The following is a 56,575-nucleotide window of genomic DNA, read 5'->3' as shown; positions in this document are numbered from 1 at the left end:
GCTTGATTTCGGACTGCTGAGCCGGACGATCGTTGGCCATTGAGGCATCCCGCGACTGGGAAAATGGAACCGCGCAGTATACAGAAACCGCAACCCCTTAGCTAACCTTTTGATTAACAGGGGGAAAACGGACTGCCCCAGGGGGGCTCAGGACTGCAGGCGGAAGGTTACCGGGCCGTCATTGACCAGGCTCACCGTCATGTGGGCGCCGAAGCGGCCGGTTTCAACCCGCGGATGGGCGGCGCGGCAAACTTCGACCAATCGCTCGAAGCCAAGGCGGGCATCCTCGGGCGTCGCCGCGGTGCTGAAGCCGGGCCGCATCCCGCGGGACGTATCGGCCGCCAGGGTGAACTGGCTGACCAGCAGCAGGCCGCCGGCCGTGTCGGCCAGGGACAGGTTCATGCGGCCTTGGGCATCGGCGAACAACCGATAGCCGAGCAGACGTTCGGCCATGCGGGCGATACGGGCTTCGTCGTCGCCGGGCTCCACCGCGACCAGGGCCAGCAGGCCGGCGGCAATGGCGCCCACACGCTCCCCGTCGACGACGACGCTGGCTTCGGTAACCCGCTGGATGAGGGCGATCATGGCGCGAGTGTAAGGCGCGCGGCCGGCGCCGGGCATCCCTTACACTGCCGGCATGCCCGGTATTTCCTTCGCCAGCCGCCTGCTGTTCGCCGTCGCGTGGTGCGTGGGCCGGCTGCCGCTTTCGCTGCAGCAGCGCCTGGGCGCGGCGCTCGGTCGCTTCTCGCACTGGCGCGACACCCGTGAGTCACGGGTTGCACGCCGCAACCTTGAACTGGTCCGCCCCGAGCTCGATGCCGACGCGCGCGAGCAGGCGGTGGCCGGCATCCTCGGCGCCACCGGCCGCAACGCCCTCGAGACACTGCGCATCTGGACCCGTCCGCGGGCCGACAACCTGGCGCTGGTGGCTTCGGTACACGGCGAGCCGCAGCTGGCCGCGGCGATGGCCGCCGGGCGCGGCCTGATCCTGGCCGCGCCGCATTACGGGAACCTTGAACTGGTAATCGAATTCATGGCCGCGCGCGGCCCCTTCGCCCTGGTCTACCGCGTCCCGGACAGCCGCGTCGGCGACGGCTTCCTGCGCCTGGCCCGCGGCGGCGAGAACATCACCCTGGTGCCAGCCGAAGGCAATGCCATGCGGCCACTGTGGAAGGCGCTCAAGGCCGGCGGCGTGGTCGGCATCACGCCTGACCAGCAGCCCAAACTGGGCGCCGGTGAGTTCGCGCCCTTCTTCGGCCGCGCCGCGCTGACGCTTAGCCTGATCCCGCGCCTGGCCGAACGCAGCGGCGCCGCCGTGGTGTTCGCCTACGCCGAGCGACGACCGGACGGACGCTTCGATCTGCACTTCGAGCCGGCCGCTGAAAGCCTCGGCAGCGCCGATATCGCCGCCGCCACCGAAGCCATGAACGCCGGCGTCGAAGCCATTGCCCGGCGTGACTTCAGGCAGTACCAATGGACCTACAAACGCTTCACGCTGCGGCCACCCGGCTCCGGTGAAATCGATCCCTATGGCCCAGCTTGCAGGTGACCCCTTGAACGACACGCCCCTTCCCTCCGCATGGACCACCACGCAAGGCTGGCAGCCGCTGCCGCCGGCCGCGATCACCGTGGCCACAATCGGCGGAAGCCTGGTGGCGATTCCCTTCTGTTTCGCCGCCGGCGCCGTCGGCATTGCGTTCCTGGACGGCTGGCTGGCGCGCGTGGGCGCGGGCCTGGCCCTGTTCCTCGTCGTCGCAGTCCTGGGCGCACTGCTGGGTCGGGCACGGGCGCGGCGTACTCAGTGGCAGCTCGATGCACGCGGCCTGCAGGTGCGGCGCGGATTGATCTGGAAGCACGAACTGCTGGTGCCGCGCTCGCGGGTGCAGCACCTGGACATTGAGCGCGGTCCGATCGAGCGACGCGCCGGCCTGGCGACCCTGGTCGTGCACACGGCGGGTACCCGGATGCACGCGCTGCGCCAGCCCGGCCTGCGCGATGCCGATGCGATGGCGCTGCGCGATGCCCTGCTGCCGGAGGCGGACCGCGATGACGACTCCCTCTGAGGGCGTAGTCGCCGGCGGCGACGAGCGCCGGCTGCATCCGTGGTCGTGGCTGTTCGTACTGATCCAGCAGATCAAGAGCTTCGCGCTGCCGCTGCTGGTGCTGCTGTTCACGGGCCGCAGCAACAGCTGGGAGCTGTGGGGTCTTGCCTTCGCCGGCGTGCTGGTGCTGGTCTCGCTGGCGCAGTACTTCACCTACCGTTTCCGGGTCGATCACGATGGCATCGTCATTCGCAGCGGCCTGCTGCAAAAGAGCCTGCGGCACATTCCCTTCCAGCGCATCCACAACGTGGCCCTGCACCAGACCCTGCTGCACCGGGTGTTCAAGGTGGCCGAGGTGCGGCTCGAATCGGCCGGCGGAATGAAGGCCGAAGGCGAGATGCGGGTGCTTTCGCTGTTGGACGCCCACGCGCTTGAGGAGCTGGTGCGCAGCCGCAGTCGCGAAGCGCCGGGCGAGACCGTGGACGGCGTGCCGGCGCCCGCCTTGGCCTCGCAAACCCTGCTTGAGCTGCCGACCAGCGAAGTCATCCGGCTGGGCCTGATCTCCAACCGCGGCATGCTGCTGGTGGCGGCGGCGTTCGGCATCGCGGCCCAGACCGGCGGCGAGCTGCTCGGCGATTCGATCGAGTATGTCGCCGACCATGCCAGCGACTGGTCCAAGGCCTATGCCCTGGGTCTCGCAGGCACGGCCATCGCCGCGGTGGCGATGCTTGTTTTCGCGGTGGTGGTGCTGCGCCTGCTTTCGGTGCTGCTGGCCCTGCTGCAGTTCCACGGCTTCACGCTGACTGAAACCGGTCGCCGCCTCAGCGCCCAGCGCGGGCTGTTGACGCGCATGCGCGCCAGCATGCCGCGCTCGCGCATCCAGTCATGGAGTCTTCGGGAAAGCCTTATTCATCGCTGGCTGGGCCGGCAAGGCCTGCGCGTGGACAGCGCCTCGATCCAGGCGGGCGGCGACCAGCGCTCGCTGCGCGAGCTGGCCCCCGTGGCCACGCCGAGCGCGATGGAGGCACTGATCCGGCACCTGCTGCCGGGTCACGCCTGGCCGATGGCGCAGTGGCGCCCGCTGCATCCGCGGGCGTGGCGCCGCCAGTTCGCCGTCCCCGCGCTGTTTGCGATCGTCTTGGCCGCGACCCTGACCTGGCTCAACGGCCTGTGGGGCCTGGCTGCCCTGGCGCTGCTGCCGGTCTTTGCACTGCGCGCGGTGGTCTGGGCGCGCTACGCCGGCTACAGCATCGAAGGCGGCCTGGTGGCGGTACGGGAAGGCTGGCTGGACAAGTCCTGGCGCTTCGCGGAAATACGCAAGCTGCAGTCGCTGCGGCTGGGCCAGTCGCCCTTTGATCGTCGCCACGGCATGGCCAACCTGCTGATGGACACCGTGGGCGCCAGCCCCTTCGAGCCACCGCTGCGGGTGCGCTACCTGCCCGAGGCCGAGGCGCGCGCGCTGCGCGACCAGCTCGCCGCGGCGATGGAGGCCGCGCCTACTCCCGCCAGAACTGCGGCGTAAGCAGCACCAGCAGCGAGAACACCTCCAGGCGCCCGAGGATCATGCCCAGGGTGCCCAGCCACACCGCGCCATCATTTACGTTTCCGAACGTGCTCGCCACCGCGCCGTAGCCGGGCCCCAGGTTGGTCAGCGTGGCCACGGCCGCGCCGAAAGACGACTCCAGGTCCAGGCCGGTCGCGTTCATGCCCAACATCAAAAGCACGAAGCAAAGCATCCAGATGGCGATGAATCCGCTCACCGAAAGCACCACGCTTTCGGACACGCGCCGGCCGCCCATCTTGACCAGGAACTGCGCCTTGGGGTGCACCAGCTGCTTGATTTCGCGATAGCCCTGCCGCACCACCATGACCACGCGAGCCACCTTCAGGCCGCCGACCGTCGAGCCTGCGCAGCCACCAATAAAGGCCAGGGCCAGCACCAGCAGCGGCGCCGGATGCGTCCACTCACTGAAGCCGCTGATCGCGAAACCGGTGGTGGTGATGTTGGAAACCACCTGGAACGTGGCGTGGCGGAAGGCGTCCACCCCGCTGGTGAAGGTGCCGCCAAACCACAAGATACCGGCCACCAGAAAACTCGCGACCACGATGATGCGCACGTAGGACCGCAACTCCGAATCGGTGCCGTAGACGGCCATGGAAGCTCGCCGCCATGCGACGAAATGCAGGCCGAAGTTAATGCCACCCAAGGCCATGAACACGATCGCAATCCACTCCAGGATCGGGCTCTGCCAGTGGTCGAACGCCACGTCATGGGTGGAGAAGCCCGCCGTGGAGACGGTGGACAAGGCGTGGCAGATGGCGTCGAAAAGGGACATGCCGGCCATCCAGTACGACACCGCGCACAGGATGGTCAGGCCGAAGTAGACGCTCCACAGCGCCTTCGCCGTCTCGGCGATGCGTGGGGTGAGCTTGGTGTCCTTGCTGGGGCCGGTGCTTTCGGCGCGGAACAGTTGGGTACCGCCGATCTTGAGCATGGGCAGGATGGCCACGGCCAGGATCACGATGCCCATGCCGCCCAGGAACTGCAGCAGCTGGCGATAGAACAGCACGCTGCGCGGGAGGTCGTCCAGGCCGGTGATGACCGTAGCCCCGGTGGTCGTCAGACCGGACGTGGCCTCGAAGATCGCGTGCGCATAGCTCAGGTGCGGCGGGCCATGCACGAAGGGCAGCGCCGAGACCAGGCTCGCAAACACCCAGGTCATGGTGACAATCAGGAAGCCGTCGCGCAGGCGCATGTCGTAGTTCACGGCGCGCACCGGCAGCCAAAGCACTACGCCAATCAAGAAGCTGATCAAGAAGCTGCCGAAGAAGACGCCGGGCGTCTGCTCTTCGCCCCAAGCCAGCGCCAGAAACGCTGGCGGCAGCTTGGTCAGCGACGACAGCACGATGATCACGCCGATAATGCGCTGGATGGCGCGGAACCGCTGGCTCATCACAACCAGGTTGCTCCGGTCTGGAACAGCGCGCTCACCTGGGCGATCTCACGCTTGTCCATCACGAACAGGATGACGTGGTCGCCCGGCTCGATCACCACGTCGTGGTGGGCGATCAGCAGTTTGTCGCCGCGCACCAGCCCGCCGATGGTGGTCGCCGGCGGCAGCTCGAGTTCGTCCAGGCCGCGGCCGATCACCTTCGAGGTGCGGCGGTCGCCGCGCACCACGGCTTCGATCGCCTCGGCGGCGCCACGCCGCAGCGAGTACACCCGCGCCGGCGCACCTTCGCGGATGTGCGCCAGCAGCGCACCCAGGGTCACCAGCTGCGGGCTGACGGCGATATCAATGCTGCCGCCCTCCACCAGCTCGGCGTAGGACGGCCGGTTGATCAGTGAAATCACGCGCGGGCAGCCCATGCGCTTGGCCAGCATCGCCGAGAGGATATTGGCCTCGTCGTCGTTGGTCATCGCGCAATAGACGTCGGTCTGGTCGATGTTCTCTTCGCGCAGCAGGTCTTCGTCGGCGCAATCGCCGACCAGCACGATCGAGTTGAGCAGGTCTTCGGCGATATCCCGGGCGCGCTCCTTGGACCGCTCCAGCACTTTCACCGAATAGCGCGACTCCAGGCTGCGGGCCAGGTTGCGGCCGATATTGCCGCCACCGGCGATCAGCAGCCGGCGCGCCGGGCGCGGATCGACTTTGCGCAGCTCGCTCATGACGGTGAGGATGTTCTTGCGGTCCGCCAGGAAGAACACTTCGTCATCCACCTCGATGACGGTATTGCCCTCCGGCTTCACCGGCTTGCCCTGGCGGAAGATGGCGGCGACGCGGGCATCCACGCCGGCCGGCAGGTGCTCGCGCAGTTCACGAATCTCGTGACCCACCAGCGCGCCACCCGGCACGGCGCGCACCGCGACCAGCTGGGCGCGGCCATCGGCGAAATCGAGCACCTGCAGCGCCCCGGGGTATTCGATCAGGCGCTCGACGTGACGGCAGACCAGCTGTTCCGGGCTGATCGCGGCGCTCACTGCCGAATGCGCGGGATCGGCCAGGGCGGCCACTTCCAGGTACTGCGCCTCGCGCAGGCGCGCGACGCGGGTCGGCGTGCGGAACTGGTGCTGGGCGACCTGGCAGGCAATCAGGTTCACTTCGTCGCTCGAGGTCACGGCGACCAGCAGCTCGGCCTCGTCGGCACCCGCCTGGGCGAGGATGTTGGGCAGCGAGGCATGGCCGACGACGGTGCGGATATCGAGCTTTTCAGCCAGTTCCCGCAGCCGGGCATGATCGGTGTCCACGACGGTGATGTCGTTGTTTTCCGACGCCAGGGCCGAGGCGACCGAACTGCCGACCTGGCCGGCACCCAGGATGAGGATCTTCATTGAATCCGAAACCTTGTCGTCGAGGGAGCGGCAATCGCGGCCCGGGCGACCCGGGCGCGGCTAGTGTACCCGCGCCCGGCGCGGGCGGCTGGCCTCAGGGGCAGCCGGAGACGGCAGCGGCCTGCAGCAGCCACCACTCACGGCGATTGGCCACGCCCAGGCGTTCGGCAGCCACGGCGTCGTCGAAGTCCACGCAGGCCATTGCTTCGCCTGCCTGAACCAGCAGCCGCCGCTCGCTGGGCGCGTCGCGAAGCCATGTCGTGGCGCGCGTGCGCTGGACCTCCACCGGCTGCCGGAAGCCAAATTCCACGACCGGGCCCACGGCCTGAAGCAGCTGCTGCTCCTTCCAGTCCACCAAGCCGATCACGACGCCCTCGCCGGCCCGCTCGCGGGCCTGCGACATCAGGCCGCGCGCCGAGTTTTCGTCGTCGAGCAGCGGATGCACGACCAGGCCGTAGCCGCTCCAGAGCAGCGCCAGCGTGAAGGCACAGGCCGCCAGCGCATGCCGCCCCCGGGCCCAGGCGGCCGCCAGCAGGCCGGCGCCGCCGACCACGGCCAGCATCCACCACAGCCAGCGCGCCTCCGGACCCAGCCCGCGCTCCGCCACCAGCTTGCGGGCGAAGCCCGGCTCCGTCACCAGCGCCGCCACGCCCGCCACCAGCAGCAGCGTCGAGAACGCCAGCACGAAGGCCAGCACCGCGCGCCGGAAGCCGGCGCGCCGGGAAATGGCGTCGAGGAAGGGCGCCGCCGCCAGCGCCAGCCCCGGCAGGGCGGGCAGGATGTACATGTCGCGCTTGCCGGCGCTGGCGCTGAAGAACAGCAGCACCAGCAACGTCCAGGCCAGCGGCAGCCAGACGCGGGCATCGCGCTGGCGCCAGGCCTCGCGCCAGGGCGCCAGCAGCCAGGGATAGGCCAACGAGAACGGCAGCCAGAACAGCAGCACCACCTGGCCGAAATACCAGAACGGCTCCGTGTGGTGCCAGGGATCCATGTAGCGCTCGGCCGTCTGCTTGAGCAGGATATTGCGCAGGTAGGCTTCGTGCTCCGGATCGCCGCTGGTCATTGCCACGGCCAGCACCGGACCCAGCCACAGCGCGACCGGCGCCAGGAAGGCCGGCAGCAGCAGCGCCCAGCGCCAGCCATTGCCCGTCCCGAGCGGCGCCAGCCCGCGCCAACCCTGACGCGCCATCAGCGCGAACGGCAGCAGGACCAACAGCGGCAGGAAACCGACGCCTTTGCTGATCACGCCCAGGCCCGCGGCGAAGCCGCCAAGCCACAGCCAGCGCCAGCTCGGCCCCAGCAGCAGGTGGCGCAGGATGCCGTAGAGCGACAGGGTGGTGAAGAACACCAGGCTCGGGTCGATCTGCGCGCGCTTGGCCTGATAGACGAACTGGAAACAGACCAGCACCGCCGTCGCCGCCCACAGCCCGGCACGCGGCGACCACAGACGGGCCGCGAGGTCGCGCACCAGGGCCAGCGTGCCCAGCCCGGCCAGCAGCGAAGGCAACAGGAAGCTCCAGCGCCAGCTGCCGATGGCGGCGTAGGCCAGCGACAGCAGCCAGAAGTACAGCGGCGGTTTGTCGGGATAGAGCTCACTGCCGCGATGCGGGAACAGGAAGTTCCCGCTCTCGATCATTTGCTTGGCTACCAGCACGAAGCGCGGTTCGTCGGCCGGCCAGGGATCGCGCAGCCCGTAGCCCACGGCCAGGATCACCAGGGCCAATACGAAGAAGATCCAGGTGTCGCGGCGTTCCGAGCGGTGTGGGTCCATGGCGGCGAACGTTAGCAGGTGCCGGAATGCCCCGGCAGCACTTTGTTCAAGCCGTTCTACGGAACAGGGCGTAGAAGAAGCCGTCCATGCCGTCCTCGCCCGGCAGGCGCTGACGGCCGACCCCGCTGGTACGGCCGAAGCGCGCGTCCAGCGCCACTGCCTCGGCCTCGGGATGCGCGGCCAGGAAGCCATCGATCTGGTGCGCGTTCTCGTCGCGAAGCACCGAGCAGGTGGCGTAGAGCAGGCGGCCGCCGGGTCGCAGCAGTGGCCATAGGGCTTCCAGCAGGCGCGCCTGCTGCGCCACCAGGGCCGGGATGTCGTCGGCGCGGCGATGCCATTTGATATCCGGCTGGCGGCGGATGATGCCGGTGGCGGAACAGGGGGCGTCGAGCAGGATGGCGTCGAACGGACGGCCGTCCCACCACGTGTCCACGGCCGCGGCATCGGCCGTGGCCACGTGCACGCGATCGGAAGCGAGGCCCTGCCGCTGCAGGGTTTCGACCACGCGCTCGAGCCGGCGGGACTCGATGTCCAGCGCGGTCAGCTCGCCGCTGCCGGCGAACAGGCGCTCGGCAATCTGCGCGGTCTTGCCGCCGGGCGCGGCGCAAGCGTCGAGCACGCGCTCGTCGGGGCCAGGCGCCAGCGCCAGCACGGCCATCTGCGCGGCGCCGTCCTGCACGCCCAGCGCGCCGGTGTGCCAGAACGGCAGGCGCTCGACCGGGATCGGGTCGTCGAGCCGGGCTGCGTCAGGCAGCGCCGGCAGGGCCGACGCGGACAGGCCGTCTTCGCGCAGCGAGCGCAGCAGGCGGTCGATGCCCAACTGCCCGGGATTGACCCGCAGCCACATCGGCGCCGGGCGATTATTGGCCGCCAGCACCGCGTCAACGTCGTCGGGCCAGTCGGCCTGCAGCGCGGCGACCAGCCAGTCCGGATGGCTGCTGACGATGGCCGGATCGTCGCTCACCGGCAGCGGCTCGCGGCTGGCCCGACGCAGCAGCGCGTTCACCAGGCCCACCAGCGGCGGGCGACCGAGTTCGCGGGTGGCTTCGGCGGTGGCGCCTACCGCGGCATGCGCGGGCAGTCCCAGCGCGTCGAGCTGGGCCAGGCCCGCCAGCAGCAGGCAGTGCACCGGGAAGTCGCGCGCAGCCAAGGGCTTGGCGAGCCATTGCGACAACGCGAAGTCGTAGCGTCGGCGGTGGCGCAGCGCGCCGAAGCAGATCGCTTCGAGCAGGGCGCGATCGCGCGGGTCGGGCACGTTCGGAAGCGCTTGGCCCAACATCGCCTTGAGCGAACGACCTTCGCCCAGCACCGCCGCCAGCACGCGGGCGGCGCGGGCCCGCAGGGCGGCGCCGGCGGGGGAATTCATGGCGCCCGCAGCGCCGGACGCGCGTTGAGGTAGTCGCCGACGGGCATCGGACGGCCGCCCTCGCGCTGCACCTGGCGCAGGCGCAGGACGCCGTCGCCGCAGGCGATGTCGATACCGTCGCGACCGGCGGCCAGCACCGTGCCTGGCGCCTGGCCGTGGGCCTGGGTCAGGGCGGAGGCGGCGTGGATACGAAGGCGCTCACCCGCCAGTTCGGCCTCGGCCACCGGCCAGGGATTGAAGGCGCGGACGCGGTTGGCCAACTCGCGTGCCGGCAGCGACCAGTCCAGTCGCGCCTCGGCCTTGTCGAGCTTGCGGGCGTAGGTCACCCCGTCGTCCGGCTGCGGACTTGCGATCGGACGCATGCCGGCGCGCGTCAGCTTCAGGCCGTCGCCCAGTACTTCGGCGCCCAGCGCGGCCAGGCGATCGTGCAGGCTGCCGCCGGTGTCGTCATCGGTGATCGGGGTGCGCAAGCTCAGCAGCACGGGGCCGGTATCGAGGCCTTTTTCCATCTGCATCAGGCACACGCCGGTTTCGCGGTCGCCCGCTTCCAGCGCGCGCTGGATCGGCGCCGCACCGCGCCAGCGCGGCAGCAGCGAAGCGTGCACGTTCCAGCAGCCCAGGCGCGGAATATCGAGCACCGACTGCGGCAGGATCAGGCCGTAGGCGACCACCACGAGCAAATCAGGCTGCAGCGCGCGCAGCTGCTCGCGGGCAGCGACCGTCTTGAAGTTTTCCGGCTGGAACACCGGCAGGCTGCGGGCAAGCGCTTCGACCTTGACCGGCGAGGCGGTCGGCTGGCGACCGCGGCCGGCCGGCCGATCGGGCTGGGTGTAAACCGCCACCACTTCGCCGCGCTCGGCGGCGGCACGCAGGCAGGGCACCGCGAAGCCGGGCGTGCCGGCGAATACGATGCGCAGCGCCACCTCAGGCGGCGCCGGCGCGCTGCTGCTTGGCCAGCTTCTTGCGGACCTGCTCGCGCTTGAGCGGCGAGAGGTAGTCAACGAATACCTTGCCCGCCAGATGGTCCATTTCGTGCTGGATGCAGACCGCCAGCAGGCCGTCGGCGTCGATCTCGAAAGGCTTGCCGTCGCCGTCAGTCGCCCGAACAAGCACGCGGTCGGCGCGGGTCACGTCGGCATAGATGCCGGGCACGGACAAACAGCCTTCCTGGTAGACCTGGCTGCCCTCGGCGGTGACGATCTCGGGATTGATGAAGACCATTGGCCGGCTTTTGTCCTCGCTCACGTCCAATACCAGCAGACGCAGGTGCACATCGACCTGGGTCGCGGCCAGGCCGATGCCGGGCGCTTCGTACATCGTCTCGAACATGTCGGCGATCAGGCGGCGCGTGGCGTCATCAACCTGCTCGACCGTTTTGGCGACAGTTCGCAGGCGAGGATCGGGAAATTCGAGAATCGAGAGCTTAGCCATGTAAAGTGATGTGGGGAGGACGGGAACCGACCTCAAGGGCCGGGCGGTCATTATAGCCCGGGTGGGCTTGCATTCATGGATGGTATTTGGGCTATAGTCGCCCAACCTGTCCGGGGAAAATCAGGTGGATAGCCGCCATGTTTAAACGGCTTCTTGCAGTTAGTGCTGCCATGTTGCTCACCATCGCCACTGCCGCTGTCGCGGCGGAGCTTGCTGGCGATCATCCGACAACCTACACAGTCAAAAAGGGCGACACCCTTTGGGACATTGCCGGTCGCTTCCTCAAGAAGCCCTGGCTGTGGCCCGAGATCTGGCAGGCCAATCCGCAGGTCGAGAACCCGCACCTCATTTATCCGGGGGACGTGCTCAGCCTGGTCTACATCGACGGCAAGCCCGTCGTGCAGGCCCAGGGACCGCGCATCGGCGAGGCGATCACCACGATCCCTCTGGCCGAGATCGAGGCCTTCCTGAAGCAGTTCACCGTGCTGGACGACGTTGAGTCGCTGCCCTACGTGGTCGGCCTCGAGGAAGATCGCCTGCGCTCGGCCGACGGCCAGCTCGTGTATGTCCGCGGCCTCGCTGGTGCCCGTCCGGGCCAGGTGGTCGACATCGTCCGTCCGGTCAACATCTTCGGCGGCGGCAAGGGCAGGCGCATTCCGGGCTTCTCACGCCTGGATGACCGCGGCAGCCGCATGCACGGCCACTGGTCGACGCCCATGGGCTTCGGCGAAGCCGCCGGCGAGACCCTCGGCCACGAGCTGCAGCTTTACGCCAGCGGCGAAGTGACCCAAATCCAGGGTGAAATCGCGGTGGTGCTGCTGCACGACGAAGGCCGCGAAATCCGCGTCGGCGATCGCATCCTGCCGCCGGAAGCCCAGCCCTACGACCTGCAGTTCATGCCGCGTGCGCCGGACAACGTCCCGGACAACGCCCGCATCCTGGCGGTGGCCGATGGCATGGGCGCGGGTCCGCGTTACGTCGTCGCCCTGTCGGTGGGCGCTCGCGAGGGTATCCGCAACGGCCACACCTTCTCGGTGTGGAGCGAAGGCGCGGTCCGTCCGGACCGAATCGCCCATCGCAACGCCATGGCCGCCCGCGGCGACAGCGTCAAGCTGCCGGACAACTTCCTGGGCAACCTGATGGTGTTCCGCACCTTCGACAAGGTCAGCTATGCGCTGGTGATGGACGGCATCCGCCCCATCTCCCAGGGCGACCTGCTCAAGCATCCGGACGCGACCGAGTAATACGGCTCGCACGGCTGAGTTCCTACATCGCGGCGCCTTCGGGCGCCGCGATGCTATGTGGACTTTGAATCCTGAGCACGCCCTTCTGATATTGGCCCGCAGCGGCCTGCCCGGCGCGACGCTGCGCGGCCTGCTCGAGGCACGTCCCGATCCGGCCGCCGCGCTTGAGGCAGCCCGGCACGGCGCAGGCCTGGGCTTGGCAGCCGAATGCCTGCTGGCGCTGCGACGTCCCGATCCGGCCCGGCTGGCCGCTGACATCGACTGGCTGGCGCCGCCGGGGCGGCACCTGCTCGGCTGGCAGGATCCTGACTATCCCGCGCTGCTGCGCCGGTCGCCGACCCCGCCGGGCCTGTTGTTCGTGGCCGGCGACCCGGGCCTGCTCTGGCATCCGCAGGTAGCGGTCGTCGGCAGCCGCCGCCCCAGCGCGGGCGGACGCGAGCGCGCGCGGCGTTTCGCCCAGATCCTGGCGGCCGCCGGCTGGGCTATCACCAGCGGCTTGGCCGAAGGCATCGACACCGCCGCCCACGAAGGCGCCTTGATTCACGGCCGGACGGTGGCTGTGGTGGGCACCGGACTCGACCGCTGCTATCCGCCAGGCAACGCGGGCCTGATGGCGCGGATCGGCGCGGCCGGAACGGTGGTCAGTGAGCACCCGCCGGGTACCGCCGCCCTGGCCAGCCACTTTCCCAGCCGCAACCGGATCATCGCGGGCCTGAGTCTGGGCACCGTGGTGATTGAGGCGGCGCTGCGTTCGGGCGCGCTGATCAGCGCCCGTCTGGCCGCCGAAGCCGGCCGGGAGGTGTTCGCCCTGCCCGGTTCGATCGACAACCCGACCGCCCGCGGCTGCCACCGACTGATCCGCGAAGGAGCCGCCCTGATCGAGTCGCCCGAAGAGGTCATCGAGGCTCTCGGCCCGCTGGCTGCCAGCCTCGCCCATTCGCTACAAGGGAGGCTAATGCAAGCCCTCGATCAGCCCGTCGGGCGGTCAGCGTACGGACAGCCTGGCGACGACGAAGACCACAACCGGCTGTGGTTGGCACTGGGCTACGACCCCACCGGCATGGATTCCCTGGCCGAGCGCACAGGATTGACGGTGGCCGCCCTGTCCTCCATGCTGCTTGTCATGGAGTTGGAAGGGCGAGTGGTCGCCGACAACGGTCGCTACGCCCGCCGTCCCTGACCTTCCCAACGCGCCCCGGGCGCAGGCTGAGGGTAATGAAAGAGACCATACTGGACGTCCTGCTGTATCTGTTTGAGCACTACTTCTACGACGACCCCGACGCCGTCCGTGACCGTGATTCGCTCCAGAACGGCCTGATCCAGGCCGGCTTCAGCCCCTCCGAAATCAACAAGGCCTTCGACTGGCTGGACGAACTCGCCCGCCAGCGCCCGGTCTCGCCCGTGGCGCGGCGCGACACCCCGGTGCGCGTCTATTCCGAGCCCGAGCTCGACCGCCTGGATATCGAATGCCGCGGCTTCCTGATGTTCCTTGAGCAGAGCGGCGTGATCGACGCCGATCAGCGGGAGCTGGTGCTCGACCGGGTCATGGCGCTGGACCAGGATGAAGTGGACGTCGACGATCTGAAATGGGTCGTGCTGATGGTGCTTTTCAACCAGCCAGGCTCGGAAGCGGCCTATGCCTGGATGGAAAGCCAGATGTTCGAGGACGAGCCCGAGCCGGTGCACTAGCACCGTCCGAGGTGGACACGGCGCCCGGCTCCGGCCGGGCGTTTTCAATGGGGAAGGCCGCGCCCGCGCGGCATGGGGACAAGCAATGAATAGCTGGTTTTACGTGGACAACGCCCGTGATCGCCAGGGTCCGGTCAGCGCCGAAGCGGTGGCTGCGGCCTTCGCCGCCGGGCAGGTAACCGACGACAGCCTGGTCTGGCGCGAAGGCCTGGGCCAGTGGGCGCCGCTGCGGCAGTTCCGGGACGAGCTCGGCATGGGCCCGGCCCAGGCGCCGGCCGCCATCGCACCGGCCGGGGCCAGCGCCGCATCGCCGGCCGCGGCCGACAAGAAAAGCAACGGCTGCCTGCTGGCCGCCCTGGTGATTGGCGGCGGCGGCATCGCCTTGATCGCTATCCTTGGCATCCTGGCGGCCATCGCGCTGCCGGCTTACCAGGACTACGTGATCCGATCGAAGGTCACGATGGCAATGGCCGAAGCCCGCGTCCTGAAGGTCGCGGTCGCCGAGTACCACGCAACCAACGCCCGTTGCCCGACCAGCTTCGACGAGCTGGGCGTACCGATGCCGGACAATATGGACGTGACGCTGGTGTCCCTGGCCGAGGGCCGCTGCGTGATCGAAGTGGCGCTCGAGGGCCTGCACACCAGCGCGGCGCTGGCCGATCGAAGGCTCTACCTGAGCATGGATGAGTCCGGCGACTTCGTCTGCACCAGCGACCTGGACCAGCCCAAATACCTGCCGGCCGCCTGCCAATAAGCCCTCTGGCCGAGGCCGCCACCCGCGCCTCGGCCAGGCCCTCCCCGGTCCGACCGGCTTGACAGTGGCCGCCGGGCTGATGCCTTAATGAAAAAGAAGACCCCCGGCCCGCGACCCCCGCGGGCCGCGCCATCTGGGCGCCTCACTACGCCCGAGCGGAGCAAAACCCCGGCCATGGCCAAGAACCTCCTCATCGTCGAGTCGCCCGCCAAGGCCAAGACGATCAACAAGTACCTGGGCAAGGACTTCCACGTCCTGGCCTCGTACGGCCACGTCCGCGACCTGGTGCCCAAGGAGGGCGCGGTCGATCCCGAACACGGCTTCGCCATGCGCTACGAGCTGATCGAGAAGAACGAGAAGCACGTCGAAGCAATCGCCAAGTCCGCCAAGGGCGCCGAAGCCATCTACCTGGCCACTGACCCGGATCGCGAGGGCGAGGCGATCAGCTGGCATATTTCCGAGATCCTCAAAGAACGCGGCCTGCTCAAGGGCAAGACCCTGCATCGGGTCGTGTTCACCGAGATCACGCCCAAGGCGATCAAGGCGGCGGTCGAGAACCCGCGCCAGGTCGCCAGCGACCTGGTGGATGCCCAGCAGGCGCGCCGCGCCCTGGACTACCTGGTCGGCTTCAACCTGTCGCCGGTGCTGTGGCGCAAGGTGCAGCGCGGCCTGTCCGCCGGCCGGGTGCAGTCGCCAGCGCTGCGCATGATCGTCGAGCGCGAGGAAGACATCGAAGCTTTCGTACCGCGCGAGTACTGGTCCATGGAGGCCGAACTCAACCATCCGCAGCAGGGCTTCACCGCGCGACTGGTCAAGCTCGACGGCCAGAAGTTCGAACAGTTCACCATCACCGACTCGAACACCGCCGAGGCCGCGCGGGCACGCCTGGTGAAGGCCGCGGGCGACGCCCTGCGCGTCACTGACGTGGTGAGCAAGGAACGCAAGCGCCGGCCGTCGCCGCCCTTCATCACCTCCACCCTGCAGCAGGAAGCCGCCCGCAAGCTCGGCTTCACTACCTCGCGCACCATGCGCGTGGCGCAGAAGCTCTACGAGGGCGTCGCGATCGGCGAGGAAGGCGCGGTCGGCCTGATCAGCTACATGCGTACCGACTCCGTGAACCTGTCGGTGGACGCCGTGTCCGAGATCCGTGACGTGATCGCGCGCGATTTCGGCACCGGCGCCGTGCCCGACAAGCCCAACGAATACAAATCCAAGTCCAAGAACGCCCAGGAAGCGCATGAGGCCATCCGCCCCACGTCCGCCCTGCGCACGCCGTCTTCGATCGCGAAGTACCTCGACGACGACGGCCGTCGCCTGTACGAACTGATCTGGAAGCGCACCGTCGCGTCGCAGATGGTCCCGGCGACCATGAATACGGTCTCGGTGGAACTGGCTGCCGGCAGCGAGAACAGCTTCCGCGCCAGCGGCACCACCGTGATTGATCCGGGCTTCCTGGCCGTCTACGAAGAAGGCAAGGACGCCAAGTCGGCCGAGGACGACGATGAGGGCCGCAAACTGCCGCCGATGAAGGTCGGCCAGGACGTGCCCCTGGGCAGCATCCACACCGACCAGCACTTCACCGAGCCGCCGCCGCGCTTCTCGGAGGCCTCGCTGGTGAAGACGCTCGAGGAATACGGCATCGGTCGTCCCTCGACCTACGCCAGCATCATCCAGGTGCTGCAGAACCGCGAGTACGTCTATCTCGACAACCGCCGCTTCCGTCCCAGCGACGTCGGCCGCGCGGTGGCTAACTTCCTGACCAGCCACTTCATGCAGTACGTGGACTACGACTTCACCGCCAAGCTTGAGGATGAGCTGGACTCGGTCGCGGCCGGCGAAGCGGCGTGGGTGCCGCTGCTCGAGCGCTTCTGGAAGCCGTTCAAAGCCACCATCGACGAGAAGAGTGAATCGGTGGACCGCTCCGAAGCCACCGGCTCGCGCGTGCTTGGCCTTGACCCCAAGTCCGGCAAGCCGGTCTCGGTGCGCCTGGGACGCTACGGGCCCTTCGCCCAGATCGGCACCGCCGAGGACGAAGACAAGCCCAAGTTCGCCTCGCTGCGTCCCGGTACCAGCATGCACACCATCAGCCTCGAAGAGGCGCTGCCGCTGTTCAATCTGCCGCGCAGCCTTGGCCAGCACGAGGGCAAGGACGTCACCGTCGCGATCGGCCGATTCGGCCCGTTCGTGAAGTTGGGCGACACCTACGCCTCGCTCGGCAAGACCGACGATCCGTACACGATCGAGTTCGAGGCGGCGGTGGAACTGGTTCGCGCCAAGCTCGAGATGATCGCCAACCGCACCATCAAGGTCTTCCCCGGCACCGAGATTCAGGTCTTGAACGGACGCTACGGCCCGTACATCACCGACGGCGAGAAGAACGGCAAGATCCCCAAGGATCGCGAGCCCGCCAGCCTCACCCAGGAAGAGTGCGTGGCGCTGCTGGCCGAGGGCAAGCCGGTGCGCAAGGGTGGCCGCTTCGGCAAGAAGGGCGCCGCCAAGAAGGCCACCAAGAAGGCCACCAAGAAAACAGTGAAGAAAGACGCCGCTGACGCTGCGCCGAAAAAGGCGCCGGCGAAGAAGGCCGCCAAGAAAGCGACCAAGAAGGCGGTCAAGAAAACAGCGAAGAAGGCGACCAAGAAAGCCGCCAAGAAAGCGCCTGCCAAGAAGACCGCGACCTAAGACCCCGGCGCGGCCTGCGCGCCTTCGCCCGCCGCCCGGTCAGTCGCCGGGCTGCGGGTAGCGATCGATGCCGCGGCGCGCCTTTGCTTCCGCCACCTTGCGGCGCACGTCGGCCAGCAGCGCCGGCGCATCGAACACCAGGCCGCCCTTGATCGTATAGCGCACGCCGCCAACCCGGTGCGGCCGGCCGTCCTCACCCAGACGGATGTGGCCGTTGCCGTAAAGCACCTTCAGGTTCGCCAGCGGGTTCTCGGACAGCACTACCAGGTCGGCCAGCTTGCCGGCCTCGACCGAGCCGATGCGATCGTCGGCGCCCAGCACCTCCGCGCCCGACAAGGTGGCGGCACGGATCACTTCGAGCGGGTGGAAGCCGGCCTCGCGCAGCATCTCCAGCTCCTCGATGGTGCCGAAGCCATAGGTCTTGTAGATGTAGCCCGAATCGCTGCCGACGGTGACGCGCCCGCCGCGGTTTTTGTAATCGTTCACGAAGGCCATCCAGCGCCGGTAGTTGTCGCGCCAGCTCACCTCTTCTTCCGTGCCCCAGTCGAAGAAGAAGCTGCCGTGGTTGCCGCGGTTGGGCGTGAAGAAATCCCACAGCGCCGGATGCGTGTAGTCGTCATGCCAGTCGGCGCGGCGGGCGCGCATCAGGTCGCGGCTGGCGGCATAGATGTTGAAGGTCGGGTCGATCGTGAAGTCCAGCGCCAGCAGCTCCTTGATCACCGCCTCATAGCGCTCGCTGCCCTTCTCGCTGGCCTGGGCCCATAGCTTGCCAGCCTCGCCAAAGCGATCCTGCTCGTCCAGATAGTTGTAGTCCGCCGGGTACTGCTGCACGGTCTGGCCGTCGAACAGCGCCTCGGGCAGGCCGTACCAGTGCTCCATCGTGGTCAGGCCCCAGCGCGCGGTGGTGAGCACGTTCACCCGCGCCACGTCGAGCTGGGCGTGGTGGCAGGCGCTGCCCATGCCCTGCCGGGTCAGCTCGTCGAACACCGCCTCGAGGATATCGGGGCGAAAGCCGAAGCACTTCATGCCCAGCGCGCCGCGCGCCTTCATGTCGCGCACCCACTGCCGGCCCTGCTCGGGCGTAGTGATTGGCGTCTCGCGGCCCTGCCCGAAGAACGCGTAGGGGAACAGACGCGGCGCGGTGATGGCATTGCGCTCGCTGCGCTGCTGCTCCGACACGCACCAGTCGATGCCGTTGCCGCAGCCGGGGTCGCGCACCGAAGTGATGCCGTGGCCAAGCCAAAGCTTGTAGACATACTCGGCGTCCACGCCCTGCTCCTCGCCGCCGATATGGCCATGCAGGTCGACGATGCCCGGCATCACGAACTGGCCCGTCAGATCGATCTCGCGGCCGCCGGCCTTGAGTACCGGGCGGCCCTTGGGGTCGATGGGCGTGTTGGCGCTGCCGACAATGCGCACCTCGCGGATGCGGTCGCCTTCGATGACGATATCCACCGGCCCGTAGGCCGGAGCGCCGGTGCCGGTGATCACGGTGGCGCCGCGAAGGATCAGCTGGGGATAGGGGCCTTCACCCTCGGAACGCGGCGGTGCGGCAGGAATGGCGGCGTAGGCCGGCATCGCGGTGAGCAGGATGAGGATGAACAGCAGGCGTGTCATGGCATGTCCTGGGCTGGCAGCGGCGGTGACGCGGGAGGAGAATCCCGCCATGCGTCGTTACTTGATCGCCAGCTTAGCGAGTTTGCTTGCCTTCGTCGGGCCGTCCGCGGCCGGGGAAATGACGGTGTACCGCTGCCAGGACGCGGCGGGCCGCATCACCCTGCAGGACGAGCCCTGCCCCGGCGACCAGCAGCAGTCGACGCGCAGTATGGTTCGCCCACGCGATCCACCGCCGGCCGCGCCTGCGCCTCCCGCCCGCGATCCCAAGCCGGTGGACACGCCGCCCGTTACCGAAGCCGGTCAGTGGCTGCCCTACCCGCCACCCCCGTTGTTCCAGTGCACTGATTTCGACGGCAGCGTGCGCTTCAGCGAGGACTACCGTCCCAATACGCGCTGCGTGCCGCTGCCGGTGCTGGGCTACGACGTGCGCGGCTCCAGCGCCGCCGCCGGCAGCTGTCGTTGGGTCACCGAGTCCTGCCTGCGGCTCGATGACGACAGCGCCTGCGAGCAGTTCAAGCGCATGCTCAAAACAGCCCGCTCGGACGCGCTGCACGCCTTCAGCGACACCGCCGCCTACCGCAAGTCCGAACTGCAGCGCATCGACGCCATCGTCTCCGAATCCTGCCGTTGATGCTGTAGGAGGGCCTTCAGGCCCGAAGCTTCTGGCCGAAAAGCTTCGGGCCTGAAGGCCCTCCTACAACAGGCCTCAGAAGCCGTAGCGCAGGAAGCCGCCGTCCACGCCGATGCATTCGCCGGTGATGTAGCTGGCGGCGGGCAGGCAGAGGAAGGTGACGGCCGCGGCCACTTCCTCCGGCTCGCCGACGCGTCCCATCGGCGTGCGATCAATGACTTCATCGAGATAGTCGGGATTGGCCAGCTTCACCGAGGTGCGGCGGGTGCGGATGTACCAGGGCGCCACCGAATTCACGCGCACGCCGTCCTCCGCCCACTCGCAGGCCAGGTTGCGGGTCAGCTGGTGCAGGGCAGCCTTGCTCATGCCGTAGGGCGCGCCGGTGCGCACGTGGGTCAGGCCGGACACCGAGCCCACGTTTACGATCGCCGATGCCGCATGCTGGCTCAGCAGCGGGAAGGCGAAGCGACTGAGTTCAAAGGCCGAGAACAGGTTCGTCTCGAAAATCTGCCGCCACTCCTCATCGGCGTAGTCGATGCTGGCCCGGCTGGTATTGGTACCGGCATTGTTGACCAGCAGCTGCAGGCCCTCACCCAGATCCTCGACCCAGTCGAAAATCTCGCGGCGCTGCTCGGGGTCGGAAACGTCGGCCGGGAACGCGCGCACGCGGGCCTGCGGGAATTCATCCTCAAGTTCAGCGCGGGTGGCCTCCAGCGAGGTTTCATCGCGCGCCACCAACAGCAGGTCGGCACCCGCGCCCAAGAGTTCGGCGGCGATGGCGCGGCCAATGCCGGCGCTGGCGCCGGTTACCAGCGCCACCTGTCCATCCAGTCGCCAACGATTGATCGTCATCGGATCCTCCTTGCGCCCGGGGGTAGGATACCGGGCAAGCCACCTGATGGAGCAATCCCATGCGCCTGGTCCTTATTTTCGCCGCCGTGCTGCTGGCCAGCGCCTGCGACGCGCCGACGCCCGATCCCGCCCCGGACGCGCTGCCCGAACCGCAGGCGCAGCACACTGAACTTCGCGACGCGATCCAGGCGCCGCTCGACAAGGCCCGCGCGGTCGAAGACACCCAAGCCGCGGACGAGGCCGAGCGCCAGCGCGTGCTGGAGGAAGCCGGCGGCTGAAACGACGACGCCCGGGCAAGCCCGGGCGTCGCGACAACTTTTTTCAGCCGGCCTCAGTAGGCGCAGAGGCAATGCGCCACGGCGCGGAACGGCGAGCGTCCCTTGCGATCAAGCCAAGCCAGTTCGCGCTCGGCGGTGGCCAGGGTCTCGCGGTCAAGCATCAGCGGGGTCGGCGCCAGCACGCGCAGCAGGCCCTCGGTGCGCGAGTTCTTGCCCATGTTGACGACGAACTGCTCGAACGGCGTCAGCGGCTTTTCGATGTAGGTCACGCCGTAGCTACCCGCTTCAAGCTTGGCCAGCTCGGCGGCCGCGTCCAGCGCCACCTGGAAGCCACCCAGTTCGTCCACCAGACCACGGTCCTTGGCCTGCGCGCCGCTCCAGACGCGACCGCGTGCATGGACGTCGATTTCGGCCGGGGTGCTGTCACGCGCGGCCGCCACCTTGCCGATGAAATCGGCATAGCCGCGGTCGATCACCGACTGGATCAGCACGCCCACGTTCGGATCCAGCGGGCGGGTCGGGTCGAAGGCACCGGCCAGCGGCGTCGTGCCGACGCCGTCGGTGCTCACGCCAATCTTCTCGAGCACGCGCGGCACCGTCATCCACAGCCCGAAGATGCCGATCGAGCCGGTGATGGTGGATTCGTCGGCGTAGATGCGATCGGCGTTCATCGAGATCCAGTAGCCGCCGGACGCGGCGACGTTGGCCATCGAAACGACGACAGGCTTGCCGGCGGCCTGCACCAGCTCCACCTCGCGGCGGATCTGCTCGGACGGGAACACGCCACCACCGGGCGAATCCACGCGCAGCAGGACGGCCTTGACGTTGTCGTCCTCGCGCGCGGCGCGCAGCAGCGCCGCGGTGGACTCACCGCCCACCGTGCCCGGCGGCTGCTGGCCGCTGGTGATCTCACCCTGCGCCACCACCACGGCCACCTTCGGCTGCTGGTGGGTGACCAGGTGCGGGCGATTGATCTGCATCAGATAGCCGCCCAGGTCGATCTGGCGGAAGGTCTGGGTGGTGTCGTCCAGGACACCGCGTTCGACCAGCATCTGCTCGAACTCATGGCCGGTGCGAAGCCCGTCCACCAGCTTCTCGTCCAGCGCCAGCTGGCCGAGGTTGCCCGATACCGCCTGCACCCGGGCCGGCAGCTCGTTGATCATCGCGTGCAGCGCCACGGCCTCGACCTTGCGCGCCTGCGCGATGTCGTCCACGAAGCGCTGCCAGACGTCGTTCATCCAATACAGATCGGCCTCGCGCGACTCGGGCGATGCGGCGTCGAGCACGTAGGGTTCAGCCGCAGACTTGTACTCGCCGACCTTGAACAGGTGCACGTCCACGCCGAGCTTGTCCTGCAGGCCTTCGCGGTAGTACATGCGATAGCGGCCGAAGCCCTCGAGCAGCACCCCGCCCTGCGGATCCAGATAGATCTCGTCGGCCTGTGCGGCGACGTAGTACTGGCGCTGCTCCATGTCGGTGCCGTAGGCCACGACCTGCTTGCCGGAAGCGCGGAACTCACGCAGCGCGGCCGCCAGGTCGCGCATGCTGGCGAAGCCCGCGCTGGAAAAACCGTCGGTCATCAGGACGATGCGGTTGATCCGGTCGTCGGTACGCGCCGCTTCGATCGCCTGAAGCAGGTCGCGCAGCTGGATCTCGGGCCGGGACTGCCCGGTCGCGCGGCTGATCACCCGATCCACCGGCGCCGAGGTGAACTGCTCCACCAGGCTGCCTTCGAGATTGAGCACCAGCGCGGTGTCTTCGCTCATCGGCTGGACGCCGGGACTGGCCACTACGGCCAGCAGCAGCACGAACGCAAACAGCAGGAACAACAGGAAGAAGATGTTGAACACGAGCTGCTGGGTGAAGGTGAGGACACTCCAGATCCCGCGGAAGAACCCACGGATCGGGCCGCGCTTGGCTTCGGACATTTCAGGACTCCACTTGACGACGGTCCAGCATACGCAGCCGGGGTGAAGGCCGCATGCGTCTTAGGTCACCCGTATCGGCGGCAGCGGGCGATTCGCCAGCCGCCAGAAGCGCCAGCCCAACAGGCAGGCCGCGACGCTCAGGCCCAAGATCAGTCCCGTCCACAGCCCGGGCGCGCCCTGGCCCTTCACCAGCCCCAGCCAGTAGCCCAGCGGCAGGCCCACGCCCCAGTAAGCCAGCACCGTGACGAACATGGGCACGCGGGTGTCTTTGAGGCCGCGCAGCGCACCGGCCGACATCGCCTGCAGGCCGTCCGGATACTGGAACACGGCGGCGTAGGCCATCAGCAGGGCCGCCAGCGCGATCACGGCCGCGTCCTGGGTGAACAGGCCGGCCAGGAACACCCCCGCGAACACCAGCACGATCGCCGACACCGTCTGCGCCAGCATCGCCAGGCTGTAGCCGGCGGCCGCGGACCAGCGCACCGCCGAGGCATCGCCCGCGCCCACCGCATGGCCCACGCGCACCGTGGTGGCCATCGCGATGCCCAGGGGCACCATGAAGAACAGGCTGGCCATGAGGATGGCGATCTGGTGGGCGGCGATCTGCACCATGCCCAGCTTGCCGATCAACAGCGCGGTGGCCACGAACAGGCTGCCTTCCATGAAGACCGAGACGCCCATGGGCAAGCCCAGGCGCAGCAGGTCGCGAATCGGCGCCCAGCGCGGCGGATCGAAGCGTGCGAACAGGCCCAGGTCGGCGAAGCGCGGCGAACGTCGCAGGTACGCGCCCAGTGCCGCGCACTGGCAGTACAGCGTGATGGCAACCGCATAGCCCAGGCCCGCCGCCCCCAGGCCCAGGCCGAACATCAGCGCCCAGCCCAACGGCGCCAGCAGCACCAGGCCGGCCAGACCGAACACCATCGCCGGCAGGGTCCAGGCCACGCCCTCGCTGAGGTTGCGCAGGCAGAAATACAGCGCCAGGCCCGGCGCGCCCCAGCTGATCGCGCGCAGGAAGGCGATCGCTTCCGGTCGCGCCTCGGCGGTGATGCCCATCGGCTCGAGCGCCAGCGCGCCGGCGCGGACGATGAAGAACAGGCCGACGCCCAGCGCCAGCGCCAGCCAGATCGCCTGCCGGAACACCGGCCCGATATCGGCGCGACGGCCGGCGCCGTTGAGCTGGGCGACCGTGGGCGGCACCGCCATCAGCACGCCGATACTGACCAGGATCACCACCGACCACACCGCACTGCCGATGCCGACCGCGGCCAGCGTGACCGGGCTGTGGCGACCGGCCAGCACGGTGTCGACGATGTTCATCGCCATGGACGAGATCTGCCCCAGGGCCAGTGGAAACGCCAGCACGAAGCTGACGCGCATCTCGCGCAGCAGGCGCGCGATGCGGGTTTCGGAATGACTCATGGGGCGATGCCGGAAAGCGGAGGACCGCTATATTAGCGGCTGCCGGCCCGGAAGCAGCGTCAGCGATTCAGGCGGGCGCGGACCAGGGCCTCGCGCGCTTCCGGCGTCGCTTCCACCAACTCACGGCGCAGGCTTTCGCGTTCATTGGCCGGCAGACGACGCGCCAGGATCGCCAGGTCGGCACGTGCGGCCGGCGTCAGTTCGCGCAGCAGTTCGCGCAAGGCGGTCCGCTCGCCCTCGGGCACGAAGGCGAACAGCGGCCGGAGTTCGGCAAAGCCCGCGCCTACGTCCGGCCCCAGCCACCAATCCTGGCGCTGGTCCGAGGGCAGCGCATCGAAAGCCGCACGCACGGCCTGCTGGCGCTCGGGCGACATCGCGGCCAGTCGCGTGCCCGCGGCGCGCACTTGTTCGCGCTCGCTGTCGGAGAGCGCCATCCAGGCCGCGAACGGGCCGCGGCGAGTCGCTTTCTCGATCGGCGGCAAGGCGTCCCAGGCCTGGATGCGCTGGCGCAGCGCATCGCGCGCCGCCGGATCGAGCGCCGACCAGTGCGCCGCGTTCGCACGCAGCCGCTGCTGGGTGTCCAGGTCCAGCGCCGGCCAGGCCGAGGCCAGCGGCGCCAGCAGCTGGCGCTCAGCCGGCGCCAGCGCGGAGAAGGCGAGCAGCGGGCCCATGGCCACCAGCAGGGCCAGGCCGAGTACGCGGGCGATTGGCTCAGGGCGCATCGGCGGTCTCGTCGCTGGCGGTGGACGGGTCCGGGTCGGCATCGGCCGGCATGGCCTCCAGCGCCTCGTCGGCTTCGCCCGACGCCAGCCAGCTCAGCAGCGCCAGGTCAGCGGCGATGGCTTCATCGGCCGGCGCGGCGATCTGTGCGTAGTCGGGATGGGTCACCAGGTCGGCGTCGCTGCCGGCAGGCACCGCAGCGGACCCGACCTCGGCCGGCAGGGCCTGGGTGCCGCCCGGCATCAGCGGCGGTCGGCTAGACCAGAAGGTCGCCGCGAACGCGAGCGCCAGCAGAAGCAACAAGCCCCAGGCCAAGCGTCCGCGCCAGGACGAGGTCGAAGGCTCGGCCGCGGCGACCGGCTCCGGCGCGTCCTGCAGCACGCGGGTGCGCAGTTCGGCGAGCGCCTCCGCACGCTCGGCCGGCAAGGTTTTGACCTGGCGGTGCAGGCGCTCGCGCAGCGCGCCCAGCGCGGCGTAGCTCACGCCGGCGTCGCCCAGCTGCTGGAGCGCGCGCTGCAGCGCAAAGCGATAGGTTGGCTCGCTGACGCCCAGCACCGAGGCGGCGTGGACGAAGTCCAGCCCGGCCACGATGCGCAACAGCAGCGCCGCACGCGGACCGGATCCGAGGCTGCCCAACTCGGGGATATCGCTGTCGCCTTCGGCGAGCTCAGCCTGGGCCAGCAGCAGCGCCCAGAAGGCCGCCGGCCAGGTCGACAGCGGGCTGTGTGCCGAAACCTCGCGGAACGCCCGCATGGCGCGCCCCAGGATCTCCTGGGCCTGCTCGTCCTGCTGGCACTGGACCTGCACGAAGACAAACGCCCGACGCTCGATGCCGCGCAGGAACGCGGACAGGGCGGAGGAGGCAGGGGGGCTGACGGCGGGGAGTGAGGGGGTGGAGGGCACGGGTCATTCTAGCTAACCCGTCACAGTTCGAAGCGGTTGACAGCGTGAAAAATCCTGCTCCATCAAGCCCCGCGCGGCTTCCGGCGTGAAACGTTGTGCACAGCGCCAACGCCGGCCCCCGTCGAGGCCCCTGAAGCCCTGTGAAGGTCCCAATGATGGATTTGTGATTAACTTAACTCATTGATTAATAACAACTATGACGCCTTGGTTAAAAAATCGCCAACCCGGCTCAAGCGCCCTTGCCACCGGGGGTGCGCATGTCTCCCCGGAAGCTCTTCCACAGACTTATCCACATGTGGTGTGGATAAGGGAGATTCGGTTTCCTGAACAGTGGCTTAGGGCTGCTTTCTGATGCATCTGACAGCAATAGTGCGCAAGTTGGGTACGAACCCTTCCTACCGAGCCCTCAGGCTAGACTGAAGCCATGCCGTCCGAACCCGAAACCGTGCTGCGAATCGCCCTGCCGGTGCCGCTGCCGCGCCTGTTCGACTATCGACCGCCGGCCGGCACGCAGGCCGATGCCGGATGGATCGGCTGCCGGGTTCGGGTGCCCTTCGGACGTGGCGACGGTGAACAGATCGGGGTCGTGGTGGGCATTGGTCCGCCCGAGGGCAGTGGCGAAGGCCTCAAGCCGGTCCGGGAGCGCCTGGACGCCCATCCGCTGCTGGTCGGAGAACTGTTCGAAAGCCTGCGCTGGCTGGCCGCCTACTACCACGCCCCCTTGGGCGAGGTGCTGGCGACCGCCCTGCCCGGCCCCCTGCGCGCCGGCCAACCCCTGCCCGAGACCGCCCGCCACGGCTGGTGCCTCACCGATGCCGGCCAGACGGCCGCCGCCGCGCCCGGCCGCGACGGCAAGCCGCGAAGACTGCTGCTTCAGCTCGCCACCCGCGCATTGGGCGAAGACCAGCTCGACCAGACCGCCGACGGCTGGCGCGGCCCGGTCCGCGCCTTGGCCGAGCGCGGCCTGGCCGAGCGGATCGTGCTGGCCGGCCGGCCGGAGCCGACGCCCCAGGCGCCAGGCCCCAGCCTGATGCCAGCCCAGGCTCAGGCGCTGGCCAGCCTGCGCGAAGGCGAAGGGTTCCGCCCCTGCCTGCTCGAAGGCGTCACCGGCAGCGGCAAGACCGAGGTCTATCTGCAGGCGATCGCCGACTGCCTGGCCGCGGGCAAGCAGGCACTGGTGCTGGTGCCCGAGATCGGCCTGACGCCGCAGGTGCTGGCACGCTTCCGCAGCCGCCTGGGCGTGCCGGTGCTGGCAAGCCACTCTGGCCTGGCCGACGGCGAACGTGCGCGCGCCTGGACCGCCATGCTGCGCGGCGAAGCGCGCGTGCTGGTCGGCACCCGTTCGGCGGTGTTCTGCCCACTGCCTGAGGCCGGCCTGATCGTGGTGGACGAAGAACACGACGGGTCCTACAAACAGCAAGACGGTATCCGTTACCACGCCCGCGACCTGGCCATGGTGCGGGCCAGCAAGCTGGGCATCCCGGTGATCCTGGGCAGCGCCACGCCCTCGTTGGAAACCCTGCACAACACGCTTTCGGGCCGCTACCGGCACCTGCGTCTGGGCCAGCGCGCCGGCGGCGCGCGTCCGCCGACGGTGCGGGTGGTGGACATCCGCAAGCGGCCGCTGCGCAACGGCCTGTCGCAGGAGCTGCTGGAGGCGGTTGAACGCTGCCTGGCGCGCGGCGAGCAGGCGCTGGTGTTCAAGAACCGCCGCGGCTACGCCCCGGTGTTGCTGTGCCACGACTGTGGCTGGAGCGCCCACTGCAAACGCTGCGATGCCGCGATGACCGTTCACGCCAGCGGTCGTCGCCTGATCTGCCACCACTGCGGCGCCCGCGCCACGCCGCCCAATGCTTGCCCCGACTGCGCGAGCCTGGCGCTGCAGCCCCAGGGTGCCGGCACCGAACGCATCGAGGAAGCGCTGGCCGAACGTTTTCCCGACGCGCTGATGATCCGCGTGGATCGCGAAACCACGCGCCGGCGGGATGCCATCGAAAAGCACCTCGAGGTCTTCGGTGACCGGTCCGGCATCCTGGTTGGCACCCAAATGCTGGCGAAGGGACACGACCTGCCGCGGCTGACCCTGGTCGCCGTGGTCGGCGTGGACGAGGGCTTGTTCAGCGCCGACTTCCGCGCTGGCGAAAAGCTGGCCCAACTGCTGATCCAGGTCGCTGGCCGCGCCGGCCGCGCGCAATTGCCGGGCGAAGTGTTGCTGCAAACCCACCATCCCGACCACCCGCTGCTGGGCACCCTGCTCACCGGGGGCTACCCGGCGGTGGCCGCGCTGCAGCTGGCCGAACGCGAGGCCGCGCAGTTTCCGCCCTACGCCTATCTCGCGCTGCTGCGCGCCGAGGCACCGACCGAATCGGACATGCAGGGATTCCTGCGCGAGGCGAAGGACGCCTTCATCGCGCGCGAGGGTGTGCAGCTCAATGGCCCAATGCCCGCACCGATGGCGCGCCGTGCCGGCAAGGCCCGCGGCCAGATACTGATCGATGCCGGCCAGCGCGCCGCCCTGCACGCCGCGCTTCACGCCTGGCTGCCGCGCATCCAGGCGCTGAAGTCAGCGCGCAAGGTTCGCTGGTCGCTCGACGTCGACCCCACCGACCTGTACTGATCCGACCGCGCTAGCGCGGGATGGATTGCCGAAGCACGGCGTGCACGCGCAGGCCGGGGCTGAGCTGGCTGATCACCAGCCGCCCGCCCAGAGCCAGTACACGGTCCCTCAGGCCAGTGACGCCATTACCGGGGCGCAGCCCGGCGACGCGTCCGACGCCGTCGTCGCGGACATCGAGGAAGAGATACAAATGCTCGCCGCGCGCGCTCACCCGCAGCCGCAGAAGACAGTGGCGCGCATGGGCGTGTCGAACGATATTGGTGATTGTCTCCTGGGCGATGCGGAAAGCAGCGACGCGATGCACCAGATTGAGACTCGCCAGCAGCCGCGCATCGCCCTCGAGCCGGGTCTCGAACACCAGCCCGGAATCCTCCGCCAAACGGCGCAGGCTGCCGCGATCGATCGCACCGTAGAGGCCCAACTCGTCAAGCGCGGCGGGGCGCAGCGCATCGAGCACCCGGCTGATGTTGGTCTGCATCAACTTGGTAATTTCCAACAGGCGATCCGTCACACCGGCGCGGCCCGCCGCCGCCAGGTCGGGGGCCGACAGCTTCAGGTGGGTCTGCAGGGCCGCCAGGTTCTGTCCGAACTCATCGTGCAGCTCACCCGCCAGGCGCTGGCGTTCGCGCTGCTCGACATTGAGGTTGCGGATCGCGGCGTCGTGCAGCTCTTCGGCCAGGCGCAGCTGGCGATGCTTGGCCTGCGCCAGCTCGGTCGCCTGCCGGCGCAGGCCGTCCACCGTGGCGCCGAACATCAGCGCCATCGCGCCCGCGATCGCGATAAACAGCTGCAGCCAAACCGGCCACTGCGCCGCGAAACCCAGATGGTCCTCGATCGCGATCATGGCGCTGGCCGCGAGCAGTGAAAGCGCCGCACCGCGCCAACCGTGGCGCACCGAGAACACCACCACGGCCACCAGCACCAGCATCCGCAGCAATTCGGCCAGGGCCGTTGAGTCATTCGCCACCGCCACCAGCGCCAGCAGCAGAAAGAACACCGGCGCCAGCACCATCGCCTCGCCCAAGATGCGGCGCGTGCCGGCATGATGCCGCGGCTCGACGTACCAGGCGCCCAGCGGCACCACCAGCAGCACGCCGACGAAGTGGCCGAGCAGGCTCTTGACGAAGAAGAAGCTCAGCAGCGAGGCATCGCTGCCCAGCCGGACGGTATTGACCAGCATGGACAGCCGGATGTCACTGACCTTGTCCTCGTTGAGCACATAGCCCAGGTCCTTGGCCGCCAGCAGGGTCGCCGCCACCAGCGCCGCCAGCAGGAAGCGCTGGACGCCTTCGACCCCCGCCAAGCTGATCGGCCGGATCGCGGCGCGGCTCAGCAGGGCCACGCCTGCAATCACCAAAAGGGGTTCGGCCAGGTTGCCCAGCACGAAGGACAGGCCGTCGTGCCAGTAGCGCAAGAAGCCGCCGTCAACGTCGTTGCGCCAACCAATCAGGATGCCGTTGAGGCAGCGCACCGTGATCGCGGCCAGGGCAATGGCGGGCCATTGGCGCGACGGCACCAGCCACAGGGCCAGGAACAGCAGCCCGGTCGCCACGTGCCAATGCAGGAATCCGACGACCAGCAGCGCCCAATAGCCCAGCCCGAAGGCCAGCGCGCCCCGCCAGGCGGGCCAGGAGGCGATTCCAGGTTCGGGAGAGGGAGCAGCCAGATGCACCCGGGGATTGTCCGTACGTAATCGGGTCCCTTACAAGGACTGCCTTCCAGCTAAGAAAAAATCTCAGGCGCCGGGCCGCATGGGGCCAGGAACTGTCAGACTCGGCGCCATGATCCGAGTTCTTCTGATTGACGACCATGCCATCGTCCGCGAGGGCTTCAAGCGCCTGATCGAGAGCTCGCCGGGCTTCCTGGTCGTCGCCGAGGCGCGCAATGCCGACGAAGCGCTGTCGGCGCTTGAGCAGGTTTCGGCCGACATCGCCGTGGTGGACATCAGCCTGGGCGACGGCGCCAGCAGCGGCCTGGACCTGATCGCCCTGCTGCGCGACCTCATGCACAGCCTGCGCTGCGTGGTGCTGAGCATGCACGACGATTCCGGCCTGGTGCTGCGCGCACTCGAGCAGGGCGCGCGCGGCTATTTCACCAAGGCCGTGGCGGCCGACGAGTTGCTCGACGGCCTGCGTCGCATCGCCGCCGGTGAAGTGGTGCTGAGCTCGGACCTGGCGCCGCCGGTTTCCAATCCCGCGCCGCTACTGACCCCGCGCGAGCGCGCGACCCTGCGCGGCCTGCTGTCGGACCGTGCGCCAAAAGCGATCGCCTACGACCTGGGCATCAGCGACAAGACGCTGTACCGGCACCGCGCGAACCTGATGGAAAAGCTTGGCGCGCGCAACACGAGCGAGCTGGCGCGCATTGCCCGCGAACGCGGCCTGCTGGCCGAACTGGCCTGAATCCAGAAACGAAGACGGCCCCTTGCGGGGCCGTCATGCAGACATTGGGCGCACGATTCAGGCCGCGAACAGCGCCCGCATCTTCTTGAGCGCATTGGCCTCAACCTGCCGAATGCGCTCGGCGCTGACGCCGTACTCGTCCGCCAGCTCCTGCAGCGTCGCCTTGGGCTCGCCCAGGAAGCGGCGTTTGAGGATGTCGCGCGAGCGCTGGTCCAGGCCGGAAAGGCCGTCGCGCAGCAGCTCGAGCTGGTCGTCCTCGTGGCTGGCGCGCTCATAGGCCATGGCCGGATCGTCGCTGCCGTCACGCAGGTAGGCGACCGGCGACGGCGGGGCGTCTTCGTTGTCGTCCGGCGCGTCGAAGCCGATGTCGCGACCGCTCAGGCGCGACTCCATCTCCAGCACTTCGCGCTTGGAGACATTGAGGTCCTTGGCCACCGCGGTGACTTCAGCGTCATTCATCCAGCCCAGGCGCTTCTTGGACTTGCGCAGGTTGAAGAACAGCTTGCGCTGCGCCTTGGTGGTGGCGACCTTGACGATGCGCCAGTTGCGCAGGATGAATTCATGCATCTCGGCGCGCACCCAGTGCACGGCGAAGGACACCAGGCGCACGCCCTGGTCGGGGTCGAAGCGCTTGACCGCCTTCATCAGGCCGATGTTGCCTTCCTGGATCAGGTCGCCCATGCCCAGGCCGTAGCCCTGGTAGCCGCGCGCGACGTGCACGACGAAGCGCAGGTGCGAGACGACCATCGCCTTGGCGGCGTCGAGGTTTTCTTCGTCGCGGAAGCTGCGCGCCAAATCCTGCTCCTGCTCGACGGTAAGCACGGGCACGCGGTTGACCGCGGAAATGTAGGCGTCCAACGAACCGAGCGCACTCGGGATCGGCAGGTTGTTCGCGATCAGGGCGGTAGTGGTCATGCGTTCCTCATTCATGGGCCAGAGTTTAGCACTCGGCCTGTTGGAGTGCTGAATAGGCCAAAAGTTCCCTGTCCGTTCCATGAATGGAACAGCCATTCCCCTGGCGACAGGCATGTTCTGGGGGCTGCACGCTGCGGTTCAAGGGCGTCCCCACCGGTGCCCGGCCTAGCGAAGTGCGGCCAGGCGCGCCTCAACCTCATCCCGGGGCGGCAGCGCCCACTGGATCGGCGCGAGGCCGGCGCCCTGCAGCCAGCGATTGGCCTTGCCGAAGTGGCCGCAGCCCAGGAAGCCCCGGTAGGCCGAAAGCGGCGAAGGATGCGGCGCCCGCAGCATGCAGTGCCTGCGCGCATCCACCAGCTTGCCCTTGGCCTGGGCGTAGCTGCCCCAGAGCATGAACACCAGCCCCTCCCTCTCCCGGTCCAGGGCCTGGACGATGGCGTCGGTGAAGCCTTCCCAGCCCTTGCCCTGGTGCGAACCGGCCCGGCCCTCTTCGACCGTCAGCACCGCATTGAGCAGCAGCACGCCCTGCCCGGCCCAGCTGAGCAGGCAGCCATGCTCGGCCGGCGGGATGCCCAGGTCGGTCTTTAGTTCCTTGTAGATGCTCTGCAGCGAGGGCGGCACCGGCACCCCGGGCAACACCGAGAAACACAGCCCGTGGGCCTGACCTGCGCCGTGGTAGGGGTCCTGCCCCAGGATGACGACCTTGACCTGGTCGAAGGGCGTGGCGTCGAGCGCCGAGAATATGCGCGGACCGGGCGGAAAAATGACCTTGCCCCGCGACTTTTCCTGACGCAGGAAAGCGCCGAGCTCGCGCATGTCGGGCCGCTGCAGGTAGTCGCCAACCCGTTGCTTCCAGGAGGGCTCGAGCCGGATCCGGTCCTCGTCAGCCACCGCTTACTTCTTGGCGATTTTGTCGCGGAGCATGCGTCCAACGCGCAGCTGGAACAACAGCTTGGTCACCAGCAGGCGCTCTTCGATCGGCTTTTGCACCAGATCGTTGGCGCCTTCGCGCAGCAGGTCGCTCTGGTTGGCCGGATTGGCGTCACCGGTCATCACCAGCACCGGCAGCATGCCCTTGGCGTAGGCGAATTCGTGGCGGATCGAGTGCAGCAGGTCCTTGCCGGTCAGCTCGCCTTTCAAATAGACGTCGGTGAGCACGACATCGGGACCCGGCAGCCGGCCCTGGGCCCGGGCGGTTTCGAGGTGGGCGATGGCGTCCTCGACGCCGGTGGCGTGAATGACGGTCAGGCCGTGCTTCTCAAGCATGCGACGGGTGGCCATGGCCACGACCCGGCTGTCTTCGACGTAGAGCACTTCGCCGCCGGACTCGGACTCGGGAGCCACATAGCCCTTGATGAAGGCGGCCAGCGCGTTGAAGCCGAGCGCCTTGTCGAAATAGTCGGTGACGTCGTCGCTGATCGAGCGGCTTTCGAGACGCTCCTGCACGTCGCCGGAGACCACGATGATCGGGATATAGGCCTGCGGCGTGTGCTCGCGCAGGTAGCGGGCCAGGTCCAGGCCGTCCATGTCGGGCAGGCGCAGGGCCGTCGTCACCAGGTTCACGGCGCCGGCCTGCAGGGCGGCCTTGGCCTCCTCACCGGTTTCGCAGCCGACGAATTCCATGTCCGGCAGCTGCTGGCGAAGCACGCCTTCGATCATTTTGCGCACGACTTTAGAGCCGTCCACGACCATGATGCGCGGCGAGGTGGTTTCGAAGCTGCGGAAGCTGGGGTTGCTCATAATCAGACGTCCACCGGACGGGTCCGACGTAGATGATGCCCGGTTGCGAGCCATGCGCCCAGCCACCCCATCAAGGCCGAGCCTGCGAGCAGCGCCAGGCTGCCGCGCCAGCCGGGCCCGGCAAGGTCAAACTGGCTGCCGTAACTGGCCACCAGCGCCGACAGCCGGCCCTGCATCAGCAGGCCCGCCAGCACCAGCAAGGCGCCGGCCAGCAGGCCCGCGGCCAGCCCGTACCAGGCACCGAGATAAAGGAAGGGGCGCCGGACGAACGCGTCGGTAGCGCCCAGATGCTGGAGCACGGCGATTTCCTCGCTGCGGGCGCCGATATCGAGCCGCACGGTATTGCCGACCACCAGCAGCACGCCCAGGCCCAGCAGCACGGCCACGACCTGCACCAGTCGCTCGCCGAAGGCCAGCCAGGCCGACAGGCGCTGGCGCCAGGCCGCGTCGTGCTGCACCACTTCGGCCTGCGGCAGTTCGCGCAGGTCGGCCGCCAGCGTGTCGCCATCGTCGCGGGGCTGGACCACCAGCACGGTGGGCAGCGGATTCTCGTCCAGCACCTCGAGCGCGCCGGCCAGGTCGCTCATGGCGCGAAATTCAGCCAGGCCTTCCTCCGGGGTCCGCACCGTCACCGCGACCACATCGGGGCGGGCCCCGATGCCGGTCGCCAGGTCACGCGCCTGGGCGACGCTGATGTCGGCCTTTAGAAAGACGCCGATTTCGCGCGACTCGGAGACGCTGCCGGAGAAGCGCTCGATATTGCCCAGCGCCAGGCCCAAGCCCAGCGGCAGGGCCAGCGCGATCGCCATGACGCCCACGGTGAGGCCGGTGGCAACCGGGCGCTGGAGCAGGCGCCCCAGGCTGGAGACCAGCGAATAAAGATGCTGCTCGCGCCAGGCGCGAAGTCGGCTGCCGAGGCGGCCGGCCTTGACGCGTTCGGCGGCGGCGGGTTTGGCGGCGGGCTTGCTGGTCTTGGCCGTCACGCCGCCAGGTCCTCGGGTGAGATGTCGTCGGCCAGCTTGCCGTGGTCGAGCACCAGGACCCGGCGGCGCATGCGCTTGACCAGGGCGAGGTCGTGGCTGGCAACGATGACCGTGGTGCCCAGCGCCGGCAGCGAGGCGAACAGCTGCATGATCTCGGCGGCCAGCTGCGGGTCGAGGTTGCCGGTCGGTTCGTCGGCCACCAGCAGCTGCGGCTGCGCGACGATGGCGCGGGCGATGCCCACCCGCTGCTGTTCGCCGGTGGACAACTGCAGCGGCAGGGCGCGTTCGCGATCGCCCAGGCCGACCTTGTCGAGCACCGCGCGCACGCGCTTGCCAACCTCGGCGCCGGGCATGCCGGCGATCAGCAGCGGCAGCGCCACGTTGTCGAACACGCTGCGGTCGGTGAGCAGGCGATGGTCCTGGAACACCACGCCGACCCGGCGCCGGTGCAGCGGCACCTTGCCGCCGCGCACCTTGGCCAGGTTGCGTTCGTCCACCAGCACGGTGCCGCGACTGGGGCGTTCGGACAGGTGTATCAGCCGAAGCAGGGTGGACTTGCCGGCGCCTGAGTGGCCGGTGACGAAAAGCATCTCGCCCTCCTCCACCGCGAAGCTGACCTCGCTAAGCGCAGGCGCGCTGCCGGGATAGGCCTTGGTGACATTGTCGAAGCGAAGCAGGGCCATTCGAGTCGGGGGCGGCGGGGGACGCAGTCAATCTAGCAGACGGAATGTAGGAGGGCCTTCAGGCCCGAAGCTCTTCGCGAAAGGCTTCGGGCCTGAAGGCCCTCCTACAGGAGTTCGGCGCTTAGTGGCCGGTGGGCGGGGTGCGCTTCACCAAGGACTTCAGGCCGGCCTTGAGGCGACCCAGCAGCGACGGCTTCTCGCCGGCGGGGGCTTTCGCGGACGCGCCGTCCTGGCCTCGCTCGCTGCGCGGCTTGCCGCCTTCGACAGCCGCGGCATCCCCCACCGGGCGACCGCCGCGACGACGGCGACGCTTGCGCGCCGGCGCGTTCGGATCGACCTGCATCGGCGAGGACGGGGCCGGCCGCTGGGCCGGACGCTCGACGGCCGCGGGCTCGGTGCTGGCCTCAACCGGCGCCTCCGGCTTGCGCTCGCGCTGTGCGCCCGGACGCGGGCCGCTGCGCTCACGCGAACCGCCGCCGGAGCGACCGCCCTCGCGACTGCTGCCGCCGCTGCTGCTGCGACCGCCGCGACCGCGCTTCTCGTCCTCAGCGGCCTTGGCCTCGCGCACTTCGCGGAAAATGGCGCTGACGCTTTCGGCCTCACCCTCGTCCTCACCCTCGACCTTGGGACGGGGCGCGCGCGGTTTTGCGATGAGCAGCTCCTGCTCAACCGGGGCCACCGGCAGCTTCTGCTCGATGTAGGCCTCGATGTCGGGCAGGGACATCGCGTAGCGCTCGCAGGCGAAGCTGATCGCATCACCCTCGGCGCCCAGGCGCGCGGTGCGGCCGATGCGGTGCACGTAGTCCTCGGCATCGAAGGGCAGGTCGTAGTTGTAGACGTGCGAGACGCCGTCGATGTGCAGGCCGCGGGCGGCGACGTCGGTGGCCACCAGCAGGTCCAGCTGGCCCTTCTGGAAGCGCGCCAGCAGGGTTTCGCGCTTCTTCTGCGGCACGTCGCCGGAGAGCACGCCGACCCGGAAGCCAGCGCGCTCGAGCGCCTTGGCCACGCGCTCGACCCAGACCTTGGTGTTCACGAACACCATGGTGCGGTGGCCCTCGCTGCGGGTCAGCAGGCCGATCAGCAGCGGAATCTTTTCTTCGTCGGCCGGGAAATACACCAGCTGGCGAACCTTGGCATTGGTGATGAACTCGGTCTCGACCACGAGCTTCTCGGGCTCGTTCATATGCTCGTAGGCCAGCTCCAGCACGCGATGGCTGAGGGTGGCGGAGAACAGCAGGGTCTGGCGCTCGGTGCGGATCGGCATGCGCCGCAGCAGGAAGCGGATGTCCTTGATGAAGCCGAGGTCGAACATGCGGTCGGCCTCGTCGAGCACGCAGACCTCGCAGGCGTGCAGCGAGACGACCTTGTGCTGCTTGACGTAGTCGATCAGGCGACCCGGGGTGGCGATGATCACGTCCACGCCCTGCTGCAGCAGCTCGCGCTGCTTGTCGTAATCCACGCCGCCGTAGACCAGGGCGAAGCGCAGGCCCAGGTCGGAGCCCAGCTTGACGGCGTCCTTGTGGATCTGGATCGCCAGCTCGCGGGTCGGCGCCAGGATCAGGGCGCGCGGGTCTTCGGGCTTGCGGTCGGCCAGGGCCGGGCGGGTCAGCAGGCGGTTGATCAGCGCGACCAGGAAGGCCAGCGTCTTGCCGGTGCCGGTCTGGGCCTGGCCGGCGACGTCACGGCCGCCGAGCGCCAGCGGCAGGGTCAGGGCCTGGATCGGGGTGCAGCGGGTGAAGCCCGCGGATTCGAGGCCAGCCTGCAGGGCCGGGTGCAGCTCGAAACTCGAAAAAACGATATCAGTCAGTGGTTTGTCGGACATAGGACTCTCTGGAGGCGCGTCTCTGCGCTTGCGCGGCCTGTCCGGGAATCGCAAACTCGTGGCGTCCGGGGTGCCGCAGGCGGTTGTTTATCGTTCGAAAGCGCCCCAGTTTAACCCAAGGACAGCGGCAACCGGCCGCATCCCCCAAGAAAATCAGGAGTTTGAGGCATGAGTGACCAGGTTCTCCACGTGGACGACGCCGACTTCGATGCCAAGGTGCTCCAGTCCGACACCCCGGTGTTGGTCGACTTCTGGGCCGAATGGTGCGGCCCCTGCAAGATGATCGGTCCGATGGTGGACGAGTTGGCGGGCACCTACGCCGGCAAGGTCAAGGTCGTGAAGATCAACATCGACCACAACCCGCAGACGCCGCGTCAGTACGCCGTGCGCGGCATCCCGACCCTGATGATGTTCAAGGACGGCAAGGTGCACTCGACCCAGGTCGGCGCGGTCGGCAAGTCCCAGCTCGCCCAGTTCATGGACAAGGCGCTCTGAGCGCCCTCGCCCCGGCTCCGGCCGGGGCCACCGGTTCCGCACGGCTTGTCGCCGCGGGGCCGCCAGTGTTAGCGTAAGGTCGTCGTGGCGCTTCGGGCGCCCACTCTGAATTCTGCAAGAACCCCTCCCTCCCCCACGCTCGCTTTCGCGAGGTGAATCCTGTGTCCGATAACGAAAACGAATCCGGCCCCATCGCCGAGAAGCGCCCGCGCAAGCCGCGCAGCGCCCCCGCCCAGAACCCCGCTGAATCCGCACCCGCTGCGGCTCCCGAGCGCGCTCCCGCGCCGGCGCCGACATCCGGTGGCGGTGATGCCACGCCTGCCCCGAGCTCCGGCCAGGAGGGCGGCCAGCCGCGCTCCGGCGGTGGCCAGGACGGCGGCAGCCCAGGCGGCAACGCCGGCGGCGGCAATGAAGGCGGCGGCTCCGGCGGCAACGAAGGCGGCGGCCAGACCGGCGACGGCGGCTTCCGCGAAGGTCGCCGCAACCGCCGCGACCGCTTCCGCGACAAGCGCGACCGTCCCCGCGACCGTCCGCGCGACGGCGCCCCCGATGACGATGCCGGCAACGGTGGCGGCAACGGTGGCGGCGAGCGCAACGACCGCCCGATGCCGCAGCTGCCGCCCGACTTCCCGGTCTACAGCCTCAACGACCTCAAGCGGATGCCGGCGCACAAGCTGCTGGAAATCGCCGAAAAGCTGAACCTGCACGAGGGCGTCGCCCGGATGCGCAAGCAGGACGTCAACTTCGCCCTGCTCAAGGTGCTTACCCGCCACCCCGCGGGCGTCGAAGGCGACGGCGTGCTGGAAATCCTGCCCGACGGCTACGGCTTCCTGCGCTCTGACGATGCGAGCTACCTGGCCGGCCCGGATGACGTCTACATCTCGCCCAGCCAGATCCGCCGCTTCAACCTGCGCACCGGCGACCACATCGCCGGCCGCATCCGCAGCCCCAAGGACGGCGAGCGCTACGTGGCGCTCAACATCGTCGACACCATCAACGGCGAACCGCCGGAGGCGTCGAAGGGCAAGGTGCTGTTCGAGAACCTGACGCCGCTGTTCCCGCGCGAGCGCTTCCGTCTCGAGCGCGGCAACGGCTCGTCGGAAGACATCACGGGCCGCGTCATGGACCTGATGTCGCCGCTCGGCAAGGGCCAGCGCGCCCTGATCGTCTCGCCGCCCAAGGCCGGCAAGACGGTGCTGATGCAGAACGTCGCCCAGGCCATCATCCACAATCATCCGGATGTGCACCTGATCGTGCTGCTGATCGACGAGCGGCCCGAGGAAGTGACCGAGATGCAGCGCACCGTGCGCGGTGAAGTCATCTCGTCTACCTTCGACGAGCCGGCCGCGCGCCACGTGCAGGTCGCCGAGATGGTGATCGAGCGCGCCAAGCGCCTGGTCGAGCACAAGCGCGACGTGGTGATCATGCTCGACTCGATCACCCGCCTCGCCCGCGCCTACAACACCGTGGTGCCGAGCTCGGGCAAGGTGCTGACCGGCGGCGTGGACGCCAACGCGCTGCACCGCCCGAAGCGTTTCTTCGGCGCGGCCCGCAACGTCGAGGAAGGCGGCAGCCTGACCATCATCGCCACCGCGCTGGTCGAGACCGGCTCGAAGATGGACGAGGTGATCTACGAAGAGTTCAAGGGCACCGGCAACTCGGAAGTGCACCTGGACCGCCGCATCGCCGAGAAGCGCGTCTACCCGGCCATCAACATCAACCGCTCCGGCACCCGGCGCGAAGAGCTGCTGATCGAGCCGGACATGCTGCAGAAGATCTGGATCCTGCGGAAGCTGCTGCACCCGATGGACGAGCTGGCCGCGATGGAATTCCTGCTGGAAAAGATGAAGAACACCAAGTCAAACGACGAGTTCTTCAGTTCGATGAAGCGCTGAGCCCGGAATAATCCTGCCCACCGAGGCAGGTTCGAAAGCCCTGCTGGTGCCTTTATTTTCAAGGCCACTCAACCAGCAGGGTTTTTTGTGGGCGAAGCAGGCTGTTTCGGTTACGGGTCGCCAATCACTTGACCCGCCTCGACGGAAACTTCCCGGAAGCCGTCGCCGTCATGCAGCACGAACAGGGCATCCATTCCCCGCGATCTCGCCATTTCGACGCCCGCTTTTTCACCCAACACCAGCAATGCCGTCGCCCATGCGTCGGCCTGCATGCAGGTGGCCGCCACGACGCTGACGGAGGCGAGCCGGTTTGATACCGGTGCCCGCAAGGCACCGCTGAAGGTGTGCGCGAAGGCGCTGCCCTTGCGCTCAAGCCAGTGGCGGTAGTCGCCTGACGTGGCAATGGCGGCGTCGCGCAACGCCATGACTCCCATCACGTCACGCACGTGGCGAATGGGCTTTTCGATCGCAACCGCCCAGGGCACGCCATCGGGCTTGGCGTCGCGGGCACGCATTTCGCCATCAATACCCACCAGGTATCTGGTGATGCCAAGGGTGTCGAGGAAATGCGCCATTTGATCAACGCCATAGCCTTTCGCTATGCCCGAAAGATCCAGTGTGATCGGCGCCTGCTTGCGAACCCGGCAGCTGCGGGCATCGAGCTCCAGAATGTCCGTGGCCGGCTGGTAGGTGCGCCCTTCCAGATCGCGGATCCGCTGCTCGTCAACGCACCCTTTGCTGGCGCCGAAACCCCAGGCGCTAACCAAGTCGCCGACGCCGATATCGAATGCGCCGCGCGACTCGCGGCTGATGACCAATGCCGATTCCAACACGGTGAATAGCTGCTGCGGGACAGCCCGCCACAGATTTTCCGGCGCGGCGTTCAATTGGCTCAGGTCAGAGTCGGACTTCCAATTGGACATCTGCCGGTCCACTTCATCCACCGCGGCCAACAAACCCGCATTGACGGCCGTTTCATCGGTGCCCGAAGCAGCAAAAAAGACCGCGCTGTACCGGGCACCCATCGTCTGGCCATGCAGCTGGTAGCGCTTGAGCGCGGCGGCTTGCGCGTGTTCAGAAGGCATCTTCACGATATCGTCCCTGTCGCTTGAGCGTATTCACGTCCAGCCCGGCCGGAGCCAGTATCCGGTCCATTGCCTCCCTGATACTGGTCGCCATGGCGCGGCTGCCACACACCAGCACCTGTCCGCCGCTTTCAATCAGTTCGCGTATCTTCGTGGCGTTGTCCAGGACGCGCTCCTGAACATAGCCGCCTTGCTGGACGCGCGAAAAAACCGCGTGCAGTTCGGTTAGGCGGCCATCCGCAAGATACGTCCCCAGTTCCGGCTCATAGAGAAAATCAGAGGCGGGGTCTCGCCCGCCCCAAAACAGGTACATCGCATGCCGCCCGGTGTTGTTGCGGATGAACCCCGCCAAGGGGCCGATACCTGCGCCCGCGCCTACAAGGATGACCGGCGACGTGCCAGAGGCCGGGCGGAAGCCAGGATTAGGCTGGATGAACGCGTTGATGTGCTGGCCCGGCGCCAGACCATGCAGCATCTGTGAGCATAAACCGCCGGGCAGCTTGCGCACGCAAATCTCCATCACGCCGTCTTTCGAACCGCTGGCCAGCGAATAGAATCTGGGCGTCGTGCTCCCGGGCGGCACGATGCCCACCAGATCTCCGGCTTCGAAACGCGGCAGCCGGTTGAGGCCAATCCATTGGCGCAATCTCGCGGCACCCCCTTTGGCTGCGACAGGACCGAACCTCAGGATGCTGGTCGGCGCAAGCACCTGCGCGCCGTAGTCCGCCCGGCTGACCAGCTGCAGCGCCCGCGTGCGTGGAAAACGGGAGACGTGGACGAGTGCCAGGTCTTTTCCCATCCGCTTGCCCACCACGTCGCCCCAGCGCTCAAACTCCTGCGTGGATTTTCGGTCTACGGTGTGGATATCAAGCAGCGGCCGCCAGCCTCGCGCAAGCATCGCGCCCTGCACGTCCCTCGCGAACCGGCAGAACTGCGGGTACTGGCGATCACCAAAGCCAAGAACCGCGAAGCGCGGCTGCTGCTCGACGGAAAATCGGTCCAGACGCTCAAGGAATCGACTGGCGGAACTCGGTGCATCGCCGTCCCCGTATGTCGCGGTCAGGATGAACAGCTGACTCGCCTGGCGGTACCTGGAAGCCATCCGGTTCATGGGCGCGGTGTGCACACGCAGGCCCGCTTGACGCAAGGCGTCATGCAGGGTGTTGGCGAAACCCCATGTGCTGTTGCCTTCGCTGCCCACCAGGATGACGCAGTCAGCTGACTGTGGCGCTGTGTTGTGTTTAACGCGCGGGATGGACTGGTGGCGTTGCCACCAAATCTTGACCCCAGTCACCGCCATGAACGGGACGCTCAGTACGCTGAGCCCAAGCAGCAGACCCAACCACCACAAACCCTTGCCAGTGTGCAGCTGATAGATCCACTCGTACGCTTGCTGGACGCCGGAATGCGCTTGATAGGACACCACCCGTCCCGACGTCTGATCCACATAGGCTTCGCCCTTGGCCGTCAGCAAGGAGTAGAAATCATCGGGACTGCCGGGGCTGGGATACACCAGTTCACGCAAGTCATTGAGGTCGGTGGCACGAAGCGCGCTCAGGGTTCCGATCGACCCGGCCGGTCCCGTGGTACTCGCGCCGGGAAAGGGCAGTCCATCCTGCGTGCCGTCCGGCACCAGTCCGAAGGTAACCGCCGAAAGATAGATGCCGGTAGACGCAGAAAGCAGCAGCGCCGATACGGCGACCCTTCCCAGACGTGCGTGCCAGCGCTGGCCGAAATCGCCGCGCATGGGCCCCATGATGTGTCGCCACCCGCCTACTCGCTTTGCCAGGAGCATCAGGCCTGAGAAGCACAGGACCAGCATCGCCACCGCCGACAGGCCCGCCACGACTCGGCCGGGCGTGTCGGCCAGGAAAGAGCGATGCAGGTTCTTCACCCAACGATAAAAACCGGAAGGTGCATAAGCGCCGATACCTTGTCCCGTGGCGGGATCAATCCGCTCCGCACCCGCATGACCATTCTGGCTGTAGTAGACGACCACCGTGCCCGACGAAGAACGTTGAATCTGCTCGACGCCGGGAAAATGCGCGGCGACCCGCTCAGCCAGTAGGGCGACGCTGATCTCGCCGTCGGGAGGCACGGTGGTGCCAAGCCTTTCAATACCTGGCTCAAGCGAAAGAACGGCGCCACTGATCGCGAGGACCGCCAGCAGCAGCGCCGCGATCAAACCAGGAACTGAATGAATCCTGCGCAGCATGGTGCACCGTCCTTTGCCCAGCGGGGCAATCACATACCGTAGGTAAATGCCTGAACGTAGCCTCGCCCGGTCACGGCCTTGTCCGCGCCTGCGGTGCTTAGCGGCGTGCGCACATCGGAGGGGTTGTCGCGACCGTCTTCGACAGCGGAGTCGACGCGGATCTCGTAGCCCGCATCAATCAGGGCGTCGGCGATGTCCACGGTTATTTTCAGCGTTTCGCCGCTGCCGACGCTGGCACCGCTTATGCCGTCGTACTCACCTGGCCTTAGGCCACCCATCCGAGCCCAGTCACGCAGGTTCTTGTAGTACTTGGATTTCCTGCCTGACACCCACAGCGTTTCCTGATACTGGCCGGCCGCGTTGGTAAGGTAGATCGCCAGGTACGCGCCGTTCCCGCCGTAGCTCTTGAGATCGGTGGTCAGTGTGACGGGCCTTGCCTGGGCCAGCCCGGGCGCTGCGATGGCGCCCGCCATGCAGAGTGCGAACATCATTCTATTCATGGTCATTCTCCTGAAGGAATTTCTACGCCGGATACTTCATCAAGCGCCCGGCGCTGGATCGCGGTCCAGGTAGTCGGTCGCGTCGCCTTTCCCGTCGAATTTGATTTCCAGCTTCTGGATGCGCAGCGATGCCGGCGCGTACTCGGCTTCGAACGTATTGCCGTTCTTGTCGACGCCCCTGACTTCGTAGCAGCCGTCATCAACCTTGATGCGCTGCACCTGCCAACCCTGCTGCTCCAACTTTTCCCGAAGCGCCTCGCGCGGCTGCCAGTCCGCTACCGGATCGGTGCATTCGCTATCGGCCATTGCAACGGCGCTGGCGGCCAGGCTGGCCAGCATGGTGCTGGTGAGGATGAGAGCTTTCATGGATGCAGCCTCCCTGTGGTGGTGTAGGGCCGACTCTAGGCGTTGATCCTTATGCCAACCTGAAGACCCACTTCCTTTCGGTCTAGACTGAGCGGAGACAATGCATCGTGGCGTTCGATATCCCGCTTACGGAGAGGCTATGCGAGTACTCTTGATAGAGGACGCCGTCGAACTCGGCCAAGCGGTTCGCGAGCAGATCACCGACGACGGCCACGCCGTGGACTGGGTACAGCGGCTCGCCCATGCGGAGCTAAGCGTCAAGTCGACGACCTATGACCTGATCCTGCTCGACCTGATGTTGCCCGACGGGCTCGGAATAGACTTCTTGCGTAAGCGCCGCAGTGCCGGCGACGCCACGCCAGTCATCATCCTGACGGCGCGGGACCAACTTTCGGATCGTATCGCGGGCTTGAATGCCGGGGCCGACGATTACCTTGTCAAACCCTTCGATCTTGATGAGCTTTCGGCACGGGTCGGCGCGGTTGCGCGGCGCTACAGCGGCAATCCAAATCCACATGTTCAGCTCGGGGAGCTTCGCATCAACCTGTCGGACAGAACGATCCAGCGAGCGAACGCGCCCGTGGCGCTTACGGCGCGCGAATGGGCGCTTCTCGAGACCTTTCTGCAGCGGCCCGGCGCCTTGCTGTCGAAGTCGCAGCTTGAGGAGCGGCTGTATGAGTTTGGCGCCGAGATCGAGAGCAACACGATCGAGGTACACGTCAGCCATCTGCGCAAGAAGCTCGGCCACCAGGTCGTAGAAACCGTTCGGGGCGTGGGCTACCGGCTGGGATCCAAATGAGGCCGGCGAAAAGCCTGCAGCGGCAGCTGGTGTTCGGGCTGACCCTGGGCCTGATTGCAGTCTGGCTTTTTGCCTCGCTGGTTTCGGGCTTGGTGGTGAAGCACAGACTGGATGCAGCCTTTGATAGCGCGATGCGTGAAACGGCACATCGAATTTTGCCCCTGGCGGTTCTCGACATCGTCAATCGCGAAGAGGTGGCCACACCCCAGCGCGTAGCGCCGTTGAACGCACAGGGAGACAGCCTTGCCTACCTTGTGCGCGATCGACAGGGCAAGATTTTGCTGCAGTCTTCCAGCGCCGATGCTGCGGCGTTTCTGGATCCGACCATAGTCGGCTTCAGCTCGACGAAAACCCACCGGATTTATGGCGCAAGCGCTCTGCGCGAAACTGTGTTCCTGCAGATTTCCGAGCCACTTTCCTATCGGCGAAAAGCATCCGTCGAGGCCACTGCGGCATTGCTGCTTCCGCTTATTTTTCTGGTGCCCGCCAGCGTGGTGGGAACATGGCTCTTTATTCGCTTCAGCCTCCGCAGCGTGCGCGCGTATGGCCAGTCGATCGAAATGCGCGGTGCCGGCGATCTTTCCGAAATTCGCCTAGCGGGTCTTCCGGCGGAGATCATGCCTATTGCCGACGCCGTCAATCACCTGATTGATCGGGTGTCGCGCGCACTGGCAGCCGAGAGGCGATTCACTGCCAACAGCGCCCATGAACTGCGCACGCCACTGGCGACGGCCCTGGCCCAGATCCAGCGTTTGCGTCACGAGGCGCCTGAAGGGCCAATGCTTGCCCGCGCCATGCAGGTGGAGGCATCCCTGAAGGAGCTTGCGCGTCTTGCCGAGAAGCTGATGCAGATGGCGAAAGCCGAAGGCGGCGGTGTTCTGTCGGACACGCCGCAAGATCTGGCGCTTCTGCTCGACCATGTAGTGCAGGACATGCAAAAAGCTGCCGGCGTGCCGATTCAAAGGCTGCTGCCGAACCGGCGTTCGGTCTATTCATCCATAGACCCGGATGCTTTTTCTATCCTGGTACGCAACCTGATTGAGAACGCGTTAAAGCATGGACCTGCGGATGCAGCGATCGAAGTCACACTGTCGGACAGCGCGCGCTTGAGCGTGGTCAACGCGGGCGCCTTGATTCCAGACGCTGACTTGGCGCAGTTGACCGGCCATTTCATGCGGGCTGGCAGTCGCGCTGAAGGTTTTGGCCTTGGGCTGGCCATCGTATCCGCCATCGCACGAGGCGCCGGTGCCGAGTTGACGCTCCATTCGCCGGCCTTGGGAAGATCTGACGGGTTCGAGGCGGCGGTACAGTTTCCGCTCAGTCCAACGTTCCCGTCCTAGCGTCCTGTTCCCCCAGGCCCGGGGTTCGCTGGACGTCTGCAGCCGGCGGCTCAGGCGCCGTCCAGCGCCGTCATCAGCTTGAACTGCGCGGCGGTGGCGCTGCCGTCGGCATTGAGCTCGACGGCCCGCTGTGTGGAAAGTTCCAGCACCGCCCATTCGGGGAGGTCCACCGCCTGGACCACGGTGGGAATCCAGCCGTCGGACATTCCCGGCGCCATATAGGTCACCGGCACCCGCACCACGTCCCCCGCCTGATGTCCGTGGAAGCTCCATCGTTCGGCCACGCGCTCAGCCGAACGGCGGAACTGCGACGCCAGATAGCCTTGGTGCGCCTGACGCGTGGCCACACCCAAGAGCTCCAGCTGCTCGGTGGTCACCTGGCTTGGCCTGCCTTCGGCATCAAGCTTCACGAGCAGCAGCACCTGAGCGCCCGCGCCTGCGCGCAGGGCATGGGAGGGATAGCTGGGGGGCACCAGGCGAGAGGCACTGGTCGTCGAAGCAGTACCCGCCGGTTCCAGGAAACGCACGTGGCGGATGCCGAACTGGGTGACGGAGTCACCCTTCTTGCGCGTGGCCACCAAGGACAAATGCATGCGCCCCTTGGCGATCACCGGCTGCCCATCCACCAGGATGGGCTCGAAGCGCCAGGCGCGGATGCGCTGCTCGAAACCCTCCAGCACGCCTTTGCCCAGACTGCCGCGGCTGGATAGCTCGACATCCAGCACCTCACCCTCCGCACCGATGCTGAGGTCACCTTGGACAAGGGTGGTGTAGAGCTGAACATCCTTGTCATCTGCCATAGCCATAGAAGTGACAAGCAGCAGGAGCAGCAGTAGCCAGAAACGCTTCATGGGCGGCCTCGATGGTTTTGGCGAGTAAAGCATCCGGGCAGCGCCGGCTGCAACGACGCCACTTGCCGGCGCATAATCCACGCCATGCACGACACCGGCTATCTCAGCATCATCCTGGTTTTCCTGATTGCGGCCGTGGTCGCGGTGCCGGTATTCCGTCGCCTGGGCCTGGGCGCGATCCTGGGCTACCTGGTGGCGGGCGTCGCCATCGGTCCCGAAGGGCTGGCCCTGGTGCCCGACCCCGAGGACGTGCTGGCGGCCTCCGAGTTCGGCGTGGTCATGCTGCTCTTCATCATCGGCCTGGAGCTGAGCCCGCCGCGGCTGTGGGTGATGCGTCGGCAGGTGTTCGGCACCGGCGGCCTGCAGGTGCTGGTTTCCGCCGCCGCCATCGGCCTGGTGGCCACCACGTTCGTCGGCAGCTGGAAGGCGCCCCTGGTAGTGGGGATGGGGCTGGCCCTGTCGTCGACCGCCGTGGGACTGCAGCTGCTGGCCGAGCGCAAGGAGCTGACTGCCGCGCACGGCCGGGTCGCGTTTGCGATCCTGTTGTTCCAGGACTTGATCGCCATCCCGCTGCTGGCCGCCATCCCGCTGATGGGCGAGGCCAAGATGCTCGAGCAGCTGACGCCGCCGGCGGAGTCGGTGCTCAACGCAGTAGTGGTGATCGCAGCGGTGATTATCGGCGGGCGCTTCCTGCTGCGCCACGTACTGCGCGCGGTCGCCAAGGCCAACTCGGTCGAGCTTTTCACCGCCACGGCACTGCTGGTGGTGGTGGGCAATGCCTGGCTGATGCAGTGGGCCGGCCTGTCCATGGGCCTGGGTGCTTTCCTGGCCGGCGTGCTGCTGGCCGAGTCCGAATATCGGCACGAGCTCGAATCACATATCGAGCCGTTCAAAGGCCTGTTCCTGGGCTTGTTCTTCATGGCCATTGGCATGAGCATCAACCTGGGCGTGGTCGCGCGTGAGCCGGCGATCATCCTGGGCAGCGTGCTGGCGCTGCTGACGGTCAAGACCTTGCTGCTGGTCGTGATTGGCCGCTGGTCGGGCCGGCTGTCCCTGCAGGAGTCGCTGCGGCTCGGCGCGGTGCTGGCGATGGGCGGCGAGTTTGGCTTCGTGGTGTTTGCCGAGGCATTGAAGGCCGGACTGATCGACGGCGTCATGCGCGACAAATTGTTCGTGGTGATCGGCCTGTCGATGGCGGCTACCCCGCTGGCGCTTCTGGCGGTTTCGCGCTGGGTTCGCAGCCATCCCGATACCAGCGAGACACGTGCACACGACACCATCGCGGACGCACACCCGCGCGTGATCATCGCCGGCTTCGGCCGCATGGGGCAGATCGTCGGCCGCATGCTGCGGGCGCAGAAGATTTCGTTTACCGCGCTCGAGACCAGCGCCGAACAGGTCGACTTCCTGCGTCGGTTCGGCAACAAGATCTACTTCGGCGACCCGGCCCGGCCCGAGCTACTGCGGGCGGCGCGGGCCGACCTGGCCGAGGTCTTCGTGCTTACCACCGACGACCCCGATGCCAACATCCGTACGGCCCGCCTGGTGAAACGGATGTACCCGCACCTGAAGGTCTACGCCCGCGCGCGCAACCGCCAGCATGCGTTCAAGCTCATGGACATGGACGTGCAGGTGACGCGCGAAACCTTCCACTCCAGCCTTGTGCTTGGCAGGCGAGTAATGGAGGCGCTGGGCGTGCCGGCCGAGGAGGCCGCGCGCAACACCGACCGCTTCCGCGAGCACGACGAAGCCCTGCTTCGCAGTCAGCACCTGCATTACGACGACGAGGCGGCGCTGGTGGCTTCGGCACGCGAGGCGCAGCGCGAACTGACGAGCCTGTTCGAGGCCGATATCGAGCCGCCGGAAGAAGAAAGCGACCCCAAGCGCTAGCGCGCTGCGGTCGTTGCCTGCACTCAGCGCGGGTCGCGCAGGAACCTGGCCAGCGAAGGCGTGGCGCTGCGCGCCGGCTCGAATTCAGCGGCCACGTCAACGAAGCCGCGCAGCACCGCGATGTCATGCGGCGTGCGGCCGAGGCTGTCGCGGGCCTGGCGGTTACCGCCCTCACGCAGCAGGCGCTGCACGATCCGCGGCAGCCCGTGCAGGGCGGCCAGGTGCAGGGGCGTGAAGCCGCGCTGATCTTGTGCGTCGAGGCTGACGTCCTCGGCAAGCAGGCGCTCGAGCGCGGCCAGCAGCACGTCCTCGTCGCAGGCGGCGCCGGGCTCGGCGCGTCCGCCCAGCAGCAGCAGCAGCGGCGTTTGGCCAAGTTGGCTGACCTCGTCGGGCGCGGCGTCGGCCAGCAGCAGGATATCCAGCAGCGCCAGCACCCGCTGGCGATCGCGCGAGGAAAACGCATGCAGCGCCGCGCAGTGCAGTGGGCCCAGGCCCTGGGCGTCGCGCGCCTGCGGATTGGCCCGATGTGCCAGCAGGCGCGATACCAGCTCCGGCTGGCCCAGGGCCGCCGCGAGCATCAGCGGCGTGACGTCGCCAGGCAGGGCCAGGTCGGGTTCGGCGCCGGCGCGCAGCAGCTGGTCCACCACGCCGACGTGACGCATGGAGATGGCCGCCGACAGCGGCGTCGCGCCGGTGCGCGCGGCCAGGGTGGTGTCGGCGCCGCGCTCGAGCAACAGCGCGATCACCACGTCGTGGCCACCGCCGCCGGCCCGCAGCAGCGCGGTGCAGCCTTGGGTGTCGGTGCCGTCCACCGGCAGGCCGAGCTCGAGCAGGCGCAGCACCGCCTCGGCATCGCCGGCCATGGCCGCGGCGGGGAGGTCGGCCGGCTGCAGGGCGCGGCCGGGCAACTGCCACTGGCGCCATTCCAGCCAGTGCGAGAGCTCGCGGCGGTCGGCCGCCAAGGCCAGGCCCAGCGGTGTCTGTCCATCGGGCGCCGCCAGCGCCGGCGAGGCGCCGTGGCGAATCAGGACGCGCAGGGCGCTTTCGCGTCCAAGGCTGGCGGCGACATGCAGCGCCGTGTGGCCACGCCCGTCGCGGGCATTGGGATCGGCGCCGGACACGAGCAGGGCTTCGGCCAGGCGCAGCCAGCCCAGTTGGATCGCGAGACCCAGCGGCGGATCCGAGGGCGCGCCACCGAAGGCATCGGCACCGCGCTCGAGCAGGGCCAGCGCGAACTGCTCGTGGCCGCGGGTGGTGTGCTCGCCCGCCAGGCAGGCCTGCAGCCAGTGCGCCAGGCCGCCGCGACCGCCGATCGGCTCCGCCCGCTCCAGCAGCCGCTGCAGCGCCGCCATCGCATGTCCGCCGCGACCGAGAAGATGGAACAGCACACTCAGCTCGCCGTCGATTACGACGTCGGCGCGGGCGCCGTGGCACAGCAGCCAGTCGAAGTTGACGGCGTCGCCCTCGCCCGAGAACTCAAGCAACAGCGAGGCCAGCCCCTGCGGGTCGGGCCCGGCGCCGAGGCGCAGCATGGCCTGGGCGGATTCCCGGCGGTCGGACTGCAGGGCCTCGCGCAGCAATTCGCGCGGCGTTTTTTCGAAATGACCTTCGGACAGGCCCTCCGCCACGCTCGCGGGCAGCGGATAGGCCGGGTCGAGCACCGCCACCAGCGGCCAACGGCCGGCGCCGAGCGCATGCTCGAGCGCGCGGCGGCCGTCGGCATCGCGCTGCTCGGGATTCACGCCCATGGCAATCAGATGCCGCAGCAGCTCCGGCGGGGCGCCGGCATCGGCCGCCAGCACCAGGGCATTGCGGCCGTGGCCGTCCACGGCGGCGACGTCCGGACGTGCCATGGCCAGTCGCGCCAGCACGCCGGCGTGGTTGCCGCGCGCGGCCTCCAGCAGCGCCGTCATCCCGTCTGCATCGTGGGCGTTGCGGTCGGCACCGGCGTCGAGCAGTTCACCGACGATGTCGGCATTGCCGGCCGTGCAGGCCAACAGCAGGGCCGTGCGCTGGCGCGTGCCGCGGGCATCCACGCGGGCCTTGTGCCGCAGCAGCAGCTGCACGCCGGCAATGTCGTCGTCACCGACCACCGCCGCCAGCAGCGCCGGCTGGCCGTCCTTGGGTTCGGGCTTGGCGCCGCGTTCGATCAGGAAACGCGCCAGCCGCCAGTTGCCGGCGGCGCAGGCGATGCCCAGCGGGCTGAAGCCTTCGGCGTTGAGCGCCTCGAGCGTGCCGCCGGCATCGAGCAGCAACGCCGCAACCGCGGCATCGGTGCTACGGGCCGCGTGGTGAAGGGGTGCGTTGCCTTCGGCGTCGGCGTGACGGGCGTCAGCGCCATTGGCCAGCAGGGTCATCACGGCCTCCGGACGCCCATGCCAGCTGTCGCGGGTCGCGGCCAGCAGCGGCGTCAGGCCGGCGTGCTCGGCATTGAGGTCAACGCCGCGGGCAATCAGTTCGCGAAGCAGGCGCAGATCGCCCAGCAGCGCCGCCAGCATCGGCAGGGTGCGCTGGTCGCGATCGTCCGCCGCGGGCTCGGCACCGGGCTCGACGCCGCCTTCAAGCAGCGCCAGCGCGGTCTCGATGCGACCGGCGCGGGCCGCGGCATACAGCTCCACTTCCGGGGACTGCTCGGCCTCGGAATCCGCCACCGGTGCCAATTCATCTTCGTCGTCATCGCCGTAGATCGGCAGACTGGCGAGCGACGGGGCCGCCGGCGCGGCGCCGCAGCGCTGTATCAGTGCATGCGCCGCCAGGGCGCCCGCCAGCAGGCCCAGCGCCGCCAGCCAGCGCTGGGGCCCCGGCACCAGCCCGGGCCAGGCCAGCAGCAGGCTCGCGGCCAGCACGCAAAAGACCGCCAGGGCCACCACGAAGCCGCGACCGGCATCTTCCGGGCCCCCTTCGCCCACCGCCGCGGCCAAGGCCGGCAGCCGACCCGACTCACGCTCCGCCAGCCCGAACGCAGGCCAGGCCCGCCACAGGCAAAGCAGGGCCGCGCCGGCCATGCCGCTGAGCGCCAGCGCCGAGGTCAGGGAGCCGGTGTCGCGCAGCGCCGCCAGCGGCCAGGCGGTGGCCAGGGCCACCAGGCCCAGGCCCAGCAGCCAGACCAGGGCCAGACCCAGCGCCTCGCGCAGTCCCGCCGCATTGAAGCCCGGGCTTGGCCGAAGCCCTCGCAGGCTGGCCAAGCCCAACGCCAGCGCCGGCTGCGCCAGCCAGGCGCCGAGCAAACCAGCAGGATGCGACCAGGCGGCCAGCATCGTCAGACCGGTGCCCAGGATCAGCCAGGCCCAGGCCATCGGGCGGCGGCGGGATTCAGCCATCGACCAGGGGATCCAGCACAGTCGGCGGGAACTGGAGATGGAAACCGTGCGCGGCAAGATTGGTTCGCACCACGGCGGCATCCACCTGGGCCAGCCGGCGCTCGGGCGTCAGGGCCACTTCGAGCACGAAGGCCAGCTCGCCCAGCGGCAGGCGCACGGCGTCGGGCACGACCAGGAAGTCGTCCCGCTTGCGCAGGTAGACGTAGGTATCGGGCTTCCGGAGGGATTTGTAGACGTAGGCTTGCATGGTCCCGCCGCAAAGTTCTCTCGATTGTCGCCGCAAACGCCACGGGGGAAAAGCAGCACGGGCCGTCGACGCACCGGCTTTGCTAGGCTTGCGGGCCATTACCGCCCCTTGGGAGCCACCATGCGCCATCGCCTTATCGCCCTCGCCCTGCTCGCGGCCTGCGCCGCGCCGGCCCTGGCGAACGACACCCCGCTGACGCTCGACCAGGCCATGGCGCACCCGGACTGGATCGGCCCTTCGGTTGAACAGGCTTGGTGGTCGCTCGATGGCCAGCGCGCGCTCTACACGCTCAAGCGCGAGGGCTCGCCGGTGCGCGACACCTGGACCCTGCCGGTGGCCGGCGGTGCCGCCACGCGGATCGAAGGCGCGGCGCTGGCCGAAATGGACGCTGCCCGGGTGGATTTCGATGCCGGCGGTCGACGTGCGGTGTTCGTTCGCAACGGCGACGTCTTCGTGCGTGAACTTGGCGGCGTTCTGAAGCAGCTCACCCGCAGCGCCGAAACCGAAGCCAACGCCCGCTTCGCCGCCAATGGGCGTGACGTGATCTGGAGCGTGGGCAACGACTGGTTCCGCTGGTCTGCCGAGAACGGCCTGGGCCAGCCGGCCGCCCTGCCGCGCGCCGAAAAAGACCCCGCGGCTGCGCCCGAAGCCGACGCCGTGCGCGAACACCAGCTGCGCCTGAGCAGCATCCTGGCCCGGGAAAAGGCCCAGCGCGAAACCCTTCGCGACCACGCCGAGGCGCTGCGCGTCGCCGATCCGTCGCGCGCCGCCGCGCCGACCTATCTCGGCGACAAGCTGGAGATCAGCAGCAGCTCGATGTCGCCGGACGGCCGCTGGCTGCTGGTGGTGACCCAGGCCAAGGGGGCCGAAGCCGGCCGCACCGGCAAGATGCCCAAGTACGTCACCGAGTCCGGCTATGAAGAAGCCGAGGACGTGCGCGTGCGCGTCGGCCACAACGCGCCGATCCCGCAGCAGCTCAAGCTGGTGGACCTGCGCGACAACAGCGTGCGGGAACTGCCGCTGGCCAACCTGCCGGGCATTTCCACCGACCCCCTGGCCGATCTGCGCCGCGCCGCCAAGCTCGACCCGCTCAAGGGCGAGCGCGCCGTTCGGGTGAACGACATCCAGTGGTCGGACGATGGCCGCAGCGTGGCCGTGATGGCCCGCGCCGTGGACAACAAGGACCGCTGGATCGCCAGCGTCGACTTCGCCAACGCGACCCTGCAGCCGCTGCATCGGCTCACCGACACCGCCTGGATCAACTGGAACTTCAACGAGTACGGCTGGCTGCCGGACAACCGCACGCTGTGGTTCCTGTCCGAGGAAAGCGGTTGGTCGCAGCTTTACACCGTCACTGCGGGCGGCCGTGCCAAGGCGCTTACGCGTGGCAAGTGGGAGGTTTCGTCGCCGCAGTGGACGCTCGACGGCAGCACCGCCTACTTCGTCTGCAACCGGGACCGCCCCGGTGACTACGAAGTCTGCGCGGTCTCGCGCGACGGCGGCGACGTGCGCGAAGTGACCGCGCTAGACGGCGTCGAGGACTTCGCCCTGTCGCCCGACGGCCGTCAGCTGCTGCTGCGCTGGTCGGCCCACCACACGCCGCCGCAGCTGGCGGTGCAGCCGGTCGCCGGGGGCGAAGCGCGCAAGCTCACCGACACCCGCAGCGCCGACTTCAAGTCACGCACCTGGCTGGCGCCCGAGACGGTGCAGGTGCCGTCCACGCATGGCGCCGGCACGGTTTGGGCCAAGCTCTATCGTCCCGAGGTGCTCGAGGCCGGGCGCAAGTATCCGGTGGTGATGTTCGTGCACGGCGCCGGCTACCTGCAGAACGTCAGCGACCGCTACCCGAACTATTTCCGCGAGCAGATGTTCCACCAGCTGCTGGTGGAGCGCGGCTTCATCGTGCTGGACATGGACTTCCGCGCCTCCGAGGGCTACGGCCGCGACTGGCGCACGGCGATCTACCGCCAGATGGGCCATCCGGAGCTCGAAGACTACGTGGACGGCGTGAAGTACATGGTTGCCCAGCACCAGGGCGACGCCGACAACGTCGGCATCTACGGCGGCAGCTACGGCGGCTTCATGGCCTTCATGGCGCTGTTCCGCGAGCCCGACACTTTCCACGCCGGCGCCGCGCTGCGGCCGGTCACCGACTGGACCAGCTACAACCACGAATACACCTCGAACATCCTCAACACGCCCGAGCTCGACCCGGAGGCCTTCCGCAAGTCATCGCCGATCGAGTACGTCGAGAACCTGCGCGGCCACCTGCTGATCAGCCACGGCATGATTGACGACAACGTCTTCTACCAGGACTCGGTGCGGCTGTCGCAGCGCCTGATCGAACTCAAGAAGCACGACTGGGAATTGGCCAGCTATCCGCTGGAGCGCCACGGTTACCAGCAGCCGGAAAGCTGGTACGACCAGTATCGGCGCATCTTCGAGCTGTTCGAGGACAACCTGAAGTAAGGCCTGCGGCCGCCGACCTAGGCGGCCGCGAACACGCCTTCGAGTTCGACATCGAGTTCGCGGCGACACACGTCGCCGCGCAGGTAGCTGATGCGCTCGGCGGGAATGCCGCTGGTGGCCATCACCGCCTGCGCGGCGGCCAGGTCGGCGTCATGGCGCAGATAGATGCGCAGCGCCTCGCAGTCCGACCAGTGGAATTCGCGGCCGGTCTTGCCGGTGGCCTGCTCCATCAAGGCCTCGAGGTTGCGCAGGCTTTCGCGCAGCTGTTCGGCGCAGTCGCCCAGATGCAGCGACACATGGCCGACGATGCTGGCGGTGCCGGAGGCGAGCAGGCGCGGCGTCACCGTGTCGGCGTCGAGCACGGCGCCGCGCGAAAAGCCGGGCGACACCGGGCCATGCTCGCGCGGATATTGCCAGGCAGGCGTCTGGCGCGGGTTTTCCAGCGCGATGGCCGGCGCCCGGGAACACAGCGCCACGACCTTCAGACGACCGGGCACGCCCACGCTGCCGATCGCGGTGGCTGCCGGCGGCGGGTCATTGAACATGCCGTCCACCGCGCGCGCGCGACCGACACAGAAGCGCCGGTAGCGCTCCTGGTCGCCCTCGCCCTCGTTGATCAGGGCGAAGTAGTTCCAGATCCGAAGCAGGTAGGGATGCGCCGATGGCCGCACCGCGACCAGCAGCCGTTCGTAGGCCAGCGCCGCGGCGGTTTCGATGTCGCCGTCGCTTTCGTCCACCGCCAGCGCGACCAGCGCGTAGTGCTCGCCGTGGGCGAGCGCGGCGCCGTCGGTTTCGGCTGACTCGGAGATCTCGCCCGCCAGCCAGGCCTCGAAGACCGGGCCGGCCAGCGGCACGCAGTCGATCGCCAGCGGCGATACGTCGCCCGGCTGGAATCGGAAGGGGATCAGGGCGTCGTCGCGCCGCTCAGGAACGATCAGAAGGCGGGCGGGGGCGGGGGCATCGGCATTCATCGCTGGGCGCGATTATAGCCGTCGGCCGGGGCGGCTATCATGTGGACCTGTTCAATGGTGACGACCCATGACCGATTTCAACGCCGTCCACGACTACCTGCGCACTCTCCAGGACCGGCTCTGCGCCGGGTTCGAAGCGATCGACGGCGGTCGTTTCGCCCAGGACGAGTGGCAGCGACCGACGGGCGACGGCCCCTCGCTGGGCGGCGGTGGTCGTAGCCGCGTGCTCAAGGAAGGCACCGTGTTCGAACAGGCCGGCGTCGGCTTCTCGGACGTTTCCGGCGCCACCCTGCCGGCCTCGGCGACCGCGCATCGCCCGGAGCTGGCGGGCGCGCCCTGGCGTGCGGTGGGGGTGTCGCTGGTGATCCACCCCCGCAATCCGCATGTGCCCACCTCCCATGCCAACGTGCGCTACTTCGAAGCGCGGCCGGAAGGTCGCGATCCGATCTGGTGGTTCGGCGGCGGCTTCGACCTCACGCCTTTCTACCCGGTGGACGCCGACGTCAGGCACTGGCACCAGGTCGCGCGCGACGCCTGCGAACCTTTTGGCAGCGAACGCTATACCGAGCACAAGGCCTGGTGCGACAAATACTTCTTCCTGAAGCATCGCCAGGAGGCGCGCGGCGTCGGCGGCCTGTTCTACGACGATCTGCACGCCGATGGCTTCGAGCGCAGCTTCGCCTACACGCGCGCGGTCGGCGATGCCTTCCTGGACGCCTACCTGCCGATCGTCGAACGCCGCAAGGACACGCCTTACGGCGAGCGCGAGCGCGAGTTCCAGCTCTACCGGCGCGGTCGCTATGTCGAGTTCAACCTGGTCTGGGACCGCGGCACCCTGTTCGGGCTGCAGAGCGGCGGCCGCACGGAATCGATCCTGATGAGCCTGCCGCCGCGGGTGCGCTTCGAATATGCCTACGCGCCGGAGCCCGGCAGCCCCGAGTCTCGCCTCGCCGACTACCTCAAGCCCCGCGACTGGCTAGCCACCGCCTAGCGCCACCCTGTGGGAGGGACTTCAGTCCCGAAGCCTTTCGCCGGAAAGCATCGGGACTGAAGTCCCTCCCACGGAAGCCGGGCAAATAAAAAGGCTTTTTGGAGTCCGGTGTTGAATCGGGACCCAGGACCAACTACCGGCCGACGATGCTGTCATGGAATCCGGTGTTGAAACCTGTGTGAGCCAGTGACATGCTGTAATGACCCAGTGATTTCCTGCTCAGGTGTAACCTTATCGAGGAGACACCTATGAGCGCGGTAATGGAAGAAGAGATCAAGCGTTGGACCGCCCGCCGGAAAGCGGCGCTGGTACTGGAAATCAT

At 68.1% G+C, this 56,575-nt stretch carries 48 protein-coding genes and 1 pseudogene (1 of these 49 cut by a window edge); 20 read left to right on the top strand and 29 right to left on the bottom strand.

Annotated elements, in window-relative coordinates; translation table 11 throughout:
* Together rpoD and dtd are read right to left on the bottom strand one after the other, a co-directional pair.
* On the bottom strand, nt 1–40 hold the beginning of the coding sequence (rpoD, locus tag ACYVGY_RS00245; protein ID WP_460455482.1) for an RNA polymerase sigma factor RpoD. The gene continues 1,808 nt to the left of window position 1, outside the view; the window shows 40 of its 1,848 coding nt (coding positions 1–40); its start codon is at nt 38–40; its stop codon lies beyond the left edge, outside the window.
* A 107-nt stretch (nt 41–147) separates the two neighbouring features.
* Nucleotides 148–585 carry a D-aminoacyl-tRNA deacylase gene (gene dtd / locus ACYVGY_RS00240; protein ID WP_460455481.1) on the bottom strand — a complete coding sequence of 146 codons (438 nt, stop codon included), beginning with the start codon at nt 583–585 and terminating at the stop codon, nt 148–150.
* 52 nt (nt 586–637) lie between these two features.
* Between dtd and ACYVGY_RS00235 the strand changes: the two genes are divergently transcribed.
* From ACYVGY_RS00235 to ACYVGY_RS00225, 3 genes are read left to right on the top strand one after another with little or no spacing between them, the layout of a single operon-like run.
* On the top strand, nt 638–1,549 hold the full coding sequence (locus tag ACYVGY_RS00235) for an LpxL/LpxP family acyltransferase (protein WP_460455480.1): 912 nt from the start codon (nt 638–640) through the stop codon (nt 1,547–1,549).
* Nucleotides 1,550–1,553: 4 nt separating this feature from the next.
* Complete coding sequence (locus ACYVGY_RS00230) at nt 1,554–2,063, top strand: PH domain-containing protein (protein WP_460455479.1); 510 nt, start codon at nt 1,554–1,556, stop codon at nt 2,061–2,063.
* A complete protein-coding gene (locus ACYVGY_RS00225; protein WP_460455478.1) occupies nt 2,047–3,564 on the top strand; it encodes a PH domain-containing protein in 1,518 nt (505 codons plus the stop codon). The genes ACYVGY_RS00230 and ACYVGY_RS00225 overlap by 17 nt, the downstream gene beginning before the upstream one ends.
* On the opposite strand, the gene ACYVGY_RS00220 is transcribed toward ACYVGY_RS00225, so the two are convergent.
* The 6 genes from ACYVGY_RS00220 to def all read right to left on the bottom strand — a co-directional run bounded on the left by ACYVGY_RS00220 (nt 3,539) and on the right by def (nt 10,943).
* The gene (locus ACYVGY_RS00220; RefSeq protein WP_460455477.1) at nt 3,539–4,996 is read right to left on the bottom strand and encodes a potassium transporter TrkG; all 1,458 of its coding nucleotides are present in this window, start codon (nt 4,994–4,996) and stop codon (nt 3,539–3,541) included. The genes ACYVGY_RS00225 and ACYVGY_RS00220 overlap by 26 nt on opposite strands.
* A complete protein-coding gene (trkA, locus tag ACYVGY_RS00215) occupies nt 4,996–6,375 on the bottom strand; it encodes a Trk system potassium transporter TrkA (RefSeq protein ID WP_460455476.1) in 1,380 nt (459 codons plus the stop codon). Before trkA ends, ACYVGY_RS00220 begins: the two co-directional genes overlap by 1 nt.
* A gap of 94 nt (nt 6,376–6,469) precedes the next feature.
* Complete coding sequence (locus ACYVGY_RS00210) at nt 6,470–8,146, bottom strand: ArnT family glycosyltransferase (RefSeq protein WP_460455475.1); 1,677 nt, start codon at nt 8,144–8,146, stop codon at nt 6,470–6,472.
* Nucleotides 8,147–8,192: 46 nt separating this feature from the next.
* A complete protein-coding gene (rsmB, locus tag ACYVGY_RS00205) occupies nt 8,193–9,512 on the bottom strand; it encodes a 16S rRNA (cytosine(967)-C(5))-methyltransferase RsmB (protein ID WP_460455474.1) in 1,320 nt (439 codons plus the stop codon).
* The gene (gene fmt, locus ACYVGY_RS00200) at nt 9,509–10,429 is read right to left on the bottom strand and encodes a methionyl-tRNA formyltransferase (RefSeq protein ID WP_460456235.1); all 921 of its coding nucleotides are present in this window, start codon (nt 10,427–10,429) and stop codon (nt 9,509–9,511) included. Before fmt ends, rsmB begins: the two co-directional genes overlap by 4 nt.
* A 7-nt stretch (nt 10,430–10,436) precedes the next feature.
* A complete protein-coding gene (def, locus tag ACYVGY_RS00195) occupies nt 10,437–10,943 on the bottom strand; it encodes a peptide deformylase (RefSeq protein ID WP_460455473.1) in 507 nt (168 codons plus the stop codon).
* A gap of 137 nt (nt 10,944–11,080) precedes the next feature.
* On the opposite strand from def, the gene ACYVGY_RS00190 reads away from it, so the two are divergent.
* From ACYVGY_RS00190 to ACYVGY_RS00170, 5 genes are all read left to right on the top strand, one after another.
* Entirely contained in the window at nt 11,081–12,187 is a 1,107-nt protein-coding gene (locus ACYVGY_RS00190; protein ID WP_460455472.1) for a LysM peptidoglycan-binding domain-containing protein, read from the top strand.
* A gap of 55 nt (nt 12,188–12,242) precedes the next feature.
* Entirely contained in the window at nt 12,243–13,367 is a 1,125-nt protein-coding gene (gene dprA / locus ACYVGY_RS00185; RefSeq protein ID WP_460455471.1) for a DNA-processing protein DprA, read from the top strand.
* Nucleotides 13,368–13,402: 35 nt separating this feature from the next.
* On the top strand, nt 13,403–13,876 hold the full coding sequence (locus tag ACYVGY_RS00180; RefSeq protein ID WP_460455470.1) for a DUF494 family protein: 474 nt from the start codon (nt 13,403–13,405) through the stop codon (nt 13,874–13,876).
* An 85-nt stretch (nt 13,877–13,961) separates the two neighbouring features.
* Entirely contained in the window at nt 13,962–14,630 is a 669-nt protein-coding gene (locus ACYVGY_RS00175) for a GYF domain-containing protein (RefSeq protein WP_460455469.1), read from the top strand.
* Nucleotides 14,631–14,804: 174 nt separating this feature from the next.
* Nucleotides 14,805–17,309, top strand: a complete 2,505-nt coding sequence (locus tag ACYVGY_RS00170; protein WP_460455468.1) for a DNA topoisomerase I — start codon at nt 14,805–14,807, stop codon at nt 17,307–17,309.
* 39 nt (nt 17,310–17,348) lie between these two features.
* Here ACYVGY_RS00170 and ACYVGY_RS00165 read toward each other — a convergent pair whose 3' ends face one another.
* Nucleotides 17,349–18,926: an amidohydrolase family protein gene (locus ACYVGY_RS00165; protein WP_460455467.1), complete on the bottom strand. Its 1,578-nt coding sequence runs from the start codon at nt 18,924–18,926 to the stop codon at nt 17,349–17,351.
* 49 nt (nt 18,927–18,975) lie between these two features.
* Here ACYVGY_RS00165 and ACYVGY_RS00160 point away from each other — a divergent pair, with 49 nt between their 5' ends.
* Nucleotides 18,976–19,557, top strand: coding sequence for a DUF4124 domain-containing protein (locus ACYVGY_RS00160; protein ID WP_460455466.1), 582 nt, complete (start codon nt 18,976–18,978; stop codon nt 19,555–19,557).
* A 75-nt stretch (nt 19,558–19,632) separates the two neighbouring features.
* Here the strand turns inward: ACYVGY_RS00160 and ACYVGY_RS00155 are convergent, their stop codons facing one another.
* The gene (locus tag ACYVGY_RS00155; RefSeq protein WP_460455465.1) at nt 19,633–20,409 is read right to left on the bottom strand and encodes an SDR family oxidoreductase; all 777 of its coding nucleotides are present in this window, start codon (nt 20,407–20,409) and stop codon (nt 19,633–19,635) included.
* 59 nt (nt 20,410–20,468) lie between these two features.
* Between ACYVGY_RS00155 and ACYVGY_RS00150 the strand changes: the two genes are divergently transcribed.
* Nucleotides 20,469–20,687: a hypothetical protein gene (locus tag ACYVGY_RS00150; RefSeq protein ID WP_460455464.1), complete on the top strand. Its 219-nt coding sequence runs from the start codon at nt 20,469–20,471 to the stop codon at nt 20,685–20,687.
* A gap of 53 nt (nt 20,688–20,740) precedes the next feature.
* Here ACYVGY_RS00150 and sppA read toward each other — a convergent pair whose 3' ends face one another.
* Genes sppA through ACYVGY_RS00130 form a run of 4 tightly spaced genes read right to left on the bottom strand, consistent with a single transcriptional unit; the run spans nt 20,741 to nt 25,657 of the window.
* Nucleotides 20,741–22,615, bottom strand: a complete 1,875-nt coding sequence (gene sppA / locus ACYVGY_RS00145; RefSeq protein WP_460455463.1) for a signal peptide peptidase SppA — start codon at nt 22,613–22,615, stop codon at nt 20,741–20,743.
* A 60-nt stretch (nt 22,616–22,675) separates the two neighbouring features.
* Complete coding sequence (locus ACYVGY_RS00140; protein WP_460455462.1) at nt 22,676–24,034, bottom strand: MATE family efflux transporter; 1,359 nt, start codon at nt 24,032–24,034, stop codon at nt 22,676–22,678.
* 59 nt (nt 24,035–24,093) lie between these two features.
* Nucleotides 24,094–24,756 carry a DUF3106 domain-containing protein gene (locus tag ACYVGY_RS00135; protein WP_460455461.1) on the bottom strand — a complete coding sequence of 221 codons (663 nt, stop codon included), beginning with the start codon at nt 24,754–24,756 and terminating at the stop codon, nt 24,094–24,096.
* Nucleotides 24,746–25,657, bottom strand: coding sequence for a hypothetical protein (locus ACYVGY_RS00130; RefSeq protein ID WP_460455460.1), 912 nt, complete (start codon nt 25,655–25,657; stop codon nt 24,746–24,748). The genes ACYVGY_RS00135 and ACYVGY_RS00130 overlap by 11 nt, the downstream gene beginning before the upstream one ends.
* A gap of 424 nt (nt 25,658–26,081) precedes the next feature.
* Between ACYVGY_RS00130 and ACYVGY_RS00125 the strand changes: the two genes are divergently transcribed.
* Entirely contained in the window at nt 26,082–28,274 is a 2,193-nt protein-coding gene (locus ACYVGY_RS00125; RefSeq protein WP_460455459.1) for a primosomal protein N', read from the top strand.
* 10 nt (nt 28,275–28,284) lie between these two features.
* Here ACYVGY_RS00125 and ACYVGY_RS00120 read toward each other — a convergent pair whose 3' ends face one another.
* Nucleotides 28,285–29,946: a histidine kinase gene (locus ACYVGY_RS00120; RefSeq protein WP_460455458.1), complete on the bottom strand. Its 1,662-nt coding sequence runs from the start codon at nt 29,944–29,946 to the stop codon at nt 28,285–28,287.
* Nucleotides 29,947–30,055: 109 nt separating this feature from the next.
* Here ACYVGY_RS00120 and ACYVGY_RS00115 point away from each other — a divergent pair, with 109 nt between their 5' ends.
* Nucleotides 30,056–30,676: a response regulator gene (locus ACYVGY_RS00115; protein WP_460455457.1), complete on the top strand. Its 621-nt coding sequence runs from the start codon at nt 30,056–30,058 to the stop codon at nt 30,674–30,676.
* A gap of 57 nt (nt 30,677–30,733) precedes the next feature.
* Here ACYVGY_RS00115 and rpoH read toward each other — a convergent pair whose 3' ends face one another.
* From rpoH to rhlB, 6 genes are all read right to left on the bottom strand, one after another.
* The gene (gene rpoH / locus ACYVGY_RS00110) at nt 30,734–31,591 is read right to left on the bottom strand and encodes an RNA polymerase sigma factor RpoH (protein WP_460455456.1); all 858 of its coding nucleotides are present in this window, start codon (nt 31,589–31,591) and stop codon (nt 30,734–30,736) included.
* Nucleotides 31,592–31,756: 165 nt separating this feature from the next.
* Nucleotides 31,757–32,482, bottom strand: coding sequence for a uracil-DNA glycosylase (gene ung / locus ACYVGY_RS00105; RefSeq protein ID WP_460455455.1), 726 nt, complete (start codon nt 32,480–32,482; stop codon nt 31,757–31,759).
* Nucleotides 32,483–32,485: 3 nt separating this feature from the next.
* The gene (locus ACYVGY_RS00100; RefSeq protein ID WP_460455454.1) at nt 32,486–33,331 is read right to left on the bottom strand and encodes a response regulator; all 846 of its coding nucleotides are present in this window, start codon (nt 33,329–33,331) and stop codon (nt 32,486–32,488) included.
* 2 nt (nt 33,332–33,333) lie between these two features.
* Complete coding sequence (gene ftsX, locus ACYVGY_RS00095; protein WP_460455453.1) at nt 33,334–34,314, bottom strand: permease-like cell division protein FtsX; 981 nt, start codon at nt 34,312–34,314, stop codon at nt 33,334–33,336.
* Complete coding sequence (gene ftsE, locus ACYVGY_RS00090) at nt 34,311–34,997, bottom strand: cell division ATP-binding protein FtsE (protein ID WP_460455452.1); 687 nt, start codon at nt 34,995–34,997, stop codon at nt 34,311–34,313. The genes ftsX and ftsE overlap by 4 nt, the downstream gene beginning before the upstream one ends.
* A gap of 121 nt (nt 34,998–35,118) precedes the next feature.
* Nucleotides 35,119–36,819, bottom strand: coding sequence for an ATP-dependent RNA helicase RhlB (gene rhlB / locus ACYVGY_RS00085; protein ID WP_460455451.1), 1,701 nt, complete (start codon nt 36,817–36,819; stop codon nt 35,119–35,121).
* A 168-nt stretch (nt 36,820–36,987) separates the two neighbouring features.
* On the opposite strand from rhlB, the gene trxA reads away from it, so the two are divergent.
* Complete coding sequence (gene trxA / locus ACYVGY_RS00080) at nt 36,988–37,314, top strand: thioredoxin TrxA (RefSeq protein ID WP_460455450.1); 327 nt, start codon at nt 36,988–36,990, stop codon at nt 37,312–37,314.
* Between the two features lie 161 nt (nt 37,315–37,475).
* Nucleotides 37,476–39,209 carry a transcription termination factor Rho gene (gene rho / locus ACYVGY_RS00075; protein WP_460455449.1) on the top strand — a complete coding sequence of 578 codons (1,734 nt, stop codon included), beginning with the start codon at nt 37,476–37,478 and terminating at the stop codon, nt 39,207–39,209.
* A 110-nt stretch (nt 39,210–39,319) separates the two neighbouring features.
* Here rho and ACYVGY_RS00070 read toward each other — a convergent pair whose 3' ends face one another.
* From ACYVGY_RS00070 to ACYVGY_RS00055, 4 genes are read right to left on the bottom strand one after another with little or no spacing between them, the layout of a single operon-like run.
* Nucleotides 39,320–40,294, bottom strand: a complete 975-nt coding sequence (locus ACYVGY_RS00070) for an FAD:protein FMN transferase (protein WP_460456234.1) — start codon at nt 40,292–40,294, stop codon at nt 39,320–39,322.
* Complete coding sequence (locus ACYVGY_RS00065; protein ID WP_460455448.1) at nt 40,284–42,509, bottom strand: PepSY domain-containing protein; 2,226 nt, start codon at nt 42,507–42,509, stop codon at nt 40,284–40,286. Before ACYVGY_RS00065 ends, ACYVGY_RS00070 begins: the two co-directional genes overlap by 11 nt.
* A gap of 29 nt (nt 42,510–42,538) precedes the next feature.
* Nucleotides 42,539–43,009: a DUF2271 domain-containing protein gene (locus ACYVGY_RS00060; protein ID WP_460455447.1), complete on the bottom strand. Its 471-nt coding sequence runs from the start codon at nt 43,007–43,009 to the stop codon at nt 42,539–42,541.
* A 39-nt stretch (nt 43,010–43,048) separates the two neighbouring features.
* Entirely contained in the window at nt 43,049–43,375 is a 327-nt protein-coding gene (locus ACYVGY_RS00055; RefSeq protein WP_460455446.1) for a PepSY domain-containing protein, read from the bottom strand.
* A 139-nt stretch (nt 43,376–43,514) separates the two neighbouring features.
* Between ACYVGY_RS00055 and ACYVGY_RS00050 the strand changes: the two genes are divergently transcribed.
* A complete protein-coding gene (locus ACYVGY_RS00050; protein WP_460455445.1) occupies nt 43,515–44,174 on the top strand; it encodes a response regulator in 660 nt (219 codons plus the stop codon).
* Nucleotides 44,171–45,514 (top strand): ATP-binding protein, encoded by a 1,344-nt coding sequence (locus ACYVGY_RS00045; protein WP_460455444.1) that lies wholly within the window; start codon nt 44,171–44,173, stop codon nt 45,512–45,514. Before ACYVGY_RS00050 ends, ACYVGY_RS00045 begins: the two co-directional genes overlap by 4 nt.
* A 50-nt stretch (nt 45,515–45,564) precedes the next feature.
* On the opposite strand, the gene ACYVGY_RS00040 is transcribed toward ACYVGY_RS00045, so the two are convergent.
* A complete protein-coding gene (locus tag ACYVGY_RS00040) occupies nt 45,565–46,365 on the bottom strand; it encodes an energy transducer TonB (RefSeq protein ID WP_460455443.1) in 801 nt (266 codons plus the stop codon).
* Nucleotides 46,366–46,449: 84 nt separating this feature from the next.
* Between ACYVGY_RS00040 and ACYVGY_RS00035 the strand changes: the two genes are divergently transcribed.
* On the top strand, nt 46,450–48,255 hold the full coding sequence (locus ACYVGY_RS00035; protein WP_460455442.1) for a monovalent cation:proton antiporter-2 (CPA2) family protein: 1,806 nt from the start codon (nt 46,450–46,452) through the stop codon (nt 48,253–48,255).
* A 23-nt stretch (nt 48,256–48,278) separates the two neighbouring features.
* Here ACYVGY_RS00035 and ACYVGY_RS00030 read toward each other — a convergent pair whose 3' ends face one another.
* Nucleotides 48,279–51,575 (bottom strand): ankyrin repeat domain-containing protein, encoded by a 3,297-nt coding sequence (locus ACYVGY_RS00030; RefSeq protein WP_460455441.1) that lies wholly within the window; start codon nt 51,573–51,575, stop codon nt 48,279–48,281.
* Nucleotides 51,568–51,822 (bottom strand): YcgL domain-containing protein, encoded by a 255-nt coding sequence (locus ACYVGY_RS00025; protein ID WP_460455440.1) that lies wholly within the window; start codon nt 51,820–51,822, stop codon nt 51,568–51,570. The genes ACYVGY_RS00030 and ACYVGY_RS00025 overlap by 8 nt, the downstream gene beginning before the upstream one ends.
* 120 nt (nt 51,823–51,942) lie before the next feature.
* Here ACYVGY_RS00025 and ACYVGY_RS00020 point away from each other — a divergent pair, with 120 nt between their 5' ends.
* Nucleotides 51,943–54,291 (top strand): S9 family peptidase, encoded by a 2,349-nt coding sequence (locus ACYVGY_RS00020; protein WP_460455439.1) that lies wholly within the window; start codon nt 51,943–51,945, stop codon nt 54,289–54,291.
* 17 nt (nt 54,292–54,308) lie between these two features.
* On the opposite strand, the gene ACYVGY_RS00015 is transcribed toward ACYVGY_RS00020, so the two are convergent.
* Nucleotides 54,309–55,262: a chorismate transformation enzyme, FkbO/Hyg5 family gene (locus tag ACYVGY_RS00015; protein ID WP_460455438.1), complete on the bottom strand. Its 954-nt coding sequence runs from the start codon at nt 55,260–55,262 to the stop codon at nt 54,309–54,311.
* Nucleotides 55,263–55,329: 67 nt separating this feature from the next.
* Between ACYVGY_RS00015 and hemF the strand changes: the two genes are divergently transcribed.
* Both hemF and ACYVGY_RS00005 read left to right on the top strand, forming a co-directional pair.
* The gene (gene hemF, locus ACYVGY_RS00010) at nt 55,330–56,253 is read left to right on the top strand and encodes an oxygen-dependent coproporphyrinogen oxidase (RefSeq protein ID WP_460455437.1); all 924 of its coding nucleotides are present in this window, start codon (nt 55,330–55,332) and stop codon (nt 56,251–56,253) included.
* Nucleotides 56,254–56,501: 248 nt separating this feature from the next.
* A pseudogene (locus tag ACYVGY_RS00005) lies at nt 56,502–56,575 on the top strand (DUF1153 domain-containing protein); the annotation flags it as partial.

Source organism: Arenimonas alkanexedens (genome assembly GCF_054781355.1).
Note: the sequence above shows the minus strand (reverse complement) of the source record. Positions and strands in the feature narration are given on the sequence as shown.

What these genes read in the sequence shown, in the direction of transcription:
- trxA (WP_460455450.1), top strand. Translation starts at nt 36,988, where the DNA reads ATGAGTGACCAGGTTCTCCACGTGGACGACGCCGACTTCGATGCCAAG.
- ACYVGY_RS00015 (WP_460455438.1), bottom strand. Translation starts at nt 55,262, where the DNA reads ATGAATGCCGATGCCCCCGCCCCCGCCCGCCTTCTGATCGTTCCTGAG.
- ACYVGY_RS00125 (WP_460455459.1), top strand. Translation starts at nt 26,082, where the DNA reads ATGCCGTCCGAACCCGAAACCGTGCTGCGAATCGCCCTGCCGGTGCCG.
- ACYVGY_RS00165 (WP_460455467.1), bottom strand. Translation starts at nt 18,926, where the DNA reads ATGACACGCCTGCTGTTCATCCTCATCCTGCTCACCGCGATGCCGGCC.
- ACYVGY_RS00040 (WP_460455443.1), bottom strand. Translation starts at nt 46,365, where the DNA reads ATGAAGCGTTTCTGGCTACTGCTGCTCCTGCTGCTTGTCACTTCTATG.
- dprA (WP_460455471.1), top strand. Translation starts at nt 12,243, where the DNA reads ATGTGGACTTTGAATCCTGAGCACGCCCTTCTGATATTGGCCCGCAGC.
- trkA (WP_460455476.1), bottom strand. Translation starts at nt 6,375, where the DNA reads ATGAAGATCCTCATCCTGGGTGCCGGCCAGGTCGGCAGTTCGGTCGCC.
- ACYVGY_RS00025 (WP_460455440.1), bottom strand. Translation starts at nt 51,822, where the DNA reads ATGCAAGCCTACGTCTACAAATCCCTCCGGAAGCCCGATACCTACGTC.
- ACYVGY_RS00050 (WP_460455445.1), top strand. Translation starts at nt 43,515, where the DNA reads ATGCGAGTACTCTTGATAGAGGACGCCGTCGAACTCGGCCAAGCGGTT.
- ACYVGY_RS00140 (WP_460455462.1), bottom strand. Translation starts at nt 24,034, where the DNA reads ATGAGTCATTCCGAAACCCGCATCGCGCGCCTGCTGCGCGAGATGCGC.
- rhlB (WP_460455451.1), bottom strand. Translation starts at nt 36,819, where the DNA reads ATGTCCGACAAACCACTGACTGATATCGTTTTTTCGAGTTTCGAGCTG.
- ftsE (WP_460455452.1), bottom strand. Translation starts at nt 34,997, where the DNA reads ATGGCCCTGCTTCGCTTCGACAATGTCACCAAGGCCTATCCCGGCAGC.
- ACYVGY_RS00210 (WP_460455475.1), bottom strand. Translation starts at nt 8,146, where the DNA reads ATGGACCCACACCGCTCGGAACGCCGCGACACCTGGATCTTCTTCGTA.
- ACYVGY_RS00030 (WP_460455441.1), bottom strand. Translation starts at nt 51,575, where the DNA reads ATGGCTGAATCCCGCCGCCGCCCGATGGCCTGGGCCTGGCTGATCCTG.
- ACYVGY_RS00065 (WP_460455448.1), bottom strand. Translation starts at nt 42,509, where the DNA reads ATGCTGCGCAGGATTCATTCAGTTCCTGGTTTGATCGCGGCGCTGCTG.
- ACYVGY_RS00115 (WP_460455457.1), top strand. Translation starts at nt 30,056, where the DNA reads ATGATCCGAGTTCTTCTGATTGACGACCATGCCATCGTCCGCGAGGGC.
- ACYVGY_RS00150 (WP_460455464.1), top strand. Translation starts at nt 20,469, where the DNA reads ATGCGCCTGGTCCTTATTTTCGCCGCCGTGCTGCTGGCCAGCGCCTGC.
- ACYVGY_RS00220 (WP_460455477.1), bottom strand. Translation starts at nt 4,996, where the DNA reads ATGAGCCAGCGGTTCCGCGCCATCCAGCGCATTATCGGCGTGATCATC.
- ACYVGY_RS00155 (WP_460455465.1), bottom strand. Translation starts at nt 20,409, where the DNA reads ATGACGATCAATCGTTGGCGACTGGATGGACAGGTGGCGCTGGTAACC.
- ACYVGY_RS00060 (WP_460455447.1), bottom strand. Translation starts at nt 43,009, where the DNA reads ATGAATAGAATGATGTTCGCACTCTGCATGGCGGGCGCCATCGCAGCG.
- dtd (WP_460455481.1), bottom strand. Translation starts at nt 585, where the DNA reads ATGATCGCCCTCATCCAGCGGGTTACCGAAGCCAGCGTCGTCGTCGAC.
- rsmB (WP_460455474.1), bottom strand. Translation starts at nt 9,512, where the DNA reads ATGAATTCCCCCGCCGGCGCCGCCCTGCGGGCCCGCGCCGCCCGCGTG.
- hemF (WP_460455437.1), top strand. Translation starts at nt 55,330, where the DNA reads ATGACCGATTTCAACGCCGTCCACGACTACCTGCGCACTCTCCAGGAC.
- ACYVGY_RS00020 (WP_460455439.1), top strand. Translation starts at nt 51,943, where the DNA reads ATGCGCCATCGCCTTATCGCCCTCGCCCTGCTCGCGGCCTGCGCCGCG.
- ACYVGY_RS00035 (WP_460455442.1), top strand. Translation starts at nt 46,450, where the DNA reads ATGCACGACACCGGCTATCTCAGCATCATCCTGGTTTTCCTGATTGCG.
- ACYVGY_RS00055 (WP_460455446.1), bottom strand. Translation starts at nt 43,375, where the DNA reads ATGAAAGCTCTCATCCTCACCAGCACCATGCTGGCCAGCCTGGCCGCC.
- def (WP_460455473.1), bottom strand. Translation starts at nt 10,943, where the DNA reads ATGGCTAAGCTCTCGATTCTCGAATTTCCCGATCCTCGCCTGCGAACT.
- ACYVGY_RS00160 (WP_460455466.1), top strand. Translation starts at nt 18,976, where the DNA reads ATGCGTCGTTACTTGATCGCCAGCTTAGCGAGTTTGCTTGCCTTCGTC.
- ACYVGY_RS00190 (WP_460455472.1), top strand. Translation starts at nt 11,081, where the DNA reads ATGTTTAAACGGCTTCTTGCAGTTAGTGCTGCCATGTTGCTCACCATC.
- ACYVGY_RS00100 (WP_460455454.1), bottom strand. Translation starts at nt 33,331, where the DNA reads ATGAGCAACCCCAGCTTCCGCAGCTTCGAAACCACCTCGCCGCGCATC.
- rpoH (WP_460455456.1), bottom strand. Translation starts at nt 31,591, where the DNA reads ATGACCACTACCGCCCTGATCGCGAACAACCTGCCGATCCCGAGTGCG.
- ACYVGY_RS00070 (WP_460456234.1), bottom strand. Translation starts at nt 40,294, where the DNA reads ATGCCTTCTGAACACGCGCAAGCCGCCGCGCTCAAGCGCTACCAGCTG.
- sppA (WP_460455463.1), bottom strand. Translation starts at nt 22,615, where the DNA reads ATGTCCGAAGCCAAGCGCGGCCCGATCCGTGGGTTCTTCCGCGGGATC.
- ACYVGY_RS00175 (WP_460455469.1), top strand. Translation starts at nt 13,962, where the DNA reads ATGAATAGCTGGTTTTACGTGGACAACGCCCGTGATCGCCAGGGTCCG.
- ACYVGY_RS00135 (WP_460455461.1), bottom strand. Translation starts at nt 24,756, where the DNA reads ATGCGCCCTGAGCCAATCGCCCGCGTACTCGGCCTGGCCCTGCTGGTG.
- ACYVGY_RS00225 (WP_460455478.1), top strand. Translation starts at nt 2,047, where the DNA reads ATGACGACTCCCTCTGAGGGCGTAGTCGCCGGCGGCGACGAGCGCCGG.
- ACYVGY_RS00170 (WP_460455468.1), top strand. Translation starts at nt 14,805, where the DNA reads ATGGCCAAGAACCTCCTCATCGTCGAGTCGCCCGCCAAGGCCAAGACG.
- ACYVGY_RS00180 (WP_460455470.1), top strand. Translation starts at nt 13,403, where the DNA reads ATGAAAGAGACCATACTGGACGTCCTGCTGTATCTGTTTGAGCACTAC.
- ACYVGY_RS00235 (WP_460455480.1), top strand. Translation starts at nt 638, where the DNA reads ATGCCCGGTATTTCCTTCGCCAGCCGCCTGCTGTTCGCCGTCGCGTGG.
- ACYVGY_RS00045 (WP_460455444.1), top strand. Translation starts at nt 44,171, where the DNA reads ATGAGGCCGGCGAAAAGCCTGCAGCGGCAGCTGGTGTTCGGGCTGACC.